This is a genomic window from Streptomyces sp. NPDC047841 (genome assembly GCF_040704085.1).
In the GTDB taxonomy this organism is placed as follows: domain Bacteria; phylum Actinomycetota; class Actinomycetes; order Streptomycetales; family Streptomycetaceae; genus Streptomyces; species Streptomyces argyrophylli.
This window is the reverse complement of sequence record NZ_JBEYRP010000007.1, coordinates 55,698-111,218: the sequence shown is the minus strand read 5'-3', so window position 1 is coordinate 111,218 and position 55,521 is coordinate 55,698. Positions and strand designations below refer to the sequence as shown.

Annotated in this window: 53 protein-coding genes, 3 tRNA genes and 2 pseudogenes (2 of these 58 running past the window's edge); 26 read left to right on the top strand and 32 right to left on the bottom strand. The window is 73.3% G+C overall.

The features are described from left to right. Positions 1-540 carry the 3' portion of a GH1 family beta-glucosidase gene (locus tag AB0947_RS12995; protein ID WP_366750405.1) on the top strand. 888 nt of this gene lie to the left of the window's left edge, so 540 of the gene's 1,428 nt are visible here — the last part of the coding sequence; the start codon falls outside the window, past its left edge; its stop codon occupies positions 538-540. Between the two features lie 16 nt (positions 541-556). Here the strand turns inward: AB0947_RS12995 and AB0947_RS12990 are convergent, their stop codons facing one another. The 3 genes from AB0947_RS12990 to AB0947_RS12980 form a co-directional block, all read right to left on the bottom strand. Beyond that, complete coding sequence (locus AB0947_RS12990; protein ID WP_366750404.1) at positions 557-2,014, bottom strand: cellulose binding domain-containing protein; 1,458 nt, start codon at positions 2,012-2,014, stop codon at positions 557-559. Between the two features lie 111 nt (positions 2,015-2,125). Then, positions 2,126-3,529 (bottom strand): HAMP domain-containing sensor histidine kinase, encoded by a 1,404-nt coding sequence (locus tag AB0947_RS12985; RefSeq protein WP_366750403.1) that lies wholly within the window; start codon positions 3,527-3,529, stop codon positions 2,126-2,128. Then, complete coding sequence (locus AB0947_RS12980; protein WP_366750402.1) at positions 3,526-4,242, bottom strand: response regulator transcription factor; 717 nt, start codon at positions 4,240-4,242, stop codon at positions 3,526-3,528. Before AB0947_RS12980 ends, AB0947_RS12985 begins: the two co-directional genes overlap by 4 nt. Before the next feature lie 99 nt (positions 4,243-4,341). Here AB0947_RS12980 and AB0947_RS12975 point away from each other — a divergent pair, with 99 nt between their 5' ends. Next, positions 4,342-4,866, top strand: a complete 525-nt coding sequence (locus AB0947_RS12975; RefSeq protein ID WP_366750401.1) for a hypothetical protein — start codon at positions 4,342-4,344, stop codon at positions 4,864-4,866. Between the two features lie 58 nt (positions 4,867-4,924). Here AB0947_RS12975 and AB0947_RS12970 read toward each other — a convergent pair whose 3' ends face one another. Both AB0947_RS12970 and AB0947_RS12965 read right to left on the bottom strand, forming a co-directional pair. Further along, positions 4,925-5,791 (bottom strand): fused MFS/spermidine synthase, encoded by an 867-nt coding sequence (locus AB0947_RS12970; RefSeq protein WP_366750400.1) that lies wholly within the window; start codon positions 5,789-5,791, stop codon positions 4,925-4,927. 34 nt (positions 5,792-5,825) lie between these two features. Continuing rightward, a complete protein-coding gene (locus AB0947_RS12965) occupies positions 5,826-6,233 on the bottom strand; it encodes a hypothetical protein (RefSeq protein ID WP_366750399.1) in 408 nt (135 codons plus the stop codon). Positions 6,234-6,499: 266 nt separating this feature from the next. Between AB0947_RS12965 and AB0947_RS12960 the strand changes: the two genes are divergently transcribed. Continuing rightward, positions 6,500-8,008: a hypothetical protein gene (locus AB0947_RS12960; protein ID WP_366750398.1), complete on the top strand. Its 1,509-nt coding sequence runs from the start codon at positions 6,500-6,502 to the stop codon at positions 8,006-8,008. Positions 8,009-8,212: 204 nt separating this feature from the next. Here the strand turns inward: AB0947_RS12960 and AB0947_RS12955 are convergent, their stop codons facing one another. Continuing rightward, complete coding sequence (locus tag AB0947_RS12955; RefSeq protein WP_366750397.1) at positions 8,213-8,809, bottom strand: histidine phosphatase family protein; 597 nt, start codon at positions 8,807-8,809, stop codon at positions 8,213-8,215. A 239-nt stretch (positions 8,810-9,048) separates the two neighbouring features. Here AB0947_RS12955 and AB0947_RS12950 point away from each other — a divergent pair, with 239 nt between their 5' ends. From AB0947_RS12950 to AB0947_RS12930, 5 genes are all read left to right on the top strand, one after another. Then, positions 9,049-9,993, top strand: a complete 945-nt coding sequence (locus AB0947_RS12950; protein WP_366750396.1) for a phosphatase PAP2 family protein — start codon at positions 9,049-9,051, stop codon at positions 9,991-9,993. 1 nt (position 9,994) lies between these two features. Beyond that, on the top strand, positions 9,995-11,146 hold the full coding sequence (locus AB0947_RS12945) for a hypothetical protein (protein WP_366750605.1): 1,152 nt from the start codon (positions 9,995-9,997) through the stop codon (positions 11,144-11,146). Beyond that, entirely contained in the window at positions 11,137-12,726 is a 1,590-nt protein-coding gene (locus AB0947_RS12940) for a hypothetical protein (RefSeq protein ID WP_366750395.1), read from the top strand. The genes AB0947_RS12945 and AB0947_RS12940 overlap by 10 nt, the downstream gene beginning before the upstream one ends. Next, the gene (locus AB0947_RS12935; protein WP_366750394.1) at positions 12,723-14,060 is read left to right on the top strand and encodes an AAA domain-containing protein; all 1,338 of its coding nucleotides are present in this window, start codon (positions 12,723-12,725) and stop codon (positions 14,058-14,060) included. The genes AB0947_RS12940 and AB0947_RS12935 overlap by 4 nt, the downstream gene beginning before the upstream one ends. Before the next feature lie 266 nt (positions 14,061-14,326). Next, complete coding sequence (locus AB0947_RS12930) at positions 14,327-15,424, top strand: LLM class flavin-dependent oxidoreductase (protein ID WP_366750393.1); 1,098 nt, start codon at positions 14,327-14,329, stop codon at positions 15,422-15,424. On the opposite strand, the gene AB0947_RS12925 is transcribed toward AB0947_RS12930, so the two are convergent. Continuing rightward, complete coding sequence (locus AB0947_RS12925) at positions 15,403-17,205, bottom strand: bifunctional diguanylate cyclase/phosphodiesterase (RefSeq protein ID WP_366750392.1); 1,803 nt, start codon at positions 17,203-17,205, stop codon at positions 15,403-15,405. The genes AB0947_RS12930 and AB0947_RS12925 overlap by 22 nt on opposite strands. 375 nt (positions 17,206-17,580) lie before the next feature. Between AB0947_RS12925 and AB0947_RS12920 the strand changes: the two genes are divergently transcribed. Continuing rightward, positions 17,581-18,795, top strand: a complete 1,215-nt coding sequence (locus AB0947_RS12920; RefSeq protein WP_366750604.1) for a M6 family metalloprotease domain-containing protein — start codon at positions 17,581-17,583, stop codon at positions 18,793-18,795. Between the two features lie 110 nt (positions 18,796-18,905). Here AB0947_RS12920 and AB0947_RS12915 read toward each other — a convergent pair. The 4 genes from AB0947_RS12915 to AB0947_RS12900 form a co-directional block, all read right to left on the bottom strand. Beyond that, positions 18,906-18,979, bottom strand: a tRNA-Lys gene (locus AB0947_RS12915). After that, positions 18,970-19,539 (bottom strand): bifunctional DNA primase/polymerase, encoded by a 570-nt coding sequence (locus AB0947_RS12910; protein WP_366750391.1) that lies wholly within the window; start codon positions 19,537-19,539, stop codon positions 18,970-18,972. Before AB0947_RS12910 ends, AB0947_RS12915 begins: the two co-directional genes overlap by 10 nt. A gap of 136 nt (positions 19,540-19,675) precedes the next feature. Beyond that, a complete protein-coding gene (locus tag AB0947_RS12905; RefSeq protein WP_366750390.1) occupies positions 19,676-20,044 on the bottom strand; it encodes a hypothetical protein in 369 nt (122 codons plus the stop codon). Between the two features lie 124 nt (positions 20,045-20,168). Next, positions 20,169-20,900 carry a decarboxylase gene (locus tag AB0947_RS12900; RefSeq protein WP_366750389.1) on the bottom strand — a complete coding sequence of 244 codons (732 nt, stop codon included), beginning with the start codon at positions 20,898-20,900 and terminating at the stop codon, positions 20,169-20,171. 284 nt (positions 20,901-21,184) lie between these two features. Between AB0947_RS12900 and AB0947_RS12895 the strand changes: the two genes are divergently transcribed. The 7 genes from AB0947_RS12895 to AB0947_RS12865 all read left to right on the top strand — a co-directional run bounded on the left by AB0947_RS12895 (position 21,185) and on the right by AB0947_RS12865 (position 26,360). Beyond that, complete coding sequence (locus AB0947_RS12895; RefSeq protein ID WP_366750388.1) at positions 21,185-22,138, top strand: D-2-hydroxyacid dehydrogenase; 954 nt, start codon at positions 21,185-21,187, stop codon at positions 22,136-22,138. Between the two features lie 89 nt (positions 22,139-22,227). Further along, positions 22,228-23,142 (top strand): ectoine/hydroxyectoine ABC transporter substrate-binding protein EhuB, encoded by a 915-nt coding sequence (ehuB, locus tag AB0947_RS12890; RefSeq protein WP_366750387.1) that lies wholly within the window; start codon positions 22,228-22,230, stop codon positions 23,140-23,142. Then, positions 23,142-23,789, top strand: a complete 648-nt coding sequence (ehuC, locus tag AB0947_RS12885) for an ectoine/hydroxyectoine ABC transporter permease subunit EhuC (RefSeq protein ID WP_366750386.1) — start codon at positions 23,142-23,144, stop codon at positions 23,787-23,789. Before ehuB ends, ehuC begins: the two co-directional genes overlap by 1 nt. Next, a complete protein-coding gene (gene ehuD / locus AB0947_RS12880; RefSeq protein ID WP_366750385.1) occupies positions 23,786-24,436 on the top strand; it encodes an ectoine/hydroxyectoine ABC transporter permease subunit EhuD in 651 nt (216 codons plus the stop codon). The genes ehuC and ehuD overlap by 4 nt, the downstream gene beginning before the upstream one ends. After that, positions 24,426-25,208 (top strand): ectoine/hydroxyectoine ABC transporter ATP-binding protein EhuA, encoded by a 783-nt coding sequence (ehuA, locus tag AB0947_RS12875; RefSeq protein ID WP_366750384.1) that lies wholly within the window; start codon positions 24,426-24,428, stop codon positions 25,206-25,208. Before ehuD ends, ehuA begins: the two co-directional genes overlap by 11 nt. A gap of 230 nt (positions 25,209-25,438) precedes the next feature. Continuing rightward, a complete protein-coding gene (locus tag AB0947_RS12870) occupies positions 25,439-26,191 on the top strand; it encodes an IclR family transcriptional regulator C-terminal domain-containing protein (RefSeq protein ID WP_366750383.1) in 753 nt (250 codons plus the stop codon). 95 nt (positions 26,192-26,286) lie between these two features. Next, positions 26,287-26,360: transfer RNA gene (locus AB0947_RS12865), tRNA-Lys, on the top strand. 73 nt (positions 26,361-26,433) lie between these two features. On the opposite strand, the gene AB0947_RS12860 is transcribed toward AB0947_RS12865, so the two are convergent. From AB0947_RS12860 to AB0947_RS12845, 4 genes are all read right to left on the bottom strand, one after another. Further along, positions 26,434-26,901 (bottom strand): DUF3592 domain-containing protein, encoded by a 468-nt coding sequence (locus AB0947_RS12860; protein WP_366750382.1) that lies wholly within the window; start codon positions 26,899-26,901, stop codon positions 26,434-26,436. A 119-nt stretch (positions 26,902-27,020) separates the two neighbouring features. Next, complete coding sequence (locus tag AB0947_RS12855; protein WP_366750381.1) at positions 27,021-27,626, bottom strand: lytic polysaccharide monooxygenase; 606 nt, start codon at positions 27,624-27,626, stop codon at positions 27,021-27,023. A gap of 148 nt (positions 27,627-27,774) precedes the next feature. After that, positions 27,775-28,911 (bottom strand): SPFH domain-containing protein, encoded by a 1,137-nt coding sequence (locus AB0947_RS12850; protein WP_366750380.1) that lies wholly within the window; start codon positions 28,909-28,911, stop codon positions 27,775-27,777. Positions 28,912-28,975: 64 nt separating this feature from the next. Then, entirely contained in the window at positions 28,976-30,262 is a 1,287-nt protein-coding gene (locus tag AB0947_RS12845) for a peptidoglycan-binding protein (RefSeq protein WP_366750379.1), read from the bottom strand. Between the two features lie 187 nt (positions 30,263-30,449). Here AB0947_RS12845 and AB0947_RS12840 point away from each other — a divergent pair. Beyond that, positions 30,450-30,523: transfer RNA gene (locus AB0947_RS12840), tRNA-Lys, on the top strand. 78 nt (positions 30,524-30,601) lie between these two features. Then, complete coding sequence (locus tag AB0947_RS12835; RefSeq protein WP_366750378.1) at positions 30,602-31,291, top strand: FadR/GntR family transcriptional regulator; 690 nt, start codon at positions 30,602-30,604, stop codon at positions 31,289-31,291. A 15-nt stretch (positions 31,292-31,306) separates the two neighbouring features. Here the strand turns inward: AB0947_RS12835 and AB0947_RS12830 are convergent. The 7 genes and pseudogenes from AB0947_RS12830 to AB0947_RS12800 form a co-directional block, all read right to left on the bottom strand. Beyond that, a pseudogene (locus AB0947_RS12830) lies at positions 31,307-31,438 on the bottom strand (class F sortase); the annotation flags it as partial. A gap of 118 nt (positions 31,439-31,556) precedes the next feature. Next, a pseudogene (locus AB0947_RS12825) lies at positions 31,557-31,688 on the bottom strand (class F sortase); the annotation flags it as partial. A gap of 118 nt (positions 31,689-31,806) precedes the next feature. Continuing rightward, positions 31,807-32,478 (bottom strand): class F sortase, encoded by a 672-nt coding sequence (locus AB0947_RS12820; RefSeq protein WP_366750377.1) that lies wholly within the window; start codon positions 32,476-32,478, stop codon positions 31,807-31,809. Between the two features lie 9 nt (positions 32,479-32,487). Further along, complete coding sequence (locus tag AB0947_RS12815) at positions 32,488-33,057, bottom strand: hypothetical protein (RefSeq protein WP_366750376.1); 570 nt, start codon at positions 33,055-33,057, stop codon at positions 32,488-32,490. Between the two features lie 102 nt (positions 33,058-33,159). Next, positions 33,160-33,939 carry an HAD-IIA family hydrolase gene (locus AB0947_RS12810; protein ID WP_366750375.1) on the bottom strand — a complete coding sequence of 260 codons (780 nt, stop codon included), beginning with the start codon at positions 33,937-33,939 and terminating at the stop codon, positions 33,160-33,162. Positions 33,940-34,253: 314 nt separating this feature from the next. Further along, on the bottom strand, positions 34,254-35,198 hold the full coding sequence (locus AB0947_RS12805) for a hypothetical protein (RefSeq protein ID WP_366750374.1): 945 nt from the start codon (positions 35,196-35,198) through the stop codon (positions 34,254-34,256). A gap of 166 nt (positions 35,199-35,364) precedes the next feature. Further along, positions 35,365-36,588: an ROK family transcriptional regulator gene (locus tag AB0947_RS12800; protein WP_366750373.1), complete on the bottom strand. Its 1,224-nt coding sequence runs from the start codon at positions 36,586-36,588 to the stop codon at positions 35,365-35,367. 55 nt (positions 36,589-36,643) lie between these two features. Between AB0947_RS12800 and AB0947_RS12795 the strand changes: the two genes are divergently transcribed. From AB0947_RS12795 to AB0947_RS12785, 3 genes are all read left to right on the top strand, one after another. Next, entirely contained in the window at positions 36,644-37,717 is a 1,074-nt protein-coding gene (locus tag AB0947_RS12795; RefSeq protein ID WP_366750372.1) for a Gfo/Idh/MocA family oxidoreductase, read from the top strand. Further along, positions 37,717-38,226, top strand: a complete 510-nt coding sequence (locus AB0947_RS12790; protein WP_366750371.1) for a heme-degrading domain-containing protein — start codon at positions 37,717-37,719, stop codon at positions 38,224-38,226. The genes AB0947_RS12795 and AB0947_RS12790 overlap by 1 nt, the downstream gene beginning before the upstream one ends. 95 nt (positions 38,227-38,321) lie before the next feature. Beyond that, positions 38,322-39,188: an LLM class F420-dependent oxidoreductase gene (locus AB0947_RS12785; protein WP_366750370.1), complete on the top strand. Its 867-nt coding sequence runs from the start codon at positions 38,322-38,324 to the stop codon at positions 39,186-39,188. Positions 39,189-39,360: 172 nt separating this feature from the next. Here the strand turns inward: AB0947_RS12785 and AB0947_RS12780 are convergent, their stop codons facing one another. The 4 genes from AB0947_RS12780 to AB0947_RS12765 form a co-directional block, all read right to left on the bottom strand. Next, the gene (locus tag AB0947_RS12780) at positions 39,361-40,218 is read right to left on the bottom strand and encodes a fumarylacetoacetate hydrolase family protein (RefSeq protein ID WP_366750369.1); all 858 of its coding nucleotides are present in this window, start codon (positions 40,216-40,218) and stop codon (positions 39,361-39,363) included. A 143-nt stretch (positions 40,219-40,361) separates the two neighbouring features. Then, positions 40,362-41,072, bottom strand: coding sequence for a membrane protein insertase YidC (gene yidC / locus AB0947_RS12775; RefSeq protein WP_366750368.1), 711 nt, complete (start codon positions 41,070-41,072; stop codon positions 40,362-40,364). 117 nt (positions 41,073-41,189) lie between these two features. Then, positions 41,190-41,513 (bottom strand): DUF6412 domain-containing protein, encoded by a 324-nt coding sequence (locus AB0947_RS12770; RefSeq protein ID WP_366750367.1) that lies wholly within the window; start codon positions 41,511-41,513, stop codon positions 41,190-41,192. A 44-nt stretch (positions 41,514-41,557) separates the two neighbouring features. Beyond that, positions 41,558-42,106 (bottom strand): helix-turn-helix domain-containing protein, encoded by a 549-nt coding sequence (locus AB0947_RS12765; RefSeq protein ID WP_366750603.1) that lies wholly within the window; start codon positions 42,104-42,106, stop codon positions 41,558-41,560. A gap of 233 nt (positions 42,107-42,339) precedes the next feature. On the opposite strand from AB0947_RS12765, the gene AB0947_RS12760 reads away from it, so the two are divergent. Together AB0947_RS12760 and AB0947_RS12755 are read left to right on the top strand one after the other, a co-directional pair. Beyond that, complete coding sequence (locus AB0947_RS12760) at positions 42,340-43,731, top strand: MFS transporter (RefSeq protein WP_366750602.1); 1,392 nt, start codon at positions 42,340-42,342, stop codon at positions 43,729-43,731. A 381-nt stretch (positions 43,732-44,112) separates the two neighbouring features. Continuing rightward, positions 44,113-45,585, top strand: coding sequence for a glycoside hydrolase (locus AB0947_RS12755; protein ID WP_366750366.1), 1,473 nt, complete (start codon positions 44,113-44,115; stop codon positions 45,583-45,585). Positions 45,586-45,594: 9 nt separating this feature from the next. Here the strand turns inward: AB0947_RS12755 and AB0947_RS12750 are convergent, their stop codons facing one another. Beyond that, complete coding sequence (locus tag AB0947_RS12750; RefSeq protein ID WP_366750365.1) at positions 45,595-46,323, bottom strand: TIGR03943 family protein; 729 nt, start codon at positions 46,321-46,323, stop codon at positions 45,595-45,597. Beyond that, complete coding sequence (locus tag AB0947_RS12745) at positions 46,320-47,345, bottom strand: permease (protein WP_366750364.1); 1,026 nt, start codon at positions 47,343-47,345, stop codon at positions 46,320-46,322. Before AB0947_RS12745 ends, AB0947_RS12750 begins: the two co-directional genes overlap by 4 nt. A gap of 123 nt (positions 47,346-47,468) precedes the next feature. On the opposite strand from AB0947_RS12745, the gene AB0947_RS12740 reads away from it, so the two are divergent. Further along, positions 47,469-48,485, top strand: coding sequence for a hypothetical protein (locus AB0947_RS12740; protein WP_366750363.1), 1,017 nt, complete (start codon positions 47,469-47,471; stop codon positions 48,483-48,485). On the opposite strand, the gene AB0947_RS12735 is transcribed toward AB0947_RS12740, so the two are convergent. Next, positions 48,482-49,531: a YDG/SRA domain-containing protein gene (locus AB0947_RS12735; protein ID WP_366750362.1), complete on the bottom strand. Its 1,050-nt coding sequence runs from the start codon at positions 49,529-49,531 to the stop codon at positions 48,482-48,484. The two genes, AB0947_RS12740 and AB0947_RS12735, sit on opposite strands and share 4 nt — an antisense overlap. A gap of 122 nt (positions 49,532-49,653) precedes the next feature. On the opposite strand from AB0947_RS12735, the gene AB0947_RS12730 reads away from it, so the two are divergent. Continuing rightward, positions 49,654-52,797 carry a DUF3427 domain-containing protein gene (locus tag AB0947_RS12730; RefSeq protein ID WP_366750361.1) on the top strand — a complete coding sequence of 1,048 codons (3,144 nt, stop codon included), beginning with the start codon at positions 49,654-49,656 and terminating at the stop codon, positions 52,795-52,797. Positions 52,798-52,877: 80 nt separating this feature from the next. Here the strand turns inward: AB0947_RS12730 and AB0947_RS12725 are convergent, their stop codons facing one another. Further along, complete coding sequence (locus tag AB0947_RS12725; RefSeq protein ID WP_366750360.1) at positions 52,878-53,357, bottom strand: DUF2267 domain-containing protein; 480 nt, start codon at positions 53,355-53,357, stop codon at positions 52,878-52,880. A 332-nt stretch (positions 53,358-53,689) separates the two neighbouring features. After that, entirely contained in the window at positions 53,690-54,115 is a 426-nt protein-coding gene (locus AB0947_RS12720) for an Hsp20/alpha crystallin family protein (RefSeq protein ID WP_366750359.1), read from the bottom strand. A gap of 199 nt (positions 54,116-54,314) precedes the next feature. On the opposite strand from AB0947_RS12720, the gene AB0947_RS12715 reads away from it, so the two are divergent. Beyond that, complete coding sequence (locus tag AB0947_RS12715) at positions 54,315-54,617, top strand: hypothetical protein (RefSeq protein ID WP_366750358.1); 303 nt, start codon at positions 54,315-54,317, stop codon at positions 54,615-54,617. A 34-nt stretch (positions 54,618-54,651) separates the two neighbouring features. Here the strand turns inward: AB0947_RS12715 and AB0947_RS12710 are convergent, their stop codons facing one another. Then, positions 54,652-55,521, bottom strand: the 3' portion of a protein-coding gene (locus AB0947_RS12710) for a helix-turn-helix domain-containing protein (protein ID WP_366750357.1). 84 nt of this gene lie beyond the right edge of the window; only the last 870 of its 954 coding nucleotides appear in the window; its start codon lies off the right edge, out of view — the gene reads right to left on this strand; the stop codon is at positions 54,652-54,654.

Sequence of the window (55,521 nt, the reverse complement as noted above, 5' to 3'; positions counted from 1 at the left end):
CTGAACTACTACACCCCGACGCTGGTCTCGGCCGCGTCCGGCGGGGCCGAGGGCCCCCGGGCGGACGGCCACGGCTCCAGCGACCACTCGCCCTGGCCGGCCGCCGACGACGTCCTCTTCCACCAGACCCCCGGCGACCGCACGGAGATGGGCTGGACGATCGACCCGACGGGCCTGTACGACCTGCTCATGCGCTACACGCGCGAGGCGCCCGGCCTGCCCCTCCACATCACCGAGAACGGCGCGGCCTACGATGACAAGCCCGGCCCCGACGGCCGGGTGCACGACCCCGAGCGCATCGCCTACCTGCACGCCCACCTCGCGGAGGTGCGCCGCGCCATCGCCGACGGCGCCGATGTGCGCGGCTACTACCTGTGGTCCCTGCTGGACAACTTCGAGTGGGCGTACGGGTACGGCAAGCGGTTCGGCGCGGTCTACGTGGACTACGCCACGCTGGAGCGGACGCCGAAGTCGAGCGCGCGGTGGTACGGGGAGGCGGCGCGGACGAGGGTGCTGCCGCCGGTGCGCGCGGGGGCCTGAAAGGGGGGCGGCGCGACTACTTGTACGCCCCGAACGCCTTGGAGAAGGCGAACGGTTCCTGGGTGACGGAGCTGCACGTGGCGTCGGCGGTGGGCTTGGTGCCGCCGGCGCACTGCTTGTCGCGGGTCGCCGACCACATCGACAGCCAGCCGAGCCCCTTGGAGCGGGCGAAGTTCACCAGCTGGGTGGCGTCGTCGACCTTGAACACCTCGGAGGAGACGTCGTTGACGCCGATCATCGGGGTGACGGCGACGGCCTTCCAGGCGGCGGAGTCGGACAGTCCCAGCACGCTCTTGACCTGGGCCTGGGTGGCGGTCGCGGCCTGCTCGGCGTAGGTGCCCATGTCGCCGCTGTACGAGGCGCCGTAGTCCATCGCCATGATGTTGACGGTGTTGATCCTCACGCCGTTGGACCTGGCGTTGGCGAGGAGGTTCACGCCGTCCTGGGTGAGGCCCTCGGGCATCACCGGGAGGGTGAAGGAGACGTCCAGGCCGGGGTGCTGCGCCTGGAGCTTGGCGATGGCCTGGGCTCGCCGGGTGTTGGCGGCGGTGTCGGGCAGCGCGCCGCCCTCGACGTCGAAGTCGACCTTGGTCAGTCTGAACGCGTCGACCGCCTTGCCGTAGGCCGCCGCCAGCGCGTCCGCGGAGGAGCAGGTGGTGGCCAGCTCGGAGCCGGAGGCGCCGCCGAAGGAGACCCGGACGTCACCGCCCTTGGCGCGCAGCGCGCCGATCTGCGCGGCCACGGCGTCACCGGTGAGGTCCGTGACCCCGCCCCACTTGGGGGTGCAGCCGCCGCCGTCGGTGAGGAAGGCGAGGTTGTAGGTCTTCACGCCGGTCGCGTCGGCGGCGCCGAGGAGGTCGAAGGCCGGGTAGAGGCTGGTGTCGACGTAGGGGGCGAAGCCGGCGGACGCGGTGGTACCGGATCCGGTGCCGCCGGTGGGGGTGGGGGTCGCGCTCGCGGTGGGGGTCGAGGTGGGCGTGGAGGTGGGGACCGTGGTCGGCGACTGGGTGGGCTGCGTCGGCCGGCCGCTCGGCTCGGGGGTCGCTCCGCCGTCCGCGGAACACCGCGCGTCGTCGATGCGGCAACCGGACGGGTCGCCGCTGCCGTTGACCACGAAGCCGACGGTCACCGACTTCCCGGGGGCCAGGCCGTCGGTGTCCCAGGTGGCGGGCTTCACCGTGACGTGCTGACCGCTGACGCTGGACTCGCCGTTCCACAGGGAGCCGAGCTTGGCGCCCGCCGGCAGGTCGAACTCCAGCGTCCAGGTCTTCTCGGTCTGGCCGGTGTTGTTGGTGACGACGTACTGGGCGGTGTAGCCCGTGGACCAGTCACTGGTCCTGGTGTACGCGGCGTTCACCCCGGCCGCGTTGGCGGTGCCGGTGAGCAGGACCGCTCCGCCGCCGATCACGGCCGCGGCCACCAGGCCGCCTATCGCCTTGTTCCTGCCACTGATCCTGCGCCGGTGCGTGCTCATGCGGGTGTGCCTGCCTTCGCTGTCCACGGGGTGGGGTGCGGCAGCACGCTAGCGATCAGGAAAGGGACAATCCGCTTGTTCGGGGCGCCCGTCGCCGGCCTTAGGGTTCGCTTAAGGCAGCGATCGGGAACGGTTAAAGGCAGCGACCGATTTGCCCGGTCGGCGTCTTCGCACGGCGCTCCGCTGTCTGCGTCCCCCCGGCTTCCGCGCGTCCAGCTGGAACCAGATCCGCACCTCGGTGCCGCCCAGCACCGAGGAGCCGATGCGGACGTCACCGCCGGTGGACTCGGCGAGCCGGCGGACGATGTCCAGGCCCAGGCCGGTCGAGCCGGTGTGCCCGGAGCCCCGGCCGCGGGCCATCGCCGCCCGGGGGTCGGCTATGCCGGGGCCCGCGTCGGAGACGAGCACGATCACCGCGTCCTCGCCGTTGTGCACGTCGACCGCGAAGGCGGTGCCCTCGGCGGTGTGCCGGAAGACGTTGCCCAGCAGGGCGTCGAGCGCGGCGGCCAGGTCGGCGCGGGCCACGGGTACGCGCACCGGCCGGTCGACGCCGGCCACCCGCCACTTGCGGCCCTCGTCCTCCGCCAGCGCGGACCAGAACCCCATGCGTTCGCGGACCACTTCGGCCGCGTCACAGCCCGCGCCGGGTCCGACGGCGGCCGTCTGCGGCTTGGCCTCGCGGGCCGTCCGGATGATGGTGTCGACCTCGCGCTCCAGCTGGGCGACGGCCTCCCGGGTCTGCTCGGCGGCGGGCCCGGCACCGAGGGAGGCCGCGTTCAGCCGGAGGACGGTGAGCGGGGTGCGCAGCCGGTGCGAGAGGTCGGCGGCCAGTTCCCGTTCGTTGGCGAGGAGCTGGACGACCTGGTCGGCCATGGAGTTGAACGCGACGGCGGCCAGCCGGAGTTCGGTCGGACCGTCCTCGGGCACCCGGGCGCCCAGCTTGCCGTCGCCCAGCTCGTGCGCGCCCTCGACGAGCCGCCGCGCGGGCCGCACCATGCGCACCCCGAGCCGGTCGGCGACCGCGACCGAGCCGACGATCAGCGCGAGGCCGACGGCCGCGAGCACCGCCCAGGCCGTGCCGACGCCGTGGGTCACCTCGGACTCGGGGACGTACACCTCGACCACGGCTATCGCCCCGGAGCCGAGCGCGACCGGCTGGAGCAGGGTGGAGCCGCCGGGCACGGTGGTGGTGGAGGCGCGGCCGAGTCGTCGTACGGCCTCGATGTCGCGTCCCTCCGCGCGCCGGCGGCCGAGGTCGAGCGCGGGCCGGCCGCCCTCGGCAGGCAGGTGGACCGCCAGCCCGGAGTCGGCGCCGGCCGAGGCCACCACCCGCTCCAGCTGGTCCCGGTCGGTGGTGATGGACAGCGCGGGCGCGACCGCCGCGGCCTCCCGCTCGGCATTGGAGAACGCGCGGTCGCGGGCCATCTCCTTGACGACCAGGCCGAGCGGCACGGCGAAGGCGACCACGACCATCGTGGTGACCGCGAGGCAGACCTTGACCAGGGCCCATCTCATCGCGGGGCCCGCCCGGCCTGCCCGTCAAAGGGCGGTTCGAGCTTCACCCCGACGCCCCGCAGCGTGTGCAGGTAGCGCGGCCGGGCGGCCGTCTCCCCCAGTTTGCGGCGCAGCCAGGACAGGTGGACGTCGATGGTCTGGTCGTCGCCGTAGGACTGCTGCCAGACCTCGGCGAGGAGTTCCCTGCGCGGGACGACGACGCCCGGCCGCCCGGCCAGGAAGGCCAGCAGGTCGAACTCGCGGCGGGTGAGGTCGAGCCGGGCCCCGTCCAGCTCGGCCTGCCGGCGCAGCGGGTCGACGGTCAGGCCGCCGACGCGGAGCACGGCCGGGGGCGGGGCCTCGCCGCCGCCGGCACGGGCCCGGCGCAGCACGGCGGCGATCCGGGCGGAGAGGTGTTCGACGGAGAACGGTTTGGTCAGGTAGTCGTCCGCCCCGGCGTTCAGCAGCCGGACGATCTCCGTCTCGTCGTCCCGGGCGGTGGCGATGATGACGGGCACGTCGGTGATGCCGCGCAGCATCTTCAGGGCCTCGGAGCCGTCCAGGTCGGGCAGTCCGAGGTCCAGGATGACCAGGTCGAAGCGGAAATGGGCGACCTCGCGCAGCGCCTCCAGCGCCGTACCGACGCTGCGCACGGTGTGTGCGGCGTCGGTCAGGTGCCGGATGAGCGCCGAGCGTACGAACTGGTCGTCCTCGACCACGAGCACACTTGCCATGCGCCGCACCGTACGCCATGCGGACGACACCGGCCGGTCGCCTGTGGACAACTCGGGGCATGTGCGAACGGCGGTGTCCCTGGGGCAGTATGGCCCGCGATGCGCAGAGGACTCGTACACGTACTGGCGTGGCTGCTCGCGACCGGAGCGGCGGTCACGCTGTCGTGGTGGGGTGTCCACACGGTGATGGCGGGGACGGCGTACGACCCGCCGCGCGCGCTTGCGGTCACGGCCGCCGACGCGGACTCCCAGGACGCGAAGTCCGCGTCCGGGTCGCCCTCCGCGTCGCCGGCCCCGTCCCGCGAGCGGCCGGTCCGGCCGACGGCGACGCCCGCGCCCGCGCGCACGCCGGCCCGCACCCCGTCCCCGCCCCCGTCCCCCACCGCGACCGCCACCGCGTCCGGCCGGGTCAGGTCCTACGACACCGACGGCGGCCGGGCGGTGTTCGACCTGCGGGCGGCCGACGCCGCGCTGGTGTCGGCGACCCCGGCGACGGGCTGGTCGATACAGGTGTGGAAGACGGAGAGCTGGATCCGCGTGGAGTTCGGCCGGGGCGCGGACCGCGTGTCGGTGTTCTGCACCTGGCACGACGGACCGCCGCGGGTCGAGGTCGGCACGTACTGACCCGCCTGAGCGTGGTCGGGGCTGGGGGGCGGCGTGCACGGTGCCGCCTGCCGGGTTTCTAGCGGAACACCGAGGGCGGTGGTGCCGGGGAGGCCACCGCGGCCTCGTCCGTCACGGGCACCGCGCCTCCGGTGAAGTCGGTGAGCTGCCTGCCGTGTTCGACCCGGCCGGGGTGCGGGTCGGAGGCGGCGCGGCGAGTGAGTTCGGCGAGCGGCAGCGGGAGGCCGGAGGCGACCAGGACCGCGTTGCCGAAGCGCTTGCCGCGCAGCACGGCCGCGTCGGCGATCAGCGCGAGTTCGGCAAACCGGGCGGCGGCGGTGGCGATCTGGCCGCGCAGGTGCGCGAGCGGAGGGCCGTCGGCGAGGTTGGCCGTGTAGACACCGGAGGGCTTCAGGGCGCGCCTGACCTCGTCCAGGAACTCGGTCGAGGTGAGGTGGGCGGGGGTGCGGGCGCCGCTGAAGACATCGGCGACGACCAGGTCGGCCCAGCCGTCCGGCACCTTGGCGAGCCCCGCGCGCGCGTCGGTGGCCCGCACCCGGATGCGCGCGCCCGGGTCCAGCGGCAGCTCCCGGCGGACGAGTCGCACCAGGCTCTCGTCCCGCTCCACGACCTGCTGGGTGGAGCGGGGCCGGGTCGCGGCGACGTACCGGGCGAGGGTGAGCGCGCCGCCGCCGAGGTGGACGGCGTGCACGGGCTTGCCGGGCGGGGCGGCGAGGTCGATGACGTGGCCGAGGCGGCGCTGGTACTCGAAGGACAGGTACGCCGGGTCGTCCAGGTCGACGTGCGACTGGGGCGCGCCGTCGATCAGCAGCGTCCAGGCCCGCGCGCGGTCCGGGTCGGGGACGAGCTGGGCGAGCCCGCCGTCGACCGGCTCCTCGACCGCTGCCGCGGCCGACCCGCGCCGTGTGTTCCTCGACCTGCCCATCCCCCCATTTTCGCAGCCGCCGGGGGCAGGCGCGTCACCGGCAGTTGTCGGCCGCCTCGATCAGGCGGGCCGCCTCGCCGAGGGCCCGGCGCAGGACCGCCGGGTCGGTGGCGAGGTCCGCCTCGCCGGGCGGCAGCAGCCAGTCGGAGCCCTCCACCGGCGGCTCGGGGTTCAGCCGCAGCCCGCGGCCGTCGGTCTCGGTGCAGGTGCTGCCCGGCACGTCCCAGCCGGCGGCCGTACCGGCCGGCACCAGGAAGCCCAGGGTGCCGCAGCCGTCGTCGTGCAGCACGGGCCCGACCGCGTCCGCCGCGCCCCGCCGCAGGATGTCGACCGCCTCCAGCCCCTGGCGGGTCGGTACCGTGACGAGGTCGCATCTCGCGTCACCTCCCCCGCACGCGGACGACGGCGACGTACAAGGATCGTTGCTCTGGATGGTCTCCATGCCGGCCTCCACCACACAGCCCTGTTGCGGTCCATGGAGTCCAACGCGCGGACCCGTCAACGGCAACGGCACAAGTGCGCCGCAAAGGATGGCACTTCATGGCAGATAGTGCATGAGATATCCGGTTTGTAGCCAAACACCGCGTGGCGGGTCGTGCACAGCGGGTACGTTCATGCCCGCCGGAACCAGGTCGGCACACGGGCAACTCGTCCCGGAACCGACCGGGTCCCGGCGTGGTTCGACGGTTCGCACGAGAGGACCCGGCCATGGCGTCGTCAACCGTGACCTCGTCCCAGCCCGAACGGCCACCACGGCCGAACCTCGCCTTCCGGCAGCTGCGCGGCCGGCGCTCACCGGCGGAGTTCGCGGCCCTGGTGCGGCGGGCCGCGCGCGAGATCGGTGAGCGGGTGAGCTGTGACGCGCGCTACATCGGCAGGGTCGAGGCGGGCGAGATCCGCTGCCCCAACTACGCGTACGAACGGGTGTTCCTGCACATGTTTCCCGGCCGCACGCTCACCGACCTCGGCTTCGCGCCCCGCTCGTCCGTCCGCGGACGCGCGGCGCGTACGGCGGTGGAGACGGCCCCCGCGCCGCGGGTGCCCGGTGAGTCCCGCGGGGCCGCGCAGCCGTATGTCTCCGGTGCGGCCCCCGGGTCACGCGACACGCGGGACGCGGGGGAACGGGGCCCGCGTGCACCGCGCCTGCTGTACGAACCGCACGAACCGTTTGCGAAAGACCCCCTGAACCACGAGGAGAGCGACGTGCTGCGTCGCGCATTCATGACCGGCGGAGGCGCCACCGTGGCCGCCGCCACGCTGGCCCCGCTGGGGCTCACCACCGGCGCCACGGCGGCGGAACGGCCGCTGCGGCGCGCCGGCACCTCCGAGGCCGCGGCGCTGGAGGAGGCCGTCCGCCGCATCCGTGTGCTCGACGACCGGCACGGCGCGGACGGGCTCTACCGGCGCGCGGCGGCTCCGCTGCGCGCGGCGTACGAGCTGCTCGACGCCGGCGCGACCCGGCAGACCACCGCCGACCGGCTGCACGCGGGCGCCGGTGAACTCGCCATCTCCGTCGGCTGGCTGGCCCATGACTCCGGCCGCTTCGACGACGCCCGCTCGCACTACGCGGAGGCGCTGGCCACCGCCCGGATGACCGGCGATCCGGCGCTGGAGGCGCACGCCTTCTGCAACACCGCGTTCCTGGCCCGGGACGCCGGGCGCCCCCGGGAGGCGGTACGGGCCGCGCAGGCCGCGCAGCGCGCCGCCCGGCCGCTCGGCTCGGACCGGCTGATGTCCCTGCTGGCGCTGCGCGAGGCGGGCGGCTGGGCGGGGCTCGCCGACCGCACCGGGTGCGCGCAGTCGCTGGCCCGGGCGCACGCCCTGTTCGAACGGGGCCGCTCGGACGCCGACCCGGAGTGGATGAGCTTCTACGGGGAGGCCGAGCTGGAGGGACTGGAAGCGCAGTGCTGGTCCACGCTGGGCGACTGGCGGCGGGCCTCCCGGCACGCGCGGCGGGCGGCGCGCCTGCAGGACCCCCACTTCACGCGGAACATCGCGCTGTACACCGCGGAGCTGGCCGACGACCTCGCCCGCGAGGGACGTCCCGACGAGGCGGCGGAGGCGGGACTGCGGGTGCTGGCGCTGCTGGACCAGGTCCAGTCCTCCCGCATCCAGACGATGCTGGCCGGGACGGCGCGGGTGCTGCTGCCGCACCGGCGGGCGTCGGGAGTGTCGGAGTTCCTGGACCGCCACGCGTCCGTGCCACGGCGGGTGTAGCGGGGTGGTGCGGCGCGGGGTGGGGGCCGGCGTGGTCACCGGTCCGCGAGCCGGCGGGGGGCGCGCGGCGTCACGGTCTGGTCGACGCGGACGGCGGCCGCGCCCACGCGGCGGAGCCGCACACCGCTACGGCGCCGTCCCCGGGCACCTCACCGGCGGGGCCCGGCGGCACCCGCCCGGCCGGCCCCCGCGCCGGGCACGCCGTCAGCCCGCCAGGTGCCCCGTGTCGTTCCAGCTCTCGACGGCCGGTTCCCCGTAGGCCCAGCCCAGTACCGACAGCGACGTGGGGTTCAGCCGTATCCGCGCAGCGAAGTCCAGCGGCAGCCCCAGCCACCGCGCCCCGATCGACCGCAGGACGTGCCCGTGGGCGAAGACCAGGACGTCCCGGTCGGCCGAGCGGGCCCAGGAGACCACCTCGTCCGCGCGCGCGGTGACGTCGGCGAGGGTCTCGCCCCCCGGGACCCCGTCGCGCCAGATCAGCCAGCCGGGCCGCACGGCCTGGATCTCGGCCGGGGTCATGCCCTCGTAGGCGCCGTAGTCCCACTCCATCAGCGTGTCCCACATCGTGGCACGGTCCCCGAAGCCGGCCAGTTCGCACGTCTCGCGCGCGCGTGACAGCGGGCTGGTCCGCACCTCGGCGTCCGCCAGTCCGTCCAGCGGAGGGCGGTGCAGCCGCTCGCCGAGCAGCTTGGCCCCGCGCCGCCCCTCCTCCAGCAGTGGCACGTCGGTCCTGCCGGTGTGCTTGCCGGACAGCGACCATGCCGTCTGTCCGTGCCGGGCCAGCAGAATGCGCGGTGCCATGGGGTCTCTCCGAAGGAACAAGCGGATGAACGACGGGGGAACGCACGACGGGTGGGTGCGGTCCCTCCATCATCGCGCACCCCGCTCCCAGGCAACCCGCCGGGCGATCTCCGCGTCTTCGAGCACTGACACCCACCGGGTGTGATCCCGAGCGCCCGTCCGGGGCGGAGTAGGGACACCGTAAAGTGGCACGGTCGCCCGCCGGGCGCAGCCGCACAGAGAAGGGGGAGGGCGATCGGATGCCGCAGACCGAGACACCGGGCACCGAGGTGGTCCCGCGACCCCGGCTGCGCTGGTGGACCGAGCTGCCGCTGATCGTGCTGGTCTACGGCTGTTACTCGGCCGGCCGGCTCCTCGCGCGCGGTGACGTCACCACCGCCGTCGACCACGGCCTGGCGATCCTGCGCGTCGAGAAGGCCCTGCGCCTGAACGCCGAGCACCCGCTGAACCGGCTGTTCACGCGCGAGCCCTGGCTCGGGGTGCCGGCCGACTTCTGGTACGCCTCGCTGCACTACCTGGTCACGCCCGTGATCCTGGTCTGGCTGTTCCGCGCGCGTGCCGCGCACTACCGGGCGGCCCGCACCTGGCTGATGGCGTCCACGTTCATCGGCCTGATCGGCTTCACCCTGCTGCCGACCTGCCCGCCCCGCCTGCTCTCCGCCGGCCACGGCTTCGTGGACACGATGGCGCAGTACAGCGCGTACGGCTGGTGGGGCGGTGAGGCCAGCGCTCCGCGCGGCATGGGCGGCATGACCAACCAGTACGCGGCGATGCCGAGCCTGCACGTGGGCTGGGCGCTGTGGTGCGGTGTGATGCTGTGGCGGCACGGCGGCACGCGCCTGACGAAGGTCCTCGGTGTCGTCTACCCGCTGGTGACCGCGCTGGTGGTCATGGGCACCGCCAACCACTACTTCCTGGACGCGGTCGCGGGCGTGGCCGTGATGGGCGTCGGCCTGCTGCTGGCGCCGCGGCTGCTGCGGACGGCGGACCTCGTGCGGACCCGGCTGTCCCGCCGTACCGCACCGGTCCCGCAGACCGCGGGTTCCCCGATTGTCAGTGCCGGATGCCAGACTTCGGCGGGTGAGCGAATTCCACGGCAGCGCGAGTCGCGGCTCGACCCCGCGGCCGGACCGGACGCCTCCCCCAGCGACGCGGGCGAAGGGGCTCCGGCACCGGCTCGCTGAGCTGCGCGGTCCCGACGTACCGGCCAAGGCCCTGGACGCCCGCGCCCTCGCGGCGCTGGCCGCGAACCCGGGCTGTTCCCGGCGGGCGATCCTGGACGGCGCCGGGGTGGACAAGGCCCGGCTGGCCGGTGCGCTGGGCGCGCCGGCCGGCTTCGGGCAGTCGCAGTTCGCGCTGACCCGGGGCAACGCGTTCGAGGCGCGGGTCAAGGCGGACGGCGGCGCCGAACTGCTGCGGCTGGCGCACGCCCGGCTGGACCCCGGCGCCGAACCGCCCGCCACGGCGGCCGTGCCCGATCTGACCGCGCACGGCCCCGAGGGGCGCACGGCCCGCACGGCGCTGGCGCTGCGCGAGGCCGTGCGGGCCGGCGGCTGGACGCTGCTGGACCATCCGATGCTCGCCCTGGACGTGGCCGGTTCGCTCGCCTTCCTGGAGCCGGACGCGGTCGTGGTGCACCCGGACGGCAGCTGGTCGGTGGTGGAGATCAAGTCCTTCCCGATGGTGGACGGCGCGGCGGACCCGGCGAAGGTGGGCGCGGCGGCCCGCCAGGCCGCGGTGTACGTGCTCGCCCTGGAGGAGGTCGCGCAGCGACTCGGCGCGGAGCCGGAGGGGCCCGCCCCGGCAGGCGCTCCCGTGCCGCGGGTGCGTCACGAGGTGCTGCTGGTGTGCCCGAAGGACTTCTCCAACCTGCCCGCGGGCTCCGCCGTGGACGTCCGCAAGCAGCGCGCGGTCACCGCCCGCCAGCTGGCCCGGCTCACCCGCGTCGAGGAGATCGCCGACGCGCTGCCCGAGGGCACGTGCTTCGCGCCCGACCTGCCCGCCGAGGAGCTGACGGCGGCCGTGGAGGCGGTGCCGGCGACGTACGCGCCCGAGTGCCTGTCCGCCTGCGAGCTGGCCTTCCACTGCCGGGAGCGGGCCCGCGCGACCGGCGCGGTCACCCGGCTCGGCCGGCCGCTGCGGGCGGAGCTGGGCGGGCTGGCCACGGTCGAGGAGGTCCTGGCGGCGGCACACGGCGAGAGCGGCGACCCGGACGACCCGGCGGTGGCCGCGCTGCGCCGGGCGGCAGCCCTGCGCGCGGAGGCGCTGCGCGAGGCCCGGGAAGCCGGGGAGGCCCGTGAGGCCGCGGAGGCGAGCGAGGCGGTCCCGTGTCCCTGATCACCACCCTCGCCCGGCTGGAAGCCGTCGGCACGGGCCGGGCGCAGCCCGCCGCGACCGTCCGGCACCGGCACCTGTCCGACCACCCGCTGGTGTTCGTGCCGCTCACCACGGCCGGTGAGACGGGCGCCCCGCTCGGCGCGCTGGTCGGCACCGACCGGGACGCGCCCCGGCTGCTGGTCGTGCCGCAGCCCCGGGACCGCGATCTGCGCTTCACGTTCCTCGCCGACCTGGCCGACGTCGTCCTGCCCCACATCGACGCGTACGCCGCTTCCGTGGAGGCGGCCGAGCGCACCGAGACCGACCCGGAGACCGGCAAGCGGGTCAAGGTGGCGGCCGAACTGTGCGCGGACGCGCCCCAGCTGATCGTGCCGAGCCGCACGGGCCTGGACCTCGTACGGCTGCTGGGCCGCTCGATGCGGTTCCGGCGCACCGCCGAGCAGGACCCGGACGCGCCCTATCCGGCCCCGCCCCGGGTGCCGTTGCTCGGCCGCTGGCTGACCCACTACGGCGAGCGGGCCCGGGTCCCGGGCTCCTCGCTGCTGCTGGCCCTGACCGATGTGCTGTCCCGGCACTGGGCGACCGGCCAGTCCGGCCTGGAGGACGAGCACCTGGGCGCGCTGCTGGCCTGGATCGACCCCCCGGAGGGCCTGACCGGCGCCGAGGCGGCCCGCCGGGCCGAACTCGCCAGGGACGCCGACGGCCAGCTGCTGTGCCCGCCGGCCGGCCCCGCCACCGACCCGGCGTTCGACAACAGGCTGCTGGCCCCGGCGATCGAGCGCTACGACCGCGCGCGGACGGCCCTGGCCGCCGCCGAGGACCCGCTGGAGGCCGACGAGCGGCTGGCCGCGCTCGGGCGGGCCGAGCGGGAGGTCCGCGACCTGGTCGAGAGCCGTACCCGGCCCACCTGGGACGCCGTGTGGCGGGGGCTGGACCTGCTGCGGGCGCTGCCGGAGGGCGCGCACGTGGAGGGGCGCTGGACCCGGGACCGCTGGTCGTTCACCGGGCACCGGGACCGGGTGCTGGCCGGTGAGCCGCCGCAGCCGCGCCGGGACGACGCGGTGACGGCGGCGAACAAGCTGGCCACGCGCGAGCGTGAGCAGGCCCGGCTGGAGGCGCAGGAGGCGCTGGACGACCCGCTGGTGATGGCGGGGCGGCGGCTGGCCGGGGAGGCGTTCGCGGGCGAGGTGACCGACGTCGTGATGGCGTACAGCGAGGGCAAGCGGCCCAGCCCGCGCCCGCTGGTGACGGTCCGCACCGAGGACCGGCCGCATCTGGCCCAGCGGGCGAAGGTGTACCGCTCGCTGGGCGGCAGGCCGCAGTCGGCGGAGTTCGTCGGTCAGGAGGCCGACGGCGTGCTGGTCCTGCGCGTCCTGGACAAGATGGGCCGCGGGAAGGAGCCGGAGCCCGGCTCGGTGCCGGAGAAGGGCGACCGGGTCTGCTTCACCCTGTTCGAGCACGAGCAGCGCGGCGGCGCGAAGCTGCCCGACCCGGAGGAGACCCCGTGGACGCACGGCGGCCCGCCGGGCGAGCCGGCGCCGGAGGCCCCCGACACCGTGACCGAGGAGGACGTGCTGTGACCACCGTCGACTTCGATCCCGGAGCCGCGGCCGGCCGCGCCACCGACGCGATCCTCCACGACACGCTGCACGGCGCGGAGCGGGGCGTGGTCGTGGACTCGCCGCCGGGCGCCGGCAAGTCGACGCTGGTGGTCCGCGCGGCCCTGGAACTCGCCGACGCGGGGCGCCCGCTGATGGTGGTGGCCCAGACGAACGCCCAGGTGGACGACCTGGTCCTGCGCCTGGCCGAGAAGAACCCGGAACTGCCCGTCGGCCGTCTGCACAGCAGCGACACGGACGCGTACGACGCGGCGCTGGACGCCCTGCCGCAGGTCCGTACGTCGGCGAAGGCGGCGGACCTGAACGGGCTGCCGGTGGTCCTGTCCACGGCCGCCAAGTGGGCGCACGTGAAGGTGGACGAGCCCTGGCGGCACGCGATCGTGGACGAGGCGTACCAGATGCGCTCCGACTCCCTGCTCGCCGTGGCCGGCCTGTTCGAGCGGGCGCTGTTCGTGGGCGACCCGGGCCAGCTGGACCCGTTCTCCATCGTCGGCAGCGAGCAGTGGGCAGGTCTGTCGTACGACCCCTCAACCTCGGCGGTCACCACCCTCCTGGCCCACAACCCGGACCTCCCCCAGCACCGTCTGCCGGTCTCGTGGCGCCTTCCGGCCTCGGCGGCCCCGCTGGTCTCGGACGCGTTCTACCCGTACACCCCGTTCCGCAGCGGCACGTCCCACGGGGACCGCCGGCTGACCTTCGCCGTCCCCTCCGACGGCTCCGGCCCGGACCGGGTGATCGACGAGGCCGCGGAGTCCGGCTGGGGCCTGCTGGAACTGCCCGCCCGGCACACCCCGCGCACGGACCCGGAGGCGGTGCGGGCGGTGGCGGCGGTGGTCCGCCGGCTGCTGGACCGGGGCGGCGCGGCCACGTCCGAACGCGCGCCGGACCCCGCTCCCCTCACGGCCGACCGCATCGCCGTGGGCACGGCCCACCGCGACCAGGCGGCGGCGATCCGCGCGGCCCTGGCCGACATCGGCGTCCCGGACGTGACCGTCGACACCGCGAACCGTCTCCAGGGCCGCGAGTACGACGTCACGGTCGTGCTGCACCCTCTCTCCGGCCGCCCCGACGCCACCGCCTTCCACCTGGAGACGGGCCGCCTGTGCGTCCTGGCCTCCCGCCACCGCCACGCCTGCATCATGATCTGCCGCGCCGGGGTGACCGACCTGCTGGACGACTACCCCTCCACGGAACCGGTCCAGCTGGGAACGCTCGTGAAGTTCCCGGACGGCTGGGAGGCGAACCACGCGGTCCTGTCCCACCTCACAGAACACCGCATCACCTGGCACCCCTGAGCAACGCCCCCGCCGCCTCCCCCGGTGAACCGACTGCCGCGCCCCTCCGCCGGACGCAGTCCGGCACGCCGCCGGAGGCGGCCGATGGACACAGCCCGGACGGCTGGGAGGCGAACCACGCGGTCCTGTCCCACCTCACAGAACACCGCATCACCTGGCACCCCTGAGCAACGCCCCCGCCTCTTCCCGCCCGGAGGGAATAAGCGGGGACTGTCTCCTGTTAGCGACAGGAGGACAGTCCACGCTCGCATCAGGAGGCGCACACCGTGTCGGCAGACGAGGCAGACGAGATCCGGGGCGCCGCGCTCGGCACCGCCCCCGCCCCCCTCTCCGTACTGGACCTGGTGACCGTCGGCGCGGGCAGTACCGCCACCGACGCCCTGCGCACCAGCGTCGCGCTCGCCCGGTTCACGGAGTCCCGCGGCTTCCACCGGTACTGGGTCGCCGAGCATCACTCCATGCCCGGTGTGGCCTCCTCCTCCCCCGCCGTGATCCTCGCCCACCTCGCCGCCCACACCGACCGCATCCGGCTCGGCTCGGGCGGCGTCATGCTGCCCAACCACGCCCCGCTGGTGATCGCCGAGCAGTTCGGCACGCTGGAGGCGCTGGCCCCGGGCCGGGTCGACCTGGGCCTCGGCCGGGCGCCGGGCACGGACGGGGCGACGGCCGCTGCCCTGCGCCGTACCGACACCCTCAACGAGGGCGCCGACGACTTCCCGCAGCAGCTCGCGGAGCTGACCCGGTTCCTGGACGACGACTTCCCGGACGGGCACCCGTACCGCCGCATCCACGCGATCCCGGGACCCGTCCAGGGCAGCGCCCCCGGCGGGGTCCAGTCCCCGCACCGGCCGCCGGTCTGGCTGCTCGGTTCCTCCGGCTTCAGCGCCCGCCTGGCCGGCCTGCTCGGCCTGCCGTTCGCCTTCGCGCACCACTTCTCCGCGCAGAACACCATCCCGGCGCTCGACCTGTACCGGGAGACCTTCCGGCCCTCCGGCGTCCTCTCCGAGCCGTACGCCCTCATCGGCGTCTCCGCCCTCGCCACGGACGACGAGCGGGAGGCCCGCCGGCAGAGCCGGGCGATGGCGCTGAACATGATCCGGCTGCGCACCGGCCGCCCCGGCCTGTTCCCCGACCCGGAGGAGGCCGAGCGGCACGAGTTCAGCCCGATGGAGGAGGAGTTCGCCGCCTCCTGGACGGCCAACATCGTGCAGGGCACGGCCGACGAGGTCCGCGCCGGACTGGACGACCTGCACAAGCGCACCGGCGCCGACGAGCTGATGATCACCTCGCACGCGCACCGCGGTGAACTCCGCCTGCGCTCCTACGAGCTGATCGCGGACGCCTACGGCTTGCCGACCGCGTAGGACTGCGCCCCCAGCAGCTCGGAGATACGATCCGGCGGCACCGGGCGGGAGTACAGCCAGCCCTGCCCGGTGTCGCAGCCGATCCGGCGCAGCCGGGTGGCCTGGGCGGAGGTCTCCACGCACTCCGCGGTGACCGTCAGACCGAGCCGGTGGGCGAGCTGGATCATCGCCTCCACGATGACCTCGTCGGCCGGGTTGGGGGCGATGGCCTTCTTGTCGCCGTCGTACTGGAAGCCCCGCACGAAGGAGCCGTCCAGTTTCAGCGTGGAGACCGGCAGCCGGCTGAGGTAGGCGAGGTTCGAGTAGCCGGTGCCGAAGTCGTCGATGGCGATGCGCACGCCCATGTCGCTGAGGGCCTGGAGGGCCTGGAGCGGGCGTCCGGCCGAGCCCATCACCGCCGACTCGGTCAGCTCCAGCTGGAGCAGCTGCGGGGCGAGTCCGGTCTCGGCGAGGATCTCCGCCACGTCGGCCACCAGGTCCGAGTCCCACACCTGCCGTACGGCGACGTTGACGCTGACGAAGATGGGCGGTTCGCCGGGGTGGTCCAGCTGCCAGCGGCGGGCCTGCCGGCAGGCGGTGTGCAGCGCCCAGCGGCCGAGCTGCACGATCGAGCCGTCCTCCTCGGCCAGTCCGATGAACCGATTCGGCGTCAAGGTGCCGAACTGCGGGTGGTGCCAGCGGATCAGGGCCTCGACGCCGTTGAGCCGGCCGTCCTCCATGGCCACCAACGGCTGGTACTCCAGGGCGAATTCCTCGCGTTCGATGGCGGGCCGCAGGGTGGAGGACAGCGCCTGACGGGTCATGCGGTGGGCGTTGCGCTCCGGGTCGAACAGGGTCCAGCGGCCCTTGCCGTCGGCCTTCGCCCAGTACAGCGTGGTGTCGGCCGCCTGCATCAGCCCGGTGGCCGTCGTACCGGCCGCGTGCCGCTCGACGACGCCGATGGACGCGGTCAGCGACAGCCGCTGGCCGGCCAGGTCGAAGGGCTGCTCCAGCGCGTTCAGCGCGGACTCGGCGAGGTCGGCGAGCTGTTCGGTGCCGGTGGAGTCCTCCACCAGCAGGGCGAACTCGTCGCCGCCGAGCCGGGCCACCAAGGGGGTCGCCGCGCGGGCGTACCCGGTCTCGTCGGCGACCCGGGTCAGGCGTTCGGCGACGGCCGCGAGGAGCCGGTCGCCGATGCGGTGGCCGAGGGTGTCGTTGACCGCTTTGAAGCCGTCCAGGTCCAGGTAGCACAGGCCGATCCGGCCGGTGCCGCCCTCCTCGTACGACTCCGCCTCCAGCGCGGCCGTCAGGCGCTCGAAGAACAGTGTGCGGTTGGGCAGCCGGGTCACCGGGTCGTGCATCTGCAAGTGCCGCAGCCGCGCCTGGAGTTCGCGCCGGGAGCTGATGTCGGCGACCGACAGCAGCACGCCGGGTTCGCCGGTCAGCGGGGCGACGGTGACCTGCACCCACGGCGCGTGCCCCTCGGGGTGCTTCAGCCGGCGGGTGCAGCGCAGGCGGGCCTGCCGGCCGCGCAGCACCTCCTGGTAGGCGTGCCGGGTGCGGGCGTCGGCGGCCAGGTCCACCAGGTCGGCGGCGACCCGCCCGACGAGGGTGCCGGGATCGGCGCCGAGCAGGTCGCCGAGGGCGGCGTTGGCGCTGACGACGAGTCCCCCGGGGGCCACGACCGCCATGGCGAGCGGGGCGGTCGCGAAGACACGGTGGTAGGTGGTGTAGTGACTGTCTGTGACGGCTGACCGGTCGAGGTCTGCCGCGGGCGTCGGCCCTTCGGACGTTCCGCTCACCGCTCGCTCCCGCAGTGCACTCGATCTGTGTCCGTGCCTGTCCGTGCCGGAAAGTGTGCCGATCATAGAGGCTGGCTCCGGGCCCTTCCAGCCGGTGTCCAGTGTCCCGGACCGAGCACAGGTTCTGACAGATCGTTTCTGCCCGCACCTGGACGGGTTCTTCAGGCCCGCGACCAGTTGTGACGTTCCGTGAGTGTTTCGAGGATGTCAAGCGCCGGGGCGCGCCGGGGCGCATTGGGGGCGCTCTCACCCTTCTGGTGCAGATAAACAGGGCAAAATACATCGATTGCCAGCAATCTGGGTGCGGGTCCCGAACCGCATCCGGAGGTCACGTCCGTGCCCAAGCTGCGCAGCACCGCCGCCGTGTGCACCACGATGTCGGCGCTCGCCGCGACCTCGATCCTCGGCGGCCCGTCGGCCGCCGAGCCCTTCTCCCCGGCCCCCTGCGCCCTGCACCGCACGGAGGCCCACCACTCGGAGGGCGTCGACAGCTGGAACCCCGCCTACACCCGCCCCACCGGCGCGCTGGACGCCGTGATGATCTTCCTGTCCTTCCCGGACGCCACCCCGCGCACCACCCCCGCCGAACTCGCCGCCGACCACTTCCCGGCCACCAGCCGCTTCTACGCACAGGCGTCCTACGGCAGGTTCACCCTGCGCCCGCACCCGCTGGGGCGCTGGCTGCGCATGCCGCACCCGTCGACGTCGTACGCCATGCGGCGGGACTGGGACGTGGAGGACCGGGCCGCCTACGTGCGCGACGCGTTCGCCGTGGCCGACAAGGAAGTCGACTTCTCGCGCTACCCGATCGTGTACCTCGTCGCCGACCCGGACGCGCCCGGAGTGGACTCGGACGCCACGAAGGTCGTCAACCTGGAGACCCCGCTGCACGTCGACGGCACCGCTGTCCGGCGGGTCGTCACCGTGTTCGAACACCATCCGCCGGACCGGCTGGTCCTCGCCCACGAGACCGGCCATGTCTTCGACCTGCCCGACCTCTACCACCGCCCGGTCGACGGCAAGGGCGACTGGGACACCTATGTGGGTGACTGGGACCTGATGGGCAGCCAGTTCGGGCTCGCCCCCGACCTGTTCGCCTGGCACAAGTGGCGGCTCGGCTGGCTGGATCCGCGCCAGGTGGTGTGCGTGCGCGGCGCCGCGCCGACCCGCCTCACCCTGGAGCCCCTCGAGGCCGGGCCCGGCGTGCCGGTGCCGGGGGCGGGCGACGGCCCCGGCTTCGGCCTCGGGCACGGCGTCAAACTGGCCGTGGTGCGCACCGGACCGGACAGCGCCCTCGCCTTCGAGGCGCGCGACGCGGCCGGCAACGACCGGATGTCCTGCCGGCAGGGCATCCTGGTCTACCGGGTGCGCGCCGCCGCCGAGTCCGGCGACGGCCCGATCCAGGTCGTGGACGCCCACCCGCGCACCGAGGCCTGCTGGGAGAACTCGGTCTACGCCCCGCTCGCCGACGCGCCGGTCTCCCTCGGGGAGAGCTTCACGGTGCCCGGGGAGGGGGTGAAGGTGGAGGCGGAGGGGCGGACGGCCTCCGGGGCGTGGACGGTGAAGATCACGCCGGCGGTGGGTGGCTGACCGGCACCGGCTGACCGTGCGGCTGGGCGTGGTGCGCCGCGCCCCGGCCGACTCGTACACGAAAACGGCGGGCCTGGTTCTTTCGAACCGGACCCGCCGTTTCCTTCGCGTGCGCCGCCAGGGACTCGAACCCCGGACCCGCTGATTAAGAGTCAGCTGCTCTAACCAACTGAGCTAGCGGCGCCTGCTGACGTCGTAGACCTTAGCACCCTGGTCGGCGGGAGGAAAAATCGATATCCGCACGGCCGACCGGGCCGCCCGCACGGCCGCCCAGAGCAGCACCTCGGGCCCCGGCAGCCAGGGGTGCCGGGTGTCCGGGGCGACCAGCCAGCGGGCGGCACCACCGGCGTCGTCGCAGTTCAGGGGCGGGACGGTGACCGCGTCGCCGGAGCCGTGGCACAGCAGCGGCGGTACCGCGCGGGCCCGCTGGGACCCCCACTCCTCCCAGTCCAGCAGCGAGGGCAGCCGCTGGGCCGTCCCCGGGGCCGCGAACAGCAGCGTCCGCCCCCGGAACACCGCGACCGGCCCCGAGCCCGCGCCCTCGTCCCAGAGCCGGTCCAGCATGCGGCGGCCGAAAACCACGGGGGCGCTCACCACGTCGAAGACGGTGCCGCAGGGCAGGACGACCGGGGCGTCCGGGCGCTCCTCCCACAGGGCGAGGGTGCTGCGGGGGTACGTCGCCGCCGAGGCGAGCCAGGCGACGCCGTCGGCGCTGACACGGGTGACGTTCGGGGCGCTGGTCATGACACCAGGTGTACAGCCAGTGAGCGGACCGTTCTCCTGAGTTGCCGAAAACCGGGACAGCGGCGGCGGAGAGGAGTATCTTGCCCGCCTGGCATATGCCGTGCGGGTGCCCCAGGGGCAGGCTGCGGTCCGGCCGCTACACGGGATCGGCGCCGGTCCGCCCCTCGCCCTCTCCGCGCATCAGGTCCCGCCCGAACTCGACCATCTTCTTCGCGTAGTCCTCCGTCCACTCCGCCCGCTCGGCGATGTCCGCCGGGGTCAGCCGGTCGAACCGGCGCGGGTCGGCGAGCTGGGCGGCCGCGATGGCCTGGAACTCCACCGCCCGGTCGGCCGCCGCGCGAAAAGCCTGGGTCAGCTCCGTCGCCCGGGCCAGCAGCGCCCGCGGGTCGTCGATCGACTCCAGGGCGAAGAAGTGCTCGGGGTCGGCGGCCGCCTCCGCGGGCTCGAAGAGCAGGGGCGCGGGGCGTAGCCGCGGTTCGTTACGACGCGGCGTGGGCTCCGCCATGTCTTGTCTCCTCCTCGTACGGTTCGGTGGGCGCCGCCTTCAGGTGGGCCACCGTCCATTGTCCCGCGCCGGTGCAAGAGGCCCCCGCCGCCGCCCGCGCCGGGTTGTGAGGAGGAGCCCGGGGCTACACCTGCACCAGCGGCTGCCGGGTGAACAAGGTGCCGAGGGCCGGTGCGTTCACCCGGCGGTCCGCGAGCCTCAGCCCCTCCCAGACCGTGACCTGGTTGGCGGTGAGCACCGGCTTGGACAGGGCCTTCTCCAGGAGGGAGAGGTGGGCGGCCGTGTGCAGGGCCGTGTCCGGCAGCAGGACGGCCTCCGCGTCGGCGGCGTCCGCCGCGCGTGCCAGCGTCAGCACGTCCTCCTCGCCCCAGCCGCCGGCCTCCGCCGCCGTGACGGTCCCCGAGGACCGGGTGCCGGCCACCTCCAGGCCGCCGGCCCGCAGGAACTGCGCGAACAGCGCGGTGACGTCCTCGGGGTAGGTCGCGGCGACGGCGACCCGCCGTACGCCGATCTCCCGGGCCGCGTGCACGAAGGCGAACGACGTCGAGGAGGCCGGCATCCCGGCCACCCGGGCCAGGTTGCGCACCTGCTCCTGAGCGCCCTCCCAGCCGTGCACGAAGCTGCCGCTGGTGCACGCCCACACCACCGTCTCGGCGCCGGCCAGCCGCAGCCCCTCCATGCCCTGGGCGAGCCGGTCGGCGGAGCCCAGCTCGCGCAGCGTGTCCACCCGGTGCGCGTCCTCGCCGATGTCGGTGTGGACCAGTTCCACCCGGATGTCGCTGCCCAGGAGCTGCTCGATGCGTGGATAGTCGTCCTCGGCAAAGTGGCCCGGGTAGAGGAATCCGAGTGCGGTCATGTCCAGCCTTCCTGCGTCTCTTCGGGCAGTACGGGCCGTGCGCGGGCAGCCGCGTCGAGCAGCGGCCGGCCAGGCCCCACGGTCCGGGTACCCAATCGGCGCGGCACAGCCCACATCGTGACCGGCCGGCCGGGATCACCGTCCCTGTCCTCCGCCGGTCTCACGCGGGGAGACCGGCGGGCAAGGCAGGGTGGGTCCGCCCGTGTTGACGACGGTGGGCCGGGGTGCGAGCGTGGTCCATCCGCGCGCTGTCAGCGCATGTCAGACGCCGGGAGCCGCCCCGCATGACGCCGACCGTCCCCACCGTTCTCGTCCTCGACGCCGATCCGCCGCCCCGGCTCGGCCGTCTCACCGGCCGCGCCCGGATCGTGCGCACGGACGCGGCGCACCTGGCCGAGCGGCTGCCCGGCGCGGACGTGCTGCTGGTGTGGGACTTCACCTCGCACGCGGTGCGGCGGGCGTGGCCCGGCGAGGGGCCCCGGCCGCGCTGGGTGCACACCGCGAGCGCGGGCGTGGACCATCTGATGTGCCCGGAGCTGGCCGCGTCGGACACGGTGGTGACGAACGCGCGCGGGATCTTCGACCAGCCGATCGCCGAGTACGTGGCGGCCCTGGTGCTGGCTGCCGCCAAGGACCTGCCGCGCACCCTGGAGCTCCAGCGGGAGCGGGTCTGGCGGCACCGGGAGACCCGGCGGGTGGCGGGCACGCGCGCGTGCGTGGTCGGCTCGGGCCCGATCGGCCGGGCGATCGTCCGGACGCTGAAGGCGCTGGGGGTGACGACGGCCCTGGTCGGGCGGGTGCCGCGGATCGGCGTGCACGGCCCGGACGACCTGGACCGGCTGATCTCCCGAGCGGACTGGGTGATCGCGGCGGCTCCGCTGACCGAGCAGACGTACCGCATGTTCGACGCGCACCGGTTCGGCGTGATGCAGCCCTCGGCGTTCTTCGTGAACGTCGGCCGGGGTGACCTGGTCGACGAGGAGGCCCTCGCCCGCGCGCTGGCCCGGCGCTGGATCGCGGGCGCGGCCCTGGACGTGTTCACGACCGAACCGCTGCCCGGGGACAGCCCGTTGTGGGGGCTGCCGGGGCTGGTCGTGTCCCCGCACATGAGCGGGGACACGGTCGGCTGGCGGGACGAACTGGGCGCGCAGTTCGTGGAGTTGTACGAGCGGTGGGCGGCGGGCAGACCCCTGCCGAACGTGGTCGACAAGACGCGTGGTTACGTGCCCGGCCACTGAACACCCGGCGTGCGGCGGGCCGGAGGGCGTGCCACCGGCCAGGAAAACCGGGGTGCATAGCCTGATTCCGCTTGGGTAGCCGCGCCGCCATGGCTCCACCACTTGGCAACGACGTGCACACCCTCCGGCCGGAACGCGGGCACACCCGGCGCTCGGTACTCGCGGGTCTCGCCGCCCTCGGCGCGCTGGGCGCGGCGGGCTGCACCCGGGTGGCGTCGGCGTCCGGGAAGGACGGCGGCGACCTGCTGGACCGGCTGCGCGCGCAGGGTGTCGTACGGCTCGGGATCGCCGGGGAGATCCCCTTCGGGTACATCGACAGGAACGGCGAGCTGACCGGGGAGGCGCCGGAGCTGGCGAAGGCGGTCTTCAAGCGGCTCGGCGTGGACCGGGTGCAGCCGGTGCCGACGGAGTTCGGCTCGCTGATCCCCGGACTGAAGTCGCAGCAGTTCGACGTGGTGGCCGCGGGCATGTACGTCACCCCGGACCGCTGCGAGCAGGTGATCTTCGCGGACCCGGACTACCGGATGCCGGACGCCTTCGTCGTCCGCAAGGGCAACCCGCTGGGCCTGCGCACCTACGCGGACGCGCTGCGCAAGCACGCCAAGGCGGCCACCGGCACCGGGTACGCGCAGATCCAGCACGCCGTGGAGGCGGGCTACCAGGAGAACGACCTCGTCATCGTCCCGGACCAGGTCGCCGGACTGAACGCGGTGGAGTCGGGGCGGGTCGACCTGTTCGCGGCCACCGCCGTCACCGCCCGGCTCGTCGCCCGGGGCTCGGCCAAGGCCGAGTCGACCGAGCCGTTCGTCGCGCTCGTCGACGGGAGACCGAAGGCGGACGGCGGCGCGTTCGCGTTCCGGCCGGAGGAGACCCGGCTGCGCGACGCCTTCAACACCGAGCTGCGCAAGCTGCGCCGCAGCGGTGAGCTGTACCGGATCGTGCGGCCCTTCGGCTTCAGCAAGGCCGAGATGACGACCCTGACCGCGAAGGAGTTGTGCGGCTGATGACTGGAGGACTCTGGGAACTCGTCCTCCGGGGCACGGGCACCACGCTCCAGTTGCTGGTCCACAGCGCGCTGCTCGCCACCGCGGTGTCGTTCGTCGCCGGTGCCGCCCGCACCCACCGGTCGCGGCTCGTCCGCTTCGTCGCGGCGTTCTACACCGAGGTGTTCCGCGGCATCTCGGCGCTGGTGATGATCTTCTGGGTGTTCTTCGTGCTGCCGGTGGCGTTCGGCTGGCAGCTGGTGCCGATGTGGGCCGGCACGCTCGCGCTGGGCCTGACCTACGGCGCGTACGGCGCGGAGATCGTGCGCGGCGGCCTCGCGGCGGTGGACCCGGCCCAGCGGGAGGGCGGGATCGCGCTCGGCTTCTCGCCCTGGCAGCGGCTGCGGCTGATCCTGCTGCCGCAGGCGGTGCCGGAGATGATCCCGTCCTTCTCCAACCTGCTGGTCGAGCTGCTCAAGGGCACCGCGCTGGTGTCCATCACGGGCATGGGCGACCTGGCCTTCAGCGGCAACCTGGTCCGCCTCGCCCTCCAGCAGAGCGGCCGGATCTACGCGTACCTGCTGCTGATCTACTTCGTGATCTCGTTCCTGCTCACCCGTGGGATGCGGGGTCTTGAGCGCCGGCTGAAGGCGGAGGTGGCCCGATGACCTGGGACTGGGGAGCGGTCGCCGATTTCCTGCCGTACTTCTGGAAGGGCCTGGTCGTCACCCTGGAGGCGCTGGCCCTGGGGTCGCTGATCTCGTTCGCGCTGGGGCTGGTGTGGACGCTGCTGCTGCGGACGCCGACCCGGTGGGTGCGCTGGCCGGTGGGGGTCCTCACGGAGTTCGTGCGGGACACCCCGCTGCTGGTGCAGCTGTTCTTCCTGTTCTACGTGCTGCCCGAGACGGGTGTGACGCTGTCCCCGCTGACCACCGGGGTCCTCGGGCTCGGGCTGCACTACTCGACGTACACGATGCAGGTCTACCGGGCCGGCATCGAGGCGGTGCCCGCGGGCCAGTGGGAGGCCGCGACGGCGCTCAGCCTGCCGGTGCGGCGGACCTGGACGGCGGTGGTGCTGCCGCAGGCCGTCCGCCGGGTGGTGCCGCCGCTCGGCAACTACGTCATCGCGATGCTGAAGGACACGCCGATGCTGATGACCATCGGCGTGCTGGAGATGCTGGGCCGGGCGCGGCTCGTCTCCCAGCAGCACTTCCAGTTCACCGAGCCCCTGACGGTGATCGGGGTCGCCTTCATCGTCGTCTCCTACCTGGCCTCCCTTTGTCTGCGCACCCTGGAGCGACGCCTTGTCCGTTGAGACCCGCAAGCAGCCGGCCGTGACCGGCACCCTGCCGACCGAGCTGATCCGCCTGGAGGGCGTGACCAAGCGGTTCGGGGACAACACCGTCCTCGACGGCCTCGACCTGTCCGTGGACGCGGGCCGGCACGTCACCCTGATCGGCCCGTCCGGCTCCGGCAAGACGACGATCCTCAGACTGCTGATGACCCTCGCGAAGCCGGACGAGGGCACGATCACCGTGGACGGGCAGCGGCTGTTCCCGGCGCCGGAGAAGCAGGTCCGGGAGGTCCGCAAGAAGATCGGGATGGTGTTCCAGCAGTTCAACCTGTTCCCGAACATGTCGGTGCTGCGGAACCTCACCGAGGCGCCGGTCCGGGCGCTCGGCCTGTCCAGGGACGAGGCCGAGGCGCGGGCCCGGGAGCTGCTGGACCTGGTGGGCCTGGCCGACAAGTGCGACGCGAAGCCGACCCGGCTGTCCGGCGGGCAGCAGCAGCGGGTGGCGATCGCCCGGGCGCTGGCGATGCGGCCCCGCGTGCTGCTGCTGGACGAGGTGACCTCCGCGCTCGACCCCGAGCTGGTCGCGGGCGTGCTCGACCTGCTGCGGGACATCGCGCGCAGCACGGACATCACGATGCTGTGCGTGACGCACGAGATGGGTTTCGCCCGGGACATCTCCGACCAGGTACTGATGTTCGACGCGGGCCGGGTCATCGAGGCGGGGCCGCCGGAGAAGATCTTCGGCGACCCGGAGCGGGAGCGCACGCGGGAGTTCGTCAGCGCGGTGCTGTGAGGCGTCGTCGCTGTTCCGCCGCGGGCCGGCTTCGCGCGGGGCCGGCCCGCGGCGGAACAGCCGAGGTCCATGCGATGGGGAATGACCCTGGCATATGCCAACGGATTTTCGCCCCGGTTGGCGGCCCGCACGCGCGGGGTGCAATCTCGCAACCCCCTCTCCCCCGTGCCGCTTTGACGGCTATCGTGGAGACGATCCGCCGACCCGGGTCGTGGCCGAGGGGGAACGACATGAGGATCGAGCCGACCGCCCCGTACCACTCCGCACAGGACGCGCTGCGTGTCCTGGAGACCGTGGCCCGGCACCCCGCCGGCGCCACCGACACCGAACTGGCCCGCCGCACCGGCCTCGGCACCGAGCGGCTCACCGCCCTGCTGCGGATGCTGCGCCGGGAGGGGTACGTCGAGCAGATCACCGACGGGGCCTACGTCACCGGCGACACCCTGCGCCGGATCACCTCGGCGCACGACCGGGAACGGGCCCTGCGCGAGAAGCTCCAGCTCACCCTGGACCGGCTGCGCGACTCGGTCGGCGCGGCCGTCTACCTCAGCCGGTACCTCGACGGCGAGGTCCGGGTCACCCAGTACGCCGCTGGGCCGGCCGCCCCGGCGGTGAACGAGTGGGTCGACTTCCGCTACTCCGCCCACGCCACCGCCGTGGGCAAGAGCCTGCTGACCCAGCTGGACCACAACGCCCGCCGCGATCACCTCTCCCGGCACAAGATGGCCCGCCTCACCTCGCGCACCATCACCAGCGACAAGCTGCTGCTGTCCCGGCTGGAGTCGCAGCCGCCGACGGTGCCGGTGCTCGATCTCCAGGAGTACGCGGTCGGCACGGTCTGCGCGGCCGTACCGCTCACCGCGGGCTCCACGGTCGGCTGCCTGGCCGTCTCGCTCCCGCTGGAGCACGCCCACCGGCTGAAGCGGGCAGCGGAGACACTGAACCGGAACGCGGCTCCGGTGGTCCTGTCGCTGACCATCTGAGGGCACACGGGTGGTCACGAGCACCCCGCGGGACCAGGTAGTATTTTCTTTGTCGCCGGCCGCGGGGAGCAGAACCCGAGGCAGGCGGGAGTCATGCGCCGCTAGCTCAGTTGGTTAGAGCAGCTGACTCTTAATCAGCGGGTCCGGGGTTCGAGTCCCTGGCGGCGCACGTGATCGAAGGCCCCTCGCGGAAGCGGGGGGCCTTCGGCGTCCCCAGTGGCCGTTGCGGCTCCCGTGGAGGGCTACGGCAGCATGCCGGCGGACTCGGAGAACATCATGTGGGCCACGGCCATGAAGCCGACGCAGAAGGCGCCGGCCACGCCGAGGAAGACCAGTCCGGCACCGGTGCCGGCGGCGAGCCTGCCGCGTGCCGGGGGCAGCGCGGTGGCCCGCTGGGGAAGCTCCGGGAGGTAGCGCACGGTCACGACGTCGCCCTCCAGGACGGTCGTGGGGCCGTCCTCCTCCTCGAAGCGGACGGTGCGGCCCTCCCGGGTGGTGAACTCGTAGACGTGGTGCACGGTCGTGCGCACGGAGGTGTCCCCGCCGCCCCCGCTGGTCGTCGTGAACATCCGCAGGCAGCGCGCCTCGGCGGTCAGGCCGTGCGCCCACGTCCTGCTGATCCGTCGAGCGCGGCGGACCAGCAGGTACGCGGCGGACCCGATGCCCGCGAGCATGAGGGCCGGAACGGCGTAGAAGAGTGACTCGAACATGAGGTTCCCCCGAGGAAGGTCCGCCGCTGCCGGTCGAGCGGTGTGGCGGGAACCTACCCGGCGCACGGGGCGCCGGGCCTCAAGGGAACCTCAGTTTCCGTCCCGTAGCGGAGCGGGGATCAGAAGGTGACGTCGGAGCAGGCGTAGAACGCGTTGCCCGTGTCGGCGATCGTCCACACCGCGAGGATGACGTGGTGTCCGCTCAGGCCGGTCGGCAGGGTGCCGCTGTGGCTGAGGGTGGCCGGCGGGCGCTGGCCGTTGTAGGGCACCGTCAGGAACGGGGTGAGGTTGAGGTCCGAGCGGGAGAGGTTGTGGTCCTGGTTCCAGCCCGGCTTGGTGACGTAGTACTTGAAGTCCGTCGTGGCGTGCATGGCGGTGAACTGCCAGCGGAACGTGTACGACTGGCCGCCCGTCACCTTGGTGGTGGGCCAGGCCGCGCCGGACGGCGTCCTGGGCGCGCTGAGCGGGGCGAACTGGCTCAGGCCCGCGTTGCAGAGCTGACCGTCGGCGGGACCGCCGGCCGGGAAGCCCTTGGGGCCCTCGACGCTCTGCGGTTCCCACTGGATCTGGCCGCAGTTCGCCACGGTGCCGTTCTGGCAGAGCTTCTGCCTGCTGATGGGGAGGTCGGTGTAGCCGTGCCCGCTGGCGCCGCCGGTGGAGAGCGCGAACGCTCCGGCGGTCACCGCGCCCAGCACGACCGCGGACAACTTGGTCTTGGTGCGCATGCTGCCGCTCCTGGAGAACGTGGGGAGTTCGATGAGCCGTGCAGAGTAGGTCTAGACCAAGCCTCAGATTATTGCCGCCAGTTGAACATGTCCATACCAATCGCAGACTGGTCGCGCGTCCACCGTCCACCGGCTCACCGCGCCCGCCCTACACCGGCTCGCCGCGCCCCGAGCAGAACGCCACCGTCAGGTCCCGGACCAGCACCTTGCGCTCGTAGTCGTCCAGTTCGACCAGACCGCGCACGGTCAGCCGGGTCACCGTGTCCTCCACCGAGTCCACCACCGAGCTGAGCATGCTGGCCCGCTGCCGGGCGTCCAGGGCGGCGATCCGCCGCCGGTGCACCGCCCCGGCCACCTCGGGCGCGTACTCCACCCGGACCGGCCGCACCGAGAACACCTCCACGCCGATCGCCGCCGTCTCCGCCGCCACCAGCCGGGTCAGCGCGGCCCCGGCCGCCGTCGCCCCGCCCCGCGTCCCGCCCGCCGGCTCCACCGGCACCCGGGCCAGCGCGGCCTCCACGCACTCCCGCAGGTACGTCTCGTGGTCGTCGATGCCGAGCAGGGCCCGCGCGGTGTCCCGCACCCGCCACACCACCAGCACCACCACCCGCAGCGCCATCCCGTCGGGGTCCGCCGCCGGCATCGCCTCGCTGCGCCAGTGCCGCAGCCGCACGTCCACCCGGCGGCGCGGCACCAGCGGGTTCACCCACAGCAGCCCGGTGCGCCGGACCGTCCCCCGGTACCGCCCGAACAGCCCCAGCACCCAGGCCCGCCCGGTCCGCCCCCGGGCCAGACCGCCGAAGCCGAACGCCCCGAACAGCCCGGCCCCGGCGTACGCGGCCCACTGCGCGGGGCCGAGACCGCCGCCGGGATCCGCCGGCAGGCCCAGTGCCCGCGCGGCGAGCGGCGGGAACAGCCCCGCCCACCAGGTGGTGGCCAGGCAGCCGGTGACCCCGCAGACCCCGGCGAGCACCCCGGCCGCCCCGGGCAGCACCCGCGCCGGGCGTTCCGCCAGCTCCGGGTCGACCTCCGGCAGCGGCCGGCTGCGCTCCGGGGCCGGGCGTCTGAGCCGGGGCTGCTCGCCGGTGCCCTGCCGGCGGGCCACCACGGCCGGCCGGAGCGGCACCTTCACCGGGTCGGACTCGTCCCGGAAGAGCAGGTGGACGGGGATCTCGGTGGTGGCCTCGTTCCGGATCAGGCGGGCCGGCCGGGTGCCGGGGCCGGCGGCCGCGCCCAGCGACTGCCCACCGGACTCGGGCGGTGTGTGGGATGTGGTCGTACTCATGCGTGCTCCAGCCTCCGCGCCAGACGCGTCATGAACAGGGGGTGGGGGTGGGGTGCCGGGCCGGTCAGGCGAACAGGCGGCGCCACGTCTCCGGGCCCGGGTAGCCGTCCGCCGCACCGCCCCGCCAGCCCTGGGCGCGCTGGAACGCCTCGACGGCACGCCGGTCCGCCTCGCCCCAGTGCGGGCCCGGACCGTGGGCGTAGAACCGGCCGAACCCCTTCTTCACCAGCTGGGCGCCGAGCCGGGTGACGTGGTCGTTGCTCCGGCCCGGCCGGAAGTAGGCGCGGCCCGGATAGCCGGGGACCCCGTGCGAGGCGGGGGCGGCGGCCGGGGACGCGATGTCCTTGCCCCGGCCCGTGCTCAGCAGCTCCCAGGTGCGCCGGCCGGGGATTCCGTCGGCGTCCGCGCCGCTCCAGCCCTGGGCCCGCTGGAACGCCTCGGTGGCGCGCCGGTCCGCCGCGTCCCAGACCGGCCCCGGCCCCTTGGCGTAGTAGGACGCCCCGCCCCGGGCGATCAGCATCCGGCCGAGCAGGGTGACGTACGCGTTGTCGGCGCCGGGGCCGAAGTAGGCCGCGCCCGGATAGGCCACCGCCGCCTTCCCGCCGGGCGCCGGCCCGGCGGCGACCCCGGCCTTCGTCACGCCCTTGTAGCGGTAGGGGACGTACTTGTCGGTGTTGTTCCAGTACGGATAGGGGGTGGTCTGGCTGCGGGTGCGCGGGGGCGTCTGCTCGTAGACCGTGTAGGAGGTGTGCGTGTGGTCCTTCCAGCCGCCGAAGATCACGACGTGGGAGCCCTTCTCGGGGTTGTCGGGATTGTGGTGGAGCAGGATGTCGCCGGGTTGCAGCTCCTCCTTCTCGATCTTGACGCCGAACTGGCCGAGGCTGCCGGTCCACTCGTTGTTCGGCAGCCCCCAGGCCATGGAGACGTAGCCCGAGCAGTCCTGCCGGTAGCCGTCGGACCAGAAGTCGTCCATGCTGTACGGCACCTTGGCGGCCACCCAGACCTTGGCCCGGTTGATGATCTGGGTCCGGGTGGTGGCGGGCACCGGGACGGCGTCCGGCTCCGCGGGCCTGCCCGCCCGGCCGTGCAGGGGAGCCCTGGCGCCCTGCGGGGTGTCGGGCACGCCGTCGCCGGGCAGGGCCTGGCGGTGCGGGGAGTGGCCGGGGGTGACGGCGGCGGCGGGCGTGACCGTGCCGAGCGCGGCGGACGCGGCGGCCACGACGACGACTCCGCGGGCCGCCGGACGGGCGCGGGTGAACAGGGAGCGGGGAGTCGGCCGGCGCCCGTGGACGCAGCCGGGGCAGTCACAGTCGCTCGCGGGGTCGATCTCCTCGAACACCGGAGCGGTCATGCGATCTGCCTCACATTCGGGCGTGATGTGTCCGCGAGTGTGCACGTTGATCAGTTTCCCAACCGGGTACGGAACGCGCATTTTGACGGTCCGAATGATGTACGCGATCCCCCCGCATGGCTGTCGCGCCATCTCCCGGTGGTCGGAAGCACCCCCACGGGTCGGGTAGAGTTTTCTCCGTCAGCAGGCGCCGCTAGCTCAGTTGGTTAGAGCAGCTGACTCTTAATCAGCGGGTCCGGGGTTCGAGTCCCTGGCGGCGCACGTGATCGAAGGCCCCTCGCGGAAGCGGGGGGCCTTTCGCATGCCCGCGCGACACGCATGGCCGGATACCCTCTGGCCATGGCAGCCCGGGACCTTCAGGAGCGGATCAAGAAGCTGATCGTGGACGAGCGGCTGCCCTCGGGTGCTCCGCTGCCCACCGAGCCGGAGCTGATGCGGCTGCTCGGGGCGAGCCGGAACTCCGTGCGGGAGGCGCTGAAGGCGCTCCAGGCGATGGGCATCGTGGAGATCCGGCACGGCTTCGGGACGTACGTCGGCTCCATGTCGTTCGCGCCGATGATCGAGGGGCTGGCCTTCCGCACCGTCGCCGGCCACTACCGCGGCGAGGACTCCCTGCTCCAGCTGCTGGAGCTGCGCGAGGCCGTCGAGACCGGGCTGGTGTCCCGGCTGGCCGGGCGGCTGCCGGAGGCGGACCTCGTGGAGCTCGACGCGCTCGTGGAGCGCATGGAACGGGAGGCCGCCGAGGGGACCGGGCTCGGCGAGACGGACCGCGCCTTTCACGCCACCCTCTACCGGGGACTCGACAACGTGCTGCTCGGCGAGGTGCTGGAGGCGTTCTGGGACGCCTTCCACCGCGTGCAGCGGGACCTGGTGGACGTACCGCAGGACCCCCGGGTCACCTGCCGCCAGCACCGGGAGATCCTGGACGCGGTGCGCTCCGGCGACTCCCTGCGGGCGGAGCGGGCCATACGGGACCACTTCGGCAACATCCGCAGCCGACTGTCCCCGCTGGCCGCGCCCCGGCGATGACCGCCCGCCGGACGGTCAACCGGCCGGCCCCGTGAGATACGCCGACACCACGACGTTCGCCGTGTAACTGCCGCTCGCCCGGTCGAAGGAGCCGCCGCAGGTGATCAGGCGGAGTTCGGCACGGCCCGGCACACGGGGGCCGTAGGCGAGCCCGGCGCCTCCGGCGACTCCCAGCGGGCAGGGCCGGTCCTGGCGGGCCGCTTCGGTGACAGCCCCAGCCTGCTCCCCGCCGACCGCGCCCCGGCGATGACCGCCCGCCGGACGGTCAACCGGCCGGCCCCGTGAGATACGCCGACACCACGACGTTCGCCGTGTAACTGCCGCTCGCCCGGTCGAAGGAGCCGCCGCAGGTGATCAGGCGGAGTTCGGCACGGCCCGGCACACGGGGGCCGTAGGCGAGCCCGGCGCCTCCGGCGACTCCCAGCGGGCGGGGCCGGTCCTGGCGGGCCGCTTCGGTGACAGCCCCAGCCTGCTCCCCGCCGACCGCGCCCCGGCGATGACCGCCCGCCGGACGGTCAACCGGCCGTCCCCGTGAGATACGCCGACACCACGACGTTCGCCGTGTAACTGCCGCTCGCCCGGTCGAAGGAGCCGCCGCAGGTGATCAGGCGGAGTTCGGCACGGCCCGGCACACGGGGGCCGTAGGCGAGCCGGGCGTCGAAGTCGTCCCGGGGCAGCACGCGGACGTCGTCGACGGTGAACTCGGCGACCTTGCCGTCCGCGCGGAACACCCGGACCCGCTCACCGGGCCGGGCGGTGCTGAGCCGGTAGAAGACGGCGGGCCGGGTCTCGGTGTCGACGTGTCCGACCAGCAGGGCCGCCCCGGCGGCACCCGGCACGGGTCCGGCGCCGTACCAGCCGACCACGCCGGGCTGGTCGTAGGGCGGCGGGTCGATCGCGCCCCGCGCGTCCAGACCGCGGGCCACCACCGGGGCCTGCACGCCCAGCCGGGGGATGTCGACGCGCTGGGGCACCGCGTCGGCCAGCGGTTTCGCGGCGCGCGGCAGCCGGGCGGCGCCGGTGGCACGGCCGGGGGCGAGGACGTCACCCGTGACGGGGCCGTCCGTGCCCCGCGGAACGTCGCTCACGCCGCACCCCCACAGCCACAGCCCGAACAGCAGCAGCACCCAGGTCAGGCCGGTGACGAGCCGCCCGGTGCCGGTGGTGCGCCCGTGGTCGTCGGACATGGCGCCGCTTCAGTGGGTGCCGCGGCTCCGGCGGGCGCGCAGCCCGACGGCGACCGCGGCGATCCCGGCGAGCGCCAGCCCGGTCGCCGCCTGGACGGCGTCGGGGCCGGAGCCGCTGGTGGCCACCGTGGCGAAGTGGGTGGTTCCGCCGCCGCCCGCGGGGACCGGGGCGATCGGCGAGGGGGACTGGGCGGGCAGCCGGATGGGCTCTTCCTGCCGGTCGGCCGCGCCGCCCGGCCGCGCGACCGTGACGCTGCCGGTGAGCACGGTGCCGGCGCAGGTGACCTTCACGGTGTAGGCGCCCGGCTTCAGGGTGGACCGGACGCGGGTCTCACCGCTCAGGCTGCCCTGGTCGCCGGTCAGCCGGGCATCGGCGACGAAGGCGGACGAGGCGGCGCTGCCCTGCCGGCCGGAGCAGCCGCCGACCCGCAGGGTGACGTCGTCGCCGGGTGCCGGGCCGGCCGGGGTCACGGTGACCGGGCCGCCGTCCGCCGCGTGGGCCGACGGGGCGACGACGGCGACGGCGGCGAGGGCGGCCGCGGGGAGAGCTGTACAGAACGTGAGGCGTAGTGAGCCCATCGTGAACCTCCAGTTATCTGGAGGCTCCCCCGCCCCGGGCGCCTCCGCATCCTCGGAAGGCGCCGGATTGCTCCGAACGGGTGAGGCCGTGTTTCGGCCGGGTCAGACCAGGTCGACCAGGTCCGCGATGGAGTCGACGACCTCGGACGGGCGGAACGGGTAGCGGTCCACGTCGTTCGGCTGGGTCACGCCGCTCAGCACCAGGAACGTTCGCATCCCGGCCTCCAGGCCGGCGAGCACGTCGGTGTCCATCCGGTCGCCGATCATCGCCGAGGTCTCGGAGTGGGCGCCGATCGCGTTCAGCCCGGCCCGCATCATCAGCGGGTTGGGCTTGCCGACGAAGTACGGCTTCTTGCCGGTCGCGGCGGTGATCAGGGCGGCGACCGAGCCGGTGGCGGGCAGGTCGCCCTGGGTGGACGGGCCGACGTTGTCGGGGTTGGTGGCGATGAACCGGGCGCCGTCGTTGATCAGCCGGACGGCCTTGGTCAGGGCCTCGAAGGAGTAGGTGCGGGTCTCGCCGAGGATCACGAAGTCGGGGTCGTGGTCCGTGAGGATGTAGCCGATGTCGTGCAGCGCGGTGGTGAGACCGGCCTCGCCGATGACGTAGGCGCTGCCGCCGGGCCGCTGGTCGTTCAGGAACTGGGCGGTGGCGAGGGCCGACGTCCAGATGTTCTCCACCGGCACGTCCAGGCCCATGCGCCGCAGCCGGGCGTGCAGGTCACGGGCGGTGTAGATGGAGTTGTTGGTGAGCACCAGGAAGGGCCGGCCGGACTCGCGCAGCTTCTTCAGGAAGGCGTCGGCTCCCGGGATCGGGACGCCCTCGTGGATCAGGACGCCGTCCATGTCGGTGAGCCATGACTCTATGGGCTTGCGGTCTGCCATGCTGTGCGTCTCCTGGCGTACGTACGGTCGGGGAACGGGGCGCCGGAACCACGGCGTACCGACGCCCCCAGCCTAGTCAGCACCGGCCCGTTCCTGACCCCGTCGATCACCTGGTACCCACTGGTCAGGGGGCTCGCCCCGGCGCGGGGACGGTCGCGGGCCGGGGAGCACAGGGTCACGTCCACGACGACCGGCGCGGCGACGGCGGTGAGCGGACCCCGGACCGGTACGGGCCGGCGCGCGCACCGACGTTCCCCGGACGGCTCCCGGACGCCTTCCCGCCCCCGCCCAGGACGCGACGGGGGCGGGGCTCGTCAGCGGCGGCCCCGGGCCACGAGGTGCGCGGTCGTGCCCACGGCCACCAGCGCGGCGACGGCCGTGAGCAAACCGTGGGCGAGCCCCGGACCGGTGCGGGCCAGCTCGCGCGCCCGTTCCCCGGCCGCCTCGTCCTGGGCGAGGGGCAGGGAGGCGTCCGGGGCGTCGGTGCCGGTGCCGGAGGCGCTGGACGCGGCGGGGACGGCGGAAGCGGCCGGTGCCGTGCCGCCGCCGGACGGGGCGGTCGGCAGGCCCTCACCCGTCCGCGTGCCGGCGGCGGTCGCCCCCACCCCCTGCGACTCCGGGGAGTCCTTCTGCGCGGCCTCCTGGGCGTCCTCCAGGGAGCCCTCCGGGATGTCCGTCGCCTCCTCGCCGATCCCGAAGCGGTAGGCGTTGGACTGCCCGACCCAGTCGCCGTCCTGGCCCCGCCGCTGCACGACGGCCGCGTTGACGGTGACCTGGTCGGGTGCGGTGTCGGAGGTGAGCGCGAGCCGGACCCGGACGCTGACGGTCCGGCCGGGCGGCACGGTGAAGCCGCCGAACCCGGCGCCGTCCAGCACCCCGACCAGTTCCTGCTCGTCGGTGGTCTCGAAGGTCACGGGCCGGGCCCGGGGGCCGTCGTAGAACTTCAGCCGGGGCTGCCCCGGCCGCAGGGCGCGCTTGTCGTCGACGAGGACCACGACCGGGTGGATGTCGGCGCAGGTCCGGCGGGTGGTGTTGGTGAGGTCGATGTACCAGGTGCCGTAACCGCCGCCGGCCTCGTAGGACGTGGGCCCGCCCCGGATCCGGGTGGCCAGCGGGAAGGCCCGCGCGTCGGCGGCGACGCACGAGGGGGTCGTACCGGCGGACGCGGCGTGCGCCGACGCGGGGACGGCGGCGGGCACGACGACGGCGGCGGCTGCGGAGAGGCAGAGGGACAGGGACGTGCACAGTCGCATGAACACATGACCATGCCGGATGGAACCGGGGTCCCGGCCGAGCCACACCGGCCCCGGGGGCGAAGTCCGCCCGGCCGGCGCAGCGGCACGGCCCCGGACGAGACCGGCCAAGGCCCGCGGCCCCGCACCTCGACGGCAGCGGCACCCGCACCCACGCCCGTGGGCGCGTGCGTCAGTCCTCCCCCCGCCCGAACAGCGGTGCCAGCAGCAGTTGGGCGGCGCCCTCGGCCACGATCCGCTCCCCGCGCGGAGCCACCCGTACCGGCACCGCGTCCCCGCCCGTGCCCTCCCGCCGGGCCCGGGCCCCGAGCACCTCTCCGACCCCGCTCACGTAGGTCTCCGGGGCGACGGCGACCGTCCGGCCGCCCAGCAGCACCACGTCGATGTCCAGCAGCCCGACCAGGTTCCCGGCCGCCACCCCCAGCACCCGCGCCGCCTCGGCCACCTCGCCCCGCGCCACGGCCGCGAGGCACAGCGCCTCCACGCAGCCCCGGTTCCCGCACTCGCACACCGGTCCGTCGAGCTGGACCACCTGGTGCCCGAACTCCCCGGCCCCGGTCCGCGCCCCCCGGTGCACGCTGCCGCCGATCACCAGCCCGGCCCCGAGCCCGGTGCCGAGGTGCAGATAGGCGAAGGACCGGCCCGCGGCGCCCTCCTCGCCCCCGACGGCCAGCCCGAGCGCCGCCGCGTTGGTGTCCTTGTCCACCACCACCGGCACCCCGAGCCGCTCCGCGAGCGCGTCCCTCAGCGGGAAGCCGTCCCACTCGGGGAACCCGGTGACCCGGTGCAGAACCCCCCGCACATGGTCCAAGGGGCCCGGCAGCGCGACTCCTACGCCCAGCAAGGAGCCCAGCAAGGAGCCCACCGAGGCGAGCCCACCGCCGCCGGCACTCGTATCCCCGCCCCCGCACCCGGCACCGGCACCCGGCCCCGCACCCGACTCCCCGACGACCCCCCGGACCGCCTCGCACACCGCCCCCAGGACGGCCTCGGCTCCCGCGCCCAGGTCCAGTTCGCCGCGCCGCTCCCCCACCACGGCGCCGTCCAGGTCCACCAGCACCACCCGGAGCTCGTCGCGGTCCAGGTGGACCCCGACCGCGTGGCCCGCCTCCGGTACCAGCCGCAGTACGGTCCTCGGCTTGCCCCCGGTCGACGCCCGGCGCCCGGCCTCCGCCGCGAGCCCCTGCGCCCGCAGCCGCGCGGTGATCTTGCTGACGGCCTGCGGGGTCAGCCCGGTGCGCTCGGCCAGCTCCAGCCGGCTGATGCCCTCGGCCCCGGCGTCCCGCAGCAGCCCCAGCACCAGCGCGGTGTTGTGACTGCGCAGCGCCCCCAGGTTCGCGCCCGCCACCCCGCCGTTCACCGGCCCCGCCGTCGTCGCCGTCCTCACCCGTTTCACACCCCCATTGTCCCCGCCGCTTGCACTTCCGCAACACTGTTGCCAAAGTGGAGGCATGACTGCTACCCCCCTCCGCGTCGGTCTGATCGGCTACGGCCTCGCCGGCTCGGTCTTCCACGCCCCGCTGATCGCCGCCACCGAGGGCCTCGCCCTGGACACCGTGGTCACCTCCCAGCCGGAGCGGCAGCAGCAGGCCCGCGCCGAGTTCCCGGACGTGCGGATCGCCGCCAGCCCCGAGGAGCTGTTCGGCCGCGCGGACGAGCTGGACCTGATCGTCGTCGCCTCCCCGAACAAGACCCATGTCCCGCTGGCCACCACCGCCCTCGAGGCGGGCCTGCCGGTGGTCGTGGACAAGCCGGTCGCCGGCACCGCGGCCGAGGCCCGCGAGCTGGCCGCCCTCGCCGAGGAGCGCGGCCTGCTGCTCTCCGTCTTCCAGAACCGCCGCTGGGACAACGACTTCCTGACCCTCCGTCGGCTCCTCGCCGACGGCGAACTCGGCGACGCCTGGCGCTTCGAGTCCCGCTTCGAACGCTGGCGCCCCCAGCTGAAGGGCGGCTGGCGCGAGTCCGGCGACCCGGCAGAGATCGGAGGACTGCTCTACGACCTCGGCAGCCACGTGGTCGACCAGGCCCTGGTCCTGTTCGGCCCGGTCACCGAGGTCTACGCCGAGTCGGACGTCCGCCGCCCCGGCGCCGAGGCCGACGACGACACCTTCATCGCGCTCACCCACGCGAGCGGCGTCCGCTCCCACCTCTACGTCTCGGCGACGACCGCCCAGCTCGGCCCCCGCTTCCGGGTGCTGGGCTCCCGCGCGGGCTACGTCAAGTACGGCCTGGACCCCCAGGAAGCGGCCCTGCGCGAGGGCAGCCGCCCCGGCGGCACCCCCGACTGGGGCGCCGAGGACGAGTCCCTGTGGGGCCGGGTCGGTGCCGGTGAGTCCCCGCTGAGCGGCGGCGGCACCCCCGTACCGACCCTGCCCGGCGACTACCCCGCGTACTACGCCGCCGTCGCCGCCGCCCTGCGCGGCGCCGGCCCCAACCCGGTGACCGCCCTGGAGGCGGCCGCCGCGCTCGACGTACTGGAGGCGGCCCGCAGGTCCGCCCGCGACAAGGTGACGGTGACCCTCTGATGCAGCACCCGCGGACCACCCCGGGGACGACGCCCGACCTCACGCCGAGCCTGGAGGAGCTGGAGGCCCAGGAACGCCGGCTGGTCTTCCGGCAGTTCACCCACGAGGACGCCTGGGCGCTCGGCTCCCTCCTGGTGGAGCGGGCCCGGGAGCGCCAGGCGCCGGTCGCCATCGACATCCACCGCGCCGGCCAGCAGCTCTTCCACGCCGCGCTGCCGGGCTCCGCCCCGGACAACGACGCCTGGATCGCCCGCAAGCGGCGCGTGGTGGAGCGCTACGGCGCCGCCTCCTACCTGGTCGGCGCCCGTTTCCGCGCCAAGGGGACGACGTTCGAGGAGTCCTCCCGTCTCGACCCGGACGTGTACGCGGCCCACGGCGGCTCCTTCCCGGTCAGGGTCGAGGGCGTGGGCGTGATCGGCGCGGTGACCGTCTCCGGACTGCCCCAGCTCCAGGACCACCGGTTCGTGGTGGAGGCGCTGGAGGAGTTCCTGGGCCGTTCGGCCGACTGAGCGAACGGCGGGAATCCGGCGGGGATGCCCCCCGGTTGGCAGGGAGCGAGGCCGTGGGATCACGGCGCGGACCACCACCGGAGGGCTCACACCCGATGACCGCTTCACTGAAGGAGACCGTCGGCCGCCACGGCGTCTGGAGCGTCGAGCTGCGCTCGGAGGACGCGTCCCGGCGCGGGGAACTGGACGAGGCCGCCGCCGAGCTGGAGGAACTCGGGTACGGCGCGATCTGGCTGGGCGGCAGCAGCACCGTCGACCACGCGGTCCCGCTCATCGGCGCCACGCGGCGGGTCGTCGTCGGCACCAGCATCCAGAGCGTGTGGCAGCGGGACGCCGCGACGACGGCGGCCGGCTTCGCCGAGGTGGAGGCGGCCCATCCGGGCCGCTTCGCGCTGGGCCTCGGCGTGAGCCACAGCGCACTGGCGAAGGACTACCGCCGCCCGTACGCGGCCATGGTCGGCTACCTCGACGAGCTGGACGCGGCGGGCGTACCCGCCGACCGCCGCGTGCTCGCCGCGCTGGGCCCGAAGATGCTGAGGCTGTCCGGGGACCGCGCGGCCGGCGCGGTCCCCTACCTGGTCACGCCCGAGCACACCGCGCGGGCACGGGAGATCCTGGGCGACGGACCGCTGCTGGCACCGGAGCTGAAGGTGGTCCTGGAGACCGACCGGGCCCGTGCCCGGGAGACGGCCCGCGCCTACCTGGCCCGCTACCTGGAGTTCCCCAACTACACCGGCAACTTCCTCCGCCTGGGCTTCACCGAGGACGACATCGCCGACGGCGGCAGCGACCGTCTCGTCGACGCGGTCTTCGCCTGGGGCGACGAGGCCCGCGTCCGCGAGCGCGTCACCGCCTTCCACGAGGCGGGCGCGGACCACGTGGCCCTCCAGGTGGTCCGGGCGGACGCGGGCGACTCCCTCCCGAGGACGGAATGGCGCACCCTCGCCACCCTGCTGGCGTAAGCCGCCCGGCGTCAGGAGCAAGGGGGCACGGGGCCGTGACCGGCACAGAGCCACACGGCCCCGCCGCGCGGACGTGACCGGCGTACGGCGGCTCCCCGGCTCCCGGCGCCCCCGACTTCCCGGCTCCAGCCGCCAGCCCCCGGCCCCGACCCCCAGCTCCCAACCCCAGCGGCTACGCGTTCTTCAGTTCCTGCCGCTGCCGCCCGAGTCCCGCGATCTCCAGTTCCACCACGTCCCCGCCACGGAGGTACGGCTTGGGCTCGGGGTGCCCCATGGCCACCCCCGCCGGCGTCCCCGTGTTGATGACGTCGCCGGGGTACAGCGTCATGAACCGGCTGAGGTACCGCACGACTTCCCCCACCGGGAAGATCTGCTCGGCCGTCGTACCGTCCTGCTTCAACTCGCCGTTCACCCACAGCCTCAGCGACAGCCCCTGCGGGTCCGGGACCTCGTCGGCCGTCACCAGCCACGGCCCGAGCGGGTTGAACGTCTCGCAGTTCTTGCCCTTGTCCCAGGTGCCGCCCCGCTCGATCTGGAACTCCCGCTCGGAGACGTCGTGCGCGACCGCGTACCCGGCGACGTGCGCGAGCGCCTCCTCGGCCGAGTCCAGGTAGCGGGCCGTACGGCCGATGACGACGGCGAGTTCGACCTCCCAGTCGGTCTTCTCCGAGCCCCGCGGCACCAGCACCGTGTCGTTGGGCCCGACGACCGTGTCCGGCGCCTTCATGAAGACCACCGGCTCGGCGGGCGGCTCGGCGCCCGTCTCGCGGGCGTGGTCGTGGTAGTTGAGCCCGATGCACACGATCTTGCCGATGCGGCCGAGCGGGGGCCCGATCCGCAGACCGTCGGCGTCCAGCGCGGGCAGCTCACCGGTCCCGGCCGCGGCCCGGATCCGGCCGAGCGCGGCGTCGTCGGCGAGGAGCGCGCCGTCGATGTCGTCCACGAGGCCCGACAGGTCCCGCAGGGTCCCCCCGGCGTCGAGCAGCGCGGGTCGCTCCGCCCCTGCCGTACCGACTCGCAGCAGCTTCATGGTCACCATCTCCCTCGATCGGTGGCGCCCGGCCGATGGGTGCAGCCATCGGAGGACTGGCTGATCCTCCAATCACACCGTCCAGTCCACAAGACCCTGTTCAGGTACTGGACCGTCATCATGGCCACAGGGGGCTCGGCCGGTCACCGGGACAACAGGGACTGTTCCGCCGCGCTCCAGGCCGTGCTGGTGACGACGTACAGCGCGGCGGCGAGCGGGACGACCGCCACGGTGACGAGCGTGAAGAAGGACAGGAACGGTACGGCCCGGTTGACCGCGCCGAGCCCGGGCACCTCGCCCCCGGCGCCGGCCGGTGCGGGCTGTGCGGCCGACGTGCGCCTTGCGCGCCGGACGTTGGCGGTGGCGACGGCCGCGGCGACGGCGAAGAGGCCGAGGTAGACCAGCCCGGCCGGGCCGAACACCCCGCCGTCCGCCAGCGCGTCGGCCCAGTGCCCGCCGAGCGGGGCCGTGAACAGGCGGTGTCCGAGCAGGCCGTTTGGCTCGCCGCCGATCGTGGTGCTGGAGAAGAGGTGGTAGAGCAGGAAGAACGCGGGCACCTGGAGCAGGCTGGGCAGGCAGCCGGAGAGCGGGGAGACCTTCTCCTCGGCGTGCAGGTCCAGGATCGCTCGCTGGAGTCGCTCCGGGTCCTTGGCGTGCTTCTCGCGCAGTGCGGCGATTCCCGGCTGGAGCGCGGCGCGGGCGCGCCGGCCGCGGGCGGCGGCCCGGGACAGCGGGTGGACGAGGAGCCGTACGAGCGCGGTGAACAGGACGATCGCGGCGGCTGCCGCGGAGGCGTGGAAGAGCGGGGCCAGCAGGTCGGCCAGGTGCTCGACCAGGCGCGCGAAAACGGACATGGGTGAGCCCTCCGGGGGTCTCGTCGTGCCGGGAGGGACCGGGAACAGCCGGTCCGGTGGGGTGATCGGCAGGACGACCCGCGCGGGGTCACGTACTGACGTGGGTGAGGACGTGCCCTACGCGGCGGTCGCCGGACGGGCGTGTCCGGGGGCTCTGGGTCGGCGGCGGCCGGGCGCGTCGGGATCGCGCTGAGGCAGGAAGGCCGTGCGGCGGGCCCGGTCGCGTATCGCCGTGCGGACGCGCGTGGGCGCCGCGGCGGGCACGCCGCGCGCGGCCAGCAGGGCGCAGACGGCGAGCGTGGCGGCCGCGGTGGCCGTCGCGGCGAGGGCGACGGCGGTGCCGAGGCCGCCGGTGCCGAGCAGCGCGGCCTGGAGCAGCAGCAGGTGCGCGAGGAGCAGCAGGAGGGCGAGGGGACGCGCGGCGGCGACACGGCCGGACATCGGCACTCCCCCCTCCGCCGCACTCGTCTTCTGCGTACCGGTCGTCAGTATGCCGGTTGCGGCGGCTCGGTCTCCAGGGGCTCCAGCAGCCGCTTGGGCCGCAGCAGCGCCCTGCTGACCGGGTCCGCCGGCGCGGAGTCGAGTTCCGGCCCCGGCACCATGACAACGTCCGCGACCGGCACGACAGTTCCGCACGCCGCGCACTTCCCGAACGGTTCGACCTCCCCGCCGCAGTCCGCGTGCCGGAAGAGCCGCAGCCGGTGGGCGTCGACGTGCTCGCGCCCCCAGTGGCCGAGGGCGCGCAGCACGGGCCACAGGGCGGCGCCGCGCTCGGTGACGACGTACTCGTCGCGGGGCGGGCTCTCCTGGTACCGGCGCTTCACGAGGATCCCCTCCTCGGTGAGCGTGCGGAGCCGGGCCGAGAGGACGGCGCGCGGGATGCCGAGGTGGACCAGGAAGTCGTTGTAGCGCCGGACGCCGTAGATCGCGTCGCGGACGACGAGCAGCGTCCACCGCTCGCCGACGACCTCCAGCGCGCGGGCGATCGAGCACTCCTGCGTCACGTAGTCCTTGCCCAGTGCCATGCCCTCCACTGTAACCACCGACCGGATATGGGTTCAATCAACGAACCTACGGTGCTACGGTGGCGGGAAGGGAGTCGGTTCAACGACCGAACCGCAGGGACCGCACCCGGCGGACCGGGCCGGCCCCGATGACCGGACCCGATGGACGGGCCCGGTGACCGGACCCGATGGACGGGCCCGGTGACCGGACCCGATGGACAGGCCCGATGACCGGACCCGATGACCTCACGACAGGACAGGCCATGCCCCGGCTCGACTCCGCCACCTCCCCCGCCGCCCTGCGCCGGACCAGTCCCCGGGACGCCCCGGCACGCCCCCGCGCCACCCTGGCCCTGACCAGCGCCGCCACCGCCGTGGCCCTCATGACGTACACGGCCCCGATGGTCACGCTGCCGGCCACCGCCGCCGCCCTGCACACCCCGCTGTCCGCCCAGGCCTGGCTGCTCAACGGCGCCCCCCTCGGCCTCGCCGCCCTCCTCCTGGTGGCCGGCAGCCTCGCCGACGACTACGGCCGCCGCCGCGTCTTCCTCGCCGGCACCCTGGCCCTCGGCCTCACCACCGCACTCGGCGCCTTCACCACGTCGACCTGGCAGTTCACCCTGACCCGCGTCGCCCAGGGCGCGGCCAGCGCGGCCCTGCTGGCCAGCGCCCTCGGCCTGATCGTGCACGCCTTCCCCAGCCCGCGCGGCCGGCTGCACGCCACCGGGGTGTGGGGCGCCTTCGTCAGCGGCGGCATCGCCGCGGGCCCGCTGCTCGCGAGCGCGCTGCCGAGCTGGCGGGTGGCCTACGGCGTCCTGGGCGCCGCCGCCCTCGTCGTGGCCGCGCTCGGCACCCGGGCGCTGGCCGAGTCGCGTGCCCCGCGCGGCGGCCGGCCGGACGCCCTCGGCGCGCTCACCTTCGGGCTGGCGCTGGTGGCCCTGGTCGCGGCCCTGACGCTGGGCCGGGACGGCTGGCTGCGCGCACCGGTCGGGCTGCTGTTCGCCGCGGCCGTCGTCCTGGTCGTGGTGTTCGTCGCGGTGGAGCACCGGACCGCCACCCCGATGATCGACCTCGGACTGCTGCGCCACGCCCGTTTCCTGGCCTCCTCGGCGGGCGGCCTGTTCACCGGGCTGGCCGTGATCGGCCTGTTCAGCTTCCTGCCGGCGCTGCTCCAGCAGTCGCTCGGGCTCTCCCCGGCGGCCACGGCCGGACTGTTCCTGCTCTGGTCGGGGCTGAGCTTCGCCGTCGCCCTCCAGGTCAAGCACCTGGCCGGTCGCGTCGCCGCCCGCACCCAGCTCGCCCTGGGCTTCGCCCTGCACACGATCGCCATGATCACGATGCTCGGCGCCGTCGGCTCCGGCTCCTGGACCCGGCTGCTGCCCGGCCTGATCGTCGGCGGCCTCGGCAGCGGCCTGCTCAACGGCGCGCTGCCGCTGCTCGCCGTCGATTCGGTGCCGCCGCAGCGGGCCGCCATGGGCTCCGGCGCCCAGCAGACCTTCCGCTACGTCGGCTCCTGCGCCGGTGTGGCCCTGACCATCGCCATCGCCACCTCGGCCGGCAGCCTGGCCCGGGGCACGGACATCGCCCTGCTGGTGTCGGCGGGACTGGCGGTGGCCGGCGCGGTGAGCGTGCTGGCACTGCGGGAGCGGGCGTGAGCGGGGCGCGGTGAGCGTGCCGGCACTGCGGAAGCGGGCGTGAACCGGGCGCGGGGGTGTGAGCTGGGCGCAAAGGGCCTGGACTGGGCGTGAAGGGCCTGGCCGGGCGTGTCCCCGGACCACCACGCCCACCGCGGCCCGCGTCCGCGCCCACCTCCACCGGAGCCGCCCGCACGACGGCGCGGCGCCTCCGACTGGCCGGGGAGAGAAGGGCCGTAAGCCGAAACCGGACTTCTTCAACCGGTTGGGGAAAGGGCCGTCACCACCCTCGACAACGCCCTCCGACACCCCCGATGCTTCCTGTGGCATGCCGGGGGGACGAGTCGGCACCGCTCCCAGGGACGCGGTGCCGGAGCCGCACGGAGAGGCAGCGAACCACCCATGATCCGACGCAGGACACTGCTGGCCGCCGCGGGCGGCGGCCTCCTCGGCAGCGCGGTGGCCACGGGCACGGCCCGGGCGGACGCGACGATCACCGTCAACCCCTCCACGACGTACGGCACCTGGGAGGGCTGGGGCACCTCCCTGGCCTGGTGGGCGAACGTCTTCGGCACGCGGGACGACTTCGCCGACCTCTTCTTCACCACCCGGAACACGACGTACAACGACACGTCCCTGCCCGGTCTGGGCCTGAACATCGCCCGCTACAACCTGGGCGCGTGCAGCCGGAACAGCGTGAACGGCGCGTCGATGGCCGTCTCCCCGAACATCCCCTCCTTCAAGCAGATCGAGGGCTACTGGCAGGACTGGACGAACGAGGACCCGGCGTCCGCGGCCTGGAAGTGGACGGCGGACGCCACCCAGCGGGCCATGCTCGTGAAGGCGACCCAGCGCGGCGCGATCTCGGAACTCTTCACCAACTCCCCCATGTGGTGGATGTGCTCCAACCACAACCCGTCCGGCGCGGCCGACGGCGGCGACAACCTCCAGTCCTGGAACCACCGCCAGCACGCCTCCCACCTCGCCGCGGTCGCCCTGTACGCGAAGCAGCACTGGGGCGTGGACTTCGCGACGGTGGAGGCCTTCAACGAGCCCTCGTCGTCCTGGTGGACGGCGACCGGCACACAGGAGGGCTGCCACATCGGCGCGGGCACGCAGGCGTCCGTACTGCCGTACCTGCGCGGCGAGCTGGACAAGCGCGGCCTGACGGGCACGCGGATCTCCGCGTCGGACGAGACGAGCTACGACCTGGCGCGCACCACTTGGAACTCGTTCTCGGCCACGACGAGGGGGTACGTCGACCGGGTCAACGTCCACGGCTACCAGGGCTCCGGAGGCCGCCGCGACCTTCTCTACACGGACGTGGTCACCACGGCCGGCAAGGCCCTGTGGAACTCGGAGACCGGCGACGGCGACGCCACCGGCCTGACGACGGCGAGCAACCTCCTGTACGACTTCCGCTGGCTGCACCCCACCGCCTGGGTGTACTGGCAGGTGATGGACCCGAGTCCGGGCTGGGCGACGATCGCCTACGACCCGGGCACCCTCCAGCCGGGCGCGGTGCAGACGAAGTACTACGTCCTCGCCCAGTTCACCCGCCACATCCGCCCCGGCATGACGATCCTGGACACCGGGGTGAGCCATGCGGCGGCGGCCCTGGACCGGCCGGCGAAGCGCCTGGTGATCGTCGCCGCGAACACCTCGTCCGCGGCCCAGACCCTGACCTTCGACCTCTCCCGCTTCGCCACCGCGACCGGCGGCCCGGCCGGCCTGGTCCCCCGCTGGAACACGGTCACGACGGGCGGCGACCGGTACACGGCCCACTCGGACATCCGCCTGAACGGCACGTCGGTGTCCGTGCCGTTCGAGGGCAAGTCGGTGCAGACGCTCCAGATCGACGGCGTCACCGTGTGACGGGGAGGGTCATCGCAGGGGCAGGGCGTCCTGGTAGCCGTTCGAGGGCCGGGGGACCTTCGTGACCGTGCGGGCGTCCAGCGCAACCGGCGCGGACCGGGTACCGAGCCGCCCGCCGGGGTGCCAGGTCCCGGTGACCGTCACCCATGTGTCGGCGGGCAGCCCGGGGCCGCCGTAGATCCGCACCTTGACCGACTGGGCGTCCGCGGCGCAGCAGTTGAGGATGATCCGGGTCAGCTCCCAGCCGCCGCCCCGCGTGCCGGACAGGGGCGTGACGAACCCGGTCATCCGGATGGTGCGCCCCTTGATGGCCTGCCCGCGGTCCTCCCGCACCCGGCTGGTGAAGTCGGAGAGGGTCATGGGCAGGGGCGAGGTGGCGGGCAGCGGATCGAAGTCGCTGTCATGGGTGACGGTCTTCGCCGGCTGCCGGGCGGCGGTGTAGGCGCCGAGGGCGGGCGGGGCGTAGAGGAGCAGGCTGAGGGCGGGGAGGAGCAGCAGCCAGGAGACGCGGGGCAGGCCGGAGTGGTCGTGGGGTTCTTCGGTCCGCTCCGTCCTGTCGAGGGCGGCGCTCGTGATCCCCAGCAGGAGCAGGACGACCCCGGAGGCGATGAGCGGGAGCCGCATGCCCTCCTTGACGTAGCGCAGGCAGAGGTCGGTGAAGAGGGAGACGTGCAGCAGCCCGAGTCCGCAGAGGGCGAGCAGCCCCGCTTGGAGCGAGCGCTTCCCGACTCGTTTCACAGCAGCACCCCTCCGATCAGCGCGCTGCACGTGACGGCGACGACGACGGTCGCGGCGGAGAACCGTGCCGCGAAGGCCCGCCCGAAGGTCCCCGCCTGGAGGGCGATGAGCTTCAGGTCGACCATGGGCCCCACCACCATGAACGCCAGCCGCGCGACCGGCGGGAACCCGGTCAGCGAGGCGGCCAGGAAGGCGTCGGCCTCGGAGCACACGGCGAGCAGCACGGCGAGCCCGGCCAGGAAGAGCACGGACAGCCAGGGGGCGGTGGCGAAGGTGTCGAGCACGGAACGCGGGACGGCCACGTTGAAGGTGGCCGCGGCCATGGCGCCGAGCACGAGGAACCCGCCGGCGTGCAGGAAGTCGTGCTGGAACCCGCGCCGGAACTCGTCCCACCGGCTGTGCCCGTGCTGATGCCCGGTGTGCCGTACGGCGGGCCGCAGCCACTCGGCCCTCCCGAACCGGAGCCACAGCCAGCCCATGACGACGGCGGTGGCGAGGGAGGCGAGGAGCCGGGCGAGCACGATGGCGGGGTTCCCGGGGAACGCGATGGCGGTGGCCGTGAGGACGACGGGGTTGACGGCGGGCGCGGAGAGCAGGAACGCGAAGGCCGCGGCCGGGGTGACCCCGCGGCCGATGAGACTGTTGGCGACCGGAACGGAGGCACACTCGCACCCCGGCAGGACGACCCCCGCGACCCCGGCCACGGGTACGGCGAGCGCGGGCCGCCGGGGCAGGATCCTGTTGAACACCCCCTCCGGCACGAAGGCGTTGATCGCGCCGGACAGGGCCGTGCCGAGCAGCAGGAAGGGCAGGGCCTGCACGGTGACGGCCAGGCACACGGTCCGCCAGGCCTGCACGGCGGGGGCGTCGCCCCAGCGCCCGAGGAGGAAGAGCGCGCCGCCGGGGACGACGGCGGCGCCGAGGAGCAGGAGGGGCCAGTACCGGGGCGGTGCGGGGGTGCCCGCCTGCTCCCCGGCGCCGGCCGGACGGTCGTCCCCGACCAGCACAACCGCGTTCCGCATGCCGACTCCGTGTGTAGATGCCGGGACAGAAGATATCCAGATATGCGGACCGCGGGGCCGGCCCCCTCCTCGGCAGCCCTCCGCGCCTCACTTTTGTCACGTCCCGGCAGTACCGTGTCCCCCATGCGCCCCGACACGCCTGCCGAGAACGTCGACCACACCGCCGAAGCGGCACGCCTGGAGCGGACCGCCGGCCTGTACCCCGAGGACGCCGAGACCCTTCTCCTGCGGGCGGCGGCCCACCTGGAGCTGTCCGGCGACCGCCCCGCGGCGACCGCGCTCTACGACCGCCTGCTGACGTCCGCCGACGGGCTGGACAACCCCGCCCTGGTCCGCGCCCTGAAGGCGTCGAACTTGTGGGAGTACGGCCACGAGGCCGAGGCGAGGGCGATCATCGAGGGCATCCGCACGACGGCGCCCCGGGACCCGGCCCCGTGGGTGATCGTGGCGGAGGCCCTGGAGTCGCACGACGAACTGGAGGCGGCGGCGGAGACGTTCGGCGAGGCCGCTGACCTCCTGCTGCCGGACTCCCCGGAGGAACCCCCGCCCGCCACCCACCCCCTCCTCTACGGCCGCCACCGCGTCCGCCGCATGCTGGGCCTGCCGCACGACGACCGGGACACCCTCGCGGACACCCTGCACACGTCCCCGGTCTCCCTGGACGAACTCCACGACCCCAAACGCGTGTGGTCCCTGGGCTCGGACAACCCGGCGGAACTGGCGGCGGAGATCTCCCGCCTCCGCGCCGAACTGGGCGCCTACCGCGAGGCCCTCTCCCGCCCGTTCCCGGTGGCCGTCCTGCACTGGCCGGCCCCGGAACTCTCCGAGCTCCTCGCGGCGTACCCCACGCTGACCTCCGAGTACCCGTCCCACACCGAGCACCTGTCGACCATAGAGTCCTCCCTGCGCGAACTGTCCGCCTCGGGCACGGCCAACCTGGGCATCGTCACGGGCACGGTCCCGTCCTACGAGGCGTTCGCCGCCTCGGAGGGCACGTCCCCGTCGGACCCGACCCTGCTGCCCCAGTACGCGACGACCCTGGCCGCGCGGGGGCGGGCGGTGGCTTGGCCGCCGGGGAGGGGGGCGGGGTGTTGGTGTGGGTCGGGTGGGACCTACCAGGGGTGTCACGGGGTGGACTAGCGGCTCAACCACCACTCGCGGTGGTAACGAACGTAGTCCAGATGGATCTTGTGCTTCCGGTGCCGCTTGAGCTTCGGCCGCACGTCCACGCCGAAAGCGCCTGCCCGTACGACTATCGACCAGTCGTCCTCGATGACGATGGCGCCTATGTCTAGGCGGACGTGACAGTTCGGGCAGAGACAGAGGACGTTCGGCTCGACGTCGGGGCCCCTGTGGGGCTTACCCAGAGGTCGGATGTGGGCGCCTTCGCTGTACGGCTTGCCGTCCGGGCCGAGCAGGCGAAGGCCGCACACTTGGCACTCGCCGTCATGGAACCTCTTGACGTTCCGTATCACCGCGTCATCTCGGACCAGGCGCTGCACGCGAGCAGTCCGTGTCTCAGGAAACTTCTCGCTCGAGGCCGGCCCCTCCGCGGCGCCCTCTTCCTGCTCCTCGGACACCTTCGCGCTGTCTGAGGCGTCTACGTCTCCTCCTGGCACCTCCGCCTGTGCATCCAGCAAGTTGGCGATCTGCCGCTCCAGAGAGGTCGGGTCTTGCCGATCTTCAGGGAGGCGCTTCAGATCGAACTGGCAGATCTCGATGGGCGTGCCATCGGGTGCCGGTGAGCGCGCGATGGCGGTGCGAAGGTCCGTGACGAGGTACAGGCCGTCGTACCGGTAGAAGTCGATCGGCGAGTACCGCTGATCCCCCTTCCAGCCACGGATGACCCGAATGGGATGGCCGCGTTCGTAGCTGCGCTTCAAAGCGGCATTGTCCGCGTAGTCCCAGGACTGGCTGCGCCGGAGCCTTGGCACGCCCTCGACCTCGTACTTGTCCACATCTGGTGAGGCTCCTGTGTAGCGGATGCTGTGCCACTCGTCGTGATCGTCCTCGTACCCCCCGTGCAGGACGATGGCGTCCGCGACCCGACTGCGGTCCTTGTCGACGAGGGTCGAGATACCCCTGCGCGTGTCGCTGTGCAGGTAGTTGCGCTTCACCTGCACCCGCCGGTGAAACTCCGCCCCTGGAGCGATGCCCTCGATGTGACCGATCCTTCGTTCTCTCACGGCGCCATACTGAACGGAATCGATCACTTGTGTCACTCAAGATTCGCAACGTGACGCGAATACAGGCTGTCAGTGGTCCCTGTTACAACTAGTCCCTCCGCGAAGGGACCAAGGGGGCGGGCATGACACGGTCAGAGCAGACGCAGCCGGTGGCAGGTGTGTACGAGGAGCTCCTCACCCATCGACTGCAGAGCCGCTTGCAGCAGTTGGGTGCAGCCGGCTGGAGGACGGTGGATGCTGAGGTCGGCGAAGAGTCCACTCCGCACGTACTCGCCCGCCACATCGGCGAAGCGGTACGCATTCAGCTGAGCCAACTCCCGCATGACAAGCAGGTCAACGCAGCCAACGCAATCCTGCGCTCTGTGGTTTCCCACACTCCTCACCCCGAGCTGGGCGAGGTGGTCGACGCGATCGCTGATGGCCCTCGGCAATTGCTCGCGCTGGCCGAGCAGGAAGCGCCCGGGGTCTACGCCATGCGCCCACTGACCCCGTTGTCCGAGACAGCCCTGATCACCAACGCCCCGGACGACCCAAGCCTCGGCGCCGAACTGAGGGCGGAGTTGGCGACGGCGGACCGCATCGACCTGCTCTGCGCTTTCGTGAAGTGGTACGGCATCAGGGTCCTGGAGGACTCTCTTCGTGCGGCGAAGGAGCGCAAGGTTCCCATCCGGGTGATCACCACTACCTACATGGGCGCCACTGATCGGTTTGCCCTGGATCGTCTGGTCCGCGAGTTCGGCGCCGAAGTGAAGGTCAACTACGAAATCCGATCCACCCGACTGCATGCCAAGGCATGGCTGTTCCGCCGCAAGACCGGCTTCGATACGGCGTACGTCGGTAGCTCGAACCTCTCGAAGAGCGCGCTACTCGACGGCCTGGAGTGGAATGTACGGTTGGCGTCCGTTGCCACCCCCAAGGTGTTGGAGAAGTTCGAAGCGACCTTCGATGCCTACTGGGCCGACACTTCCTTCGAGACCTATGACCCCGATCGCGATGGTGATCGGCTCGCTGAGGCTCTGGCCCACGCAGGAGGCACGGGTAAGCCCGGCGAGCTGAAGATCAGCCTGTCCGGTCTCGCAGTGCACGCGCTCCCCCACCAAAAGGACATGCTGGAGCGGCTTCGCGTAGAGCGTGACATCCGAAACCGCCACCGCAACCTTCTGGTCGCCGCGACGGGGACGGGAAAGACGGTCATGGCAGCCCTGGACTACCGGAACCTCCGCGAGGCCTTCGGTCTCAGGCTCCCAAGACTGCTCTTCGTCGCCCACCGCAAGGAGATCCTGAAGCAGTCACTGCGGACATACCGCGAAGTGTTGGACGATGCCTCCTTCGGTGAGTTGCTCTTCAACGGCCAAGAGCCGCGCGACTGGATGCACGTGTTCGCCAGCGTGCAGTCACTCAACCTCCGCCGGTTGGAGCAGCTTGCACCCGACCACTTCGACATCATCGTCATCGACGAGTTCCACCACGCGACAGCGGACACGTACCGACGGGTGCTCGAGCACTTCCAACCCACCGAGCTCCTGGGTTTGACAGCCACTCCGGAACGGATGGATGGCCGCAATGTCCAGGACGAGTTCTTCGAAGGCCGTATCGCAGCAGAGCTGCGGCTCTGGGAGGCTCTCGAAAACGATCTGCTGTGCCCGTTCCACTACTTCGGACTGCCCGACGGCACCGATTTGACGACGGTGAGCTGGCGCTCGGGCAGCTACGAGCGCGACCAACTAGGCAGTCTCTACACAGGTGACCATGCACGCGCTCGTCTCGTCATCAAGCAGGTCCGAGACAAGATCTCCAACCCAGCTGCCATGCGCGCCCTCGGCTTCTGTGTGACCAAGGCACATGCGCGCTTCATGGCCGAGTGCTTCCGCCAGGCCGGGTTCCAAGCGGCACATCTCGACAGCGACTCGACTCCCGAGGCCCGTGAGCAAACCTTGCAGGACCTCAAGGCCGGCCGCATTCAGGTCATTTTCTCCGTAGACCTGTTCAACGAGGGGCTGGACATCCCCGATGTCGACACCTTGCTCCTACTCCGCCCCACCAACAGTGCGACCGTCTTCCTGCAACAGCTGGGACGCGGCCTGCGCCGCACGCCACACAAGCCTGTCCTCACCGTACTCGACTTCATTGGGCAGCACCGGGCAGAATTCCGCTTCGAAGAACAATTCCGCGCCCTGACGAACCTCTCTCGCAACCGCCTGGTCGACAATATCGAACGAGACTTTCCCCAGTTGCCATCGGGTTGCCAAATCATCCTCGAAGGCAAGTCGAAGGATCTCGTTCTCAACAACATTCGCACCCAACTAAAGGCCACGATCAATACCTTGGCCAAAGAGGTCCGGGCCTACAGCACACCTACGTTGGCGGAGTACCTACGTGAAAGCCGTCGCGAGATCCAAGAGCTGTACAAGAGTGACAGCTCTTGGACCAAGGTGCTGCGCAGGGCAGGGCAGATCGCGGAGCCTGCTCCACCCGGAGAAGAGGACCTCCTCAAGCGCGTCCACGCTTTCCTCCATGTCGACGACCCCGAACGCGCCAGGGCCTACCGTCGGCTCTTGCGGGACGACGCCCCTGACTACGACTCGCTGTCCCCCGTCGAGCAGGTGTACGCCCGCATGCTGTTCTTCAACCTCTGGGACAAGGCAGGTGGCTTTTCCAGCTATGGGGAAGGCCTTGCGTCCCTCCGTGACCAGCGTGCATTCCGCCGCGAACTGCGCGACGTCCTTTCGTACGTCATCGATCGGGCGGACCATTACCCCATCGCATTGGAAGGCCCCCTCAGCCACCTTCCATTGAAAATTCACAGCGCGTACAACCGTTCCGAAGTCTTGGCAGCCCTCGGGGTCGCGCGCCTGGGCGGCCAATTGCCAGGCGTCTTCAGTCAAGGTGTCACCTGGGTCGAAGACATCGCCACGGATGCGCTCCTCATCACTCTGGAGAAGAACGAACGGGACTTCTCTCCCAACGTGCGCTACAAGGATTACGCGATTAGCCCCACGCGCTTCCACTGGGAATCGCAGAACAGCACATCGGAGAACTCAACGACCGGACGGCGCTACCAACAACACCCTGAACGGGGAAGCCACGTCCTGCTGTTCCTGCGCCGCTACAAGGAGACCAGCATCAAGAAGGCTGCACCTTGGATGTTCCTGGGTCCCGCGACCTATGCGGAGCACTCGGGAAGCAAACCGATGGCGATCATCTGGGATCTCCATCACGATCTGCCAGCTGACGTGTGGACCTACTCCTCGATCGCCGCGGGGTAGACCACACAGCCCTTCCTGGGCGAGGCCGAAGGGGCGGTGGGCGTCGCAGGGGCTGGCGGCGCCCGGGGTCCGCGTGGGGTCTATGCCGTCGCCGCCAGATCCGCCCGCCCGAACAGCAGCGCGTACCCCGGCGGGAGTTGCGCCAGGACGCGGGTGGTCAGCGACTCGCCGACGTGGGTCGACAGGACGCTCAGGACCGAGCTGACGTCCCAGCGGGCCGTCGCGGGGGTCGAGCCCTCTATGCGGGTGGCCACCGACTCCACGAACTCGCGGGCCGTCAACGGGTGGGTCGCGGGGATCTGGGAAGCGATGACGCGGCCTGCCTCCCGGGGGAGGGCCTGGGCCAGGGCCACGCGTTCGTCGCCGGTGACGTGGCCGCCGAGGGCCGACAGGACGATGCGGGTGACGCGTTCCGCCTCCACCCTCGTCGGGTACTGGCCCGCGTCACGCACCGCCTCGGTCAGCTTCAGCCAGTCGGCGGCCTCCGGCTCCTCCTTGACGCGCGGGCGCAGGGACGGGGTGGGGATGGTGGTTCTGGGCTGCGGGGTCGTCACGGTCATCGTGCTGGCTCCTCTTCCGGGACGCTTCGGGGCACCGGAAGCCCGGTACCCCGTAATTCAGCGGGCATGGGCGGGAGTTCGGCCAATGTGCGGCATGGGTCGCTTGGGCTGCATGGGCCGCTTGGGGGAGCATGGGCCGCTCGGGCTGCATCGGCCGCCTGGACCGCGTCGGCCTCTTGGGCCGCGTGCGCCGCATGGGCCTGCCGTGCGCTCTGGTGCCCCGCCTGCCGGCCTGGCATGCGGGGCACATGGTCGTCACGCGTCGCGAGCGGCCGCGCACCCTGCCCGGCACACGGCCTGGGCGGCGATTTTCAGCCGCTGATCCGGCGGTCTCAGCCCCCGATCTCCTTGCGGTCGCCGCCCCCGCCGGTGATCTGGATGCGGCGCGGCTTGGCCTGTTCGGCCACCGGGATGCGCAGGGTCAGGACGCCGGCCTCGTACGAGGCGTCGATGCGGTCCGTGTCGAGCGTCTCGCCCAGGAACAGCTGGCGGGTGAACGTACCCGTGGGCCGTTCGGCGACCAGCATCTCCGCGTCCTCGGGAGCGGGGTTGCGGCGCTCCGCGCGGACGTTGAGGACGTTGCGCTCGACGTCGAGTTCGATCGTCTCCGGGTCGATCCCGGGAAGGTCGAAGTGGACCAGGAACTCGTCTCCGGAACGGTACGCGTCCATCGGCATCGCGGACGGGCGGGTGTTCGCGCCGAAGAGCTGCTGCGTGAGCCGGTCGAAATCCCGGAACGGGTCCGTACGCATGAGCATCACAGGTCACTCCTTCCATCAGGGGCTGGGGTGCGATGCCCTACGGCTTCTTATATAACTCTCCGCCGGAAACTTGACAAGCGTCGACTCAGGTTGGGCCCAGGTGTGGCTCGCCCGCCCCGCTCGCGCGTCGCCCTCGGGCCGGCGTTAGCCTCGGGCCAGACCCAACGGCACGGAAAACGGACACGAGGAGGCCACCATGGCCGGAGTTCCCAGCGCGGTCGTCGCCGCCACCGGGCTCGTCGGCGGTTACGGCGTCGCCCGCTGGACCCGGAAGCGTCAGCTCGGCGGGGCCGTCCTGGCCGTCGCCGGCGCCGCGGCGGCCCAGCAGTGGCGCACCCGGGCCGGCGGGAAGGCCGCGGGCGCGCTGACCGCCGCCTACGTCGCCGCGTTCGCCGGGTCCCACCCCCTGGCCAAGAAGATCGGCGCCTGGCCGTCCGTCCTCGGTGTCGCGGGTGCCGTCGCCGTCGCCTCTTGGGCCGTCGCCGACCGCAAGGCCTGACCCGGCCCCCAGGCCTGACCCGGCCCGCGGTACGTCACACCCCCTCCCCCGCCCGGAACGCCCTCCGGTACGCCTGCGGGCTCGTCCCCACCACCTTGCGGAACCGTTCCCGGAACGCCGTCGGTGAGCCGAAGCCCGTCTGGACGGCGATGCGCTCCACCGGGTACGCGGTGGTCTCCAGCAGGTACTGGGCCCGTCGCACCCGCGCCCGGTGCAGCCACTGGAGGGGCGTCGTACCGGTCTGCTCCCGGAACCGGCGGTTGAGGGTACGGGTGCTCATGCCGGCCTTCGCCGCGATCTCGGCCAGTGTCAGATCCTGTTCGCAGTGGTCATCCAGCCAGGCCAGCAGGGGCTCCAGGGTGGTGCCGGCCGGGGCCGGGGGCAGGTCGTGGACGATGAACTGGGCCTGCCCGCCCTCCCGTTCCAGCGGCATCACGCTCAGCCGGGCCGCATGCGCGGCGACCGCCGAGCCGAAGTCCCTGCGGATCATGTGCAGGCACATGTCGAGGGCCGCCGCGGCGCCCGCCGACGTCAGGAACTGGCCGTTGTCGACGTACAGGACGTTCGGGTCCACCCTCACCGCGGGGTGGCGCCGGGCCAGGTCCGCGGCCGCGACCCAGTGCGTCGTCGCGCGCAGTCCGTCCAGCAGGCCCGTCGCCGCGAGGAGGAACGCGCCCACGCAGATCGACGCGATCCGGGTGCCGTTCGCCGCCGCCGCGCGCAGGGCCTCGGCGACCCCGGGCGGCAGCGCCTCGGGGGGCCGCGCCACCCCGGGCAGGATGATCGTGTCCGCCTCCGCCAGCGCCTGGAGGCCGTACGGCGCCCGGACCGTGAAGGCTCCCGCGTCCACCTCCTCCCGCACCGAGCAGACCCGTACCCGGTACGGCTCCCGGCCGTCGGGCAG

Bases quoted from the DNA above. Each gene is read 5' to 3' on its own strand.
- AB0947_RS12990 (WP_366750404.1), bottom strand. From the start codon at position 2,014: ATGAGCACGCACCGGCGCAGGATCAGTGGCAGGAACAAGGCGATAGGC.
- AB0947_RS12985 (WP_366750403.1), bottom strand. From the start codon at position 3,529: ATGAGATGGGCCCTGGTCAAGGTCTGCCTCGCGGTCACCACGATGGTC.
- AB0947_RS12980 (WP_366750402.1), bottom strand. From the start codon at position 4,242: ATGGCAAGTGTGCTCGTGGTCGAGGACGACCAGTTCGTACGCTCGGCG.
- AB0947_RS12975 (WP_366750401.1), top strand. From the start codon at position 4,342: ATGCGCAGAGGACTCGTACACGTACTGGCGTGGCTGCTCGCGACCGGA.
- AB0947_RS12970 (WP_366750400.1), bottom strand. From the start codon at position 5,791: ATGGGCAGGTCGAGGAACACACGGCGCGGGTCGGCCGCGGCAGCGGTC.
- AB0947_RS12965 (WP_366750399.1), bottom strand. From the start codon at position 6,233: ATGGAGACCATCCAGAGCAACGATCCTTGTACGTCGCCGTCGTCCGCG.
- AB0947_RS12960 (WP_366750398.1), top strand. From the start codon at position 6,500: ATGGCGTCGTCAACCGTGACCTCGTCCCAGCCCGAACGGCCACCACGG.
- AB0947_RS12955 (WP_366750397.1), bottom strand. From the start codon at position 8,809: ATGGCACCGCGCATTCTGCTGGCCCGGCACGGACAGACGGCATGGTCG.
- AB0947_RS12950 (WP_366750396.1), top strand. From the start codon at position 9,049: ATGCCGCAGACCGAGACACCGGGCACCGAGGTGGTCCCGCGACCCCGG.
- AB0947_RS12920 (WP_366750604.1), top strand. From the start codon at position 17,581: ATGTCGGCGCTCGCCGCGACCTCGATCCTCGGCGGCCCGTCGGCCGCC.
- AB0947_RS12910 (WP_366750391.1), bottom strand. From the start codon at position 19,539: ATGACCAGCGCCCCGAACGTCACCCGTGTCAGCGCCGACGGCGTCGCC.
- AB0947_RS12905 (WP_366750390.1), bottom strand. From the start codon at position 20,044: ATGGCGGAGCCCACGCCGCGTCGTAACGAACCGCGGCTACGCCCCGCG.
- AB0947_RS12900 (WP_366750389.1), bottom strand. From the start codon at position 20,900: ATGACCGCACTCGGATTCCTCTACCCGGGCCACTTTGCCGAGGACGAC.
- AB0947_RS12895 (WP_366750388.1), top strand. From the start codon at position 21,185: ATGACGCCGACCGTCCCCACCGTTCTCGTCCTCGACGCCGATCCGCCG.
- ehuB (WP_366750387.1), top strand. From the start codon at position 22,228: ATGGCTCCACCACTTGGCAACGACGTGCACACCCTCCGGCCGGAACGC.
- ehuC (WP_366750386.1), top strand. From the start codon at position 23,142: ATGACTGGAGGACTCTGGGAACTCGTCCTCCGGGGCACGGGCACCACG.
- ehuD (WP_366750385.1), top strand. From the start codon at position 23,786: ATGACCTGGGACTGGGGAGCGGTCGCCGATTTCCTGCCGTACTTCTGG.
- AB0947_RS12870 (WP_366750383.1), top strand. From the start codon at position 25,439: ATGAGGATCGAGCCGACCGCCCCGTACCACTCCGCACAGGACGCGCTG.
- AB0947_RS12860 (WP_366750382.1), bottom strand. From the start codon at position 26,901: ATGTTCGAGTCACTCTTCTACGCCGTTCCGGCCCTCATGCTCGCGGGC.
- AB0947_RS12855 (WP_366750381.1), bottom strand. From the start codon at position 27,626: ATGCGCACCAAGACCAAGTTGTCCGCGGTCGTGCTGGGCGCGGTGACC.
- AB0947_RS12850 (WP_366750380.1), bottom strand. From the start codon at position 28,911: ATGAGTACGACCACATCCCACACACCGCCCGAGTCCGGTGGGCAGTCG.
- AB0947_RS12845 (WP_366750379.1), bottom strand. From the start codon at position 30,262: ATGACCGCTCCGGTGTTCGAGGAGATCGACCCCGCGAGCGACTGTGAC.
- AB0947_RS12835 (WP_366750378.1), top strand. From the start codon at position 30,602: ATGGCAGCCCGGGACCTTCAGGAGCGGATCAAGAAGCTGATCGTGGAC.
- AB0947_RS12820 (WP_366750377.1), bottom strand. From the start codon at position 32,478: ATGTCCGACGACCACGGGCGCACCACCGGCACCGGGCGGCTCGTCACC.
- AB0947_RS12815 (WP_366750376.1), bottom strand. From the start codon at position 33,057: ATGGGCTCACTACGCCTCACGTTCTGTACAGCTCTCCCCGCGGCCGCC.
- AB0947_RS12810 (WP_366750375.1), bottom strand. From the start codon at position 33,939: ATGGCAGACCGCAAGCCCATAGAGTCATGGCTCACCGACATGGACGGC.
- AB0947_RS12795 (WP_366750372.1), top strand. From the start codon at position 36,644: ATGACTGCTACCCCCCTCCGCGTCGGTCTGATCGGCTACGGCCTCGCC.
- AB0947_RS12790 (WP_366750371.1), top strand. From the start codon at position 37,717: ATGCAGCACCCGCGGACCACCCCGGGGACGACGCCCGACCTCACGCCG.
- AB0947_RS12785 (WP_366750370.1), top strand. From the start codon at position 38,322: ATGACCGCTTCACTGAAGGAGACCGTCGGCCGCCACGGCGTCTGGAGC.
- AB0947_RS12780 (WP_366750369.1), bottom strand. From the start codon at position 40,218: ATGAAGCTGCTGCGAGTCGGTACGGCAGGGGCGGAGCGACCCGCGCTG.
- yidC (WP_366750368.1), bottom strand. From the start codon at position 41,072: ATGTCCGTTTTCGCGCGCCTGGTCGAGCACCTGGCCGACCTGCTGGCC.
- AB0947_RS12770 (WP_366750367.1), bottom strand. From the start codon at position 41,513: ATGTCCGGCCGTGTCGCCGCCGCGCGTCCCCTCGCCCTCCTGCTGCTC.
- AB0947_RS12760 (WP_366750602.1), top strand. From the start codon at position 42,340: ATGCCCCGGCTCGACTCCGCCACCTCCCCCGCCGCCCTGCGCCGGACC.
- AB0947_RS12755 (WP_366750366.1), top strand. From the start codon at position 44,113: ATGATCCGACGCAGGACACTGCTGGCCGCCGCGGGCGGCGGCCTCCTC.
- AB0947_RS12745 (WP_366750364.1), bottom strand. From the start codon at position 47,345: ATGCGGAACGCGGTTGTGCTGGTCGGGGACGACCGTCCGGCCGGCGCC.
- AB0947_RS12740 (WP_366750363.1), top strand. From the start codon at position 47,469: ATGCGCCCCGACACGCCTGCCGAGAACGTCGACCACACCGCCGAAGCG.
- AB0947_RS12730 (WP_366750361.1), top strand. From the start codon at position 49,654: ATGACACGGTCAGAGCAGACGCAGCCGGTGGCAGGTGTGTACGAGGAG.
- AB0947_RS12725 (WP_366750360.1), bottom strand. From the start codon at position 53,357: ATGACCGTGACGACCCCGCAGCCCAGAACCACCATCCCCACCCCGTCC.
- AB0947_RS12720 (WP_366750359.1), bottom strand. From the start codon at position 54,115: ATGCTCATGCGTACGGACCCGTTCCGGGATTTCGACCGGCTCACGCAG.
- AB0947_RS12715 (WP_366750358.1), top strand. From the start codon at position 54,315: ATGGCCGGAGTTCCCAGCGCGGTCGTCGCCGCCACCGGGCTCGTCGGC.